The 57,198-nt window shown below is 59.8% G+C and carries 54 protein-coding genes, 1 pseudogene and 1 riboswitch (1 of these 56 only partly in view); of the genes and pseudogenes, 35 read left to right on the top strand and 20 right to left on the bottom strand.

The window, feature by feature from the left end; translation table 11 throughout:
• On the bottom strand, window positions 1-347 hold the beginning of the coding sequence (locus tag ACR0FG_RS00275; RefSeq protein ID WP_480888992.1) for a metallophosphoesterase. Its footprint begins 535 nt before the window's first position; the window shows 347 of its 882 coding nt (coding positions 1-347); its start codon is at window positions 345-347; the stop codon falls past the left edge of the window.
• Window positions 348-351: 4 nt separating this feature from the next.
• Window positions 352-951 carry a superoxide dismutase gene (locus tag ACR0FG_RS00270; protein ID WP_480888990.1) on the bottom strand — a complete coding sequence of 200 codons (600 nt, stop codon included), beginning with the start codon at window positions 949-951 and terminating at the stop codon, window positions 352-354.
• A 100-nt stretch (window positions 952-1,051) separates the two neighbouring features.
• Between ACR0FG_RS00270 and ACR0FG_RS00265 the strand changes: the two genes are divergently transcribed.
• Window positions 1,052-1,813, top strand: coding sequence for an FkbM family methyltransferase (locus tag ACR0FG_RS00265; RefSeq protein ID WP_480888989.1), 762 nt, complete (start codon window positions 1,052-1,054; stop codon window positions 1,811-1,813).
• Window positions 1,814-1,846: 33 nt separating this feature from the next.
• Here ACR0FG_RS00265 and ACR0FG_RS00260 read toward each other — a convergent pair whose 3' ends face one another.
• From ACR0FG_RS00260 to ACR0FG_RS00240, 5 genes are all read right to left on the bottom strand, one after another.
• Window positions 1,847-2,407: a hypothetical protein gene (locus tag ACR0FG_RS00260; RefSeq protein WP_170713605.1), complete on the bottom strand. Its 561-nt coding sequence runs from the start codon at window positions 2,405-2,407 to the stop codon at window positions 1,847-1,849.
• 266 nt (window positions 2,408-2,673) lie between these two features.
• Window positions 2,674-3,240: a sarcosine oxidase subunit gamma gene (locus tag ACR0FG_RS00255; protein ID WP_480888987.1), complete on the bottom strand. Its 567-nt coding sequence runs from the start codon at window positions 3,238-3,240 to the stop codon at window positions 2,674-2,676.
• Window positions 3,233-6,262, bottom strand: a complete 3,030-nt coding sequence (locus tag ACR0FG_RS00250; RefSeq protein ID WP_480888986.1) for a sarcosine oxidase subunit alpha family protein — start codon at window positions 6,260-6,262, stop codon at window positions 3,233-3,235. The genes ACR0FG_RS00255 and ACR0FG_RS00250 overlap by 8 nt, the downstream gene beginning before the upstream one ends.
• A 67-nt stretch (window positions 6,263-6,329) precedes the next feature.
• Entirely contained in the window at window positions 6,330-6,659 is a 330-nt protein-coding gene (locus ACR0FG_RS00245) for a sarcosine oxidase subunit delta (protein ID WP_480888985.1), read from the bottom strand.
• Between the two features lie 76 nt (window positions 6,660-6,735).
• The gene (locus ACR0FG_RS00240; RefSeq protein ID WP_170713599.1) at window positions 6,736-7,980 is read right to left on the bottom strand and encodes a sarcosine oxidase subunit beta family protein; all 1,245 of its coding nucleotides are present in this window, start codon (window positions 7,978-7,980) and stop codon (window positions 6,736-6,738) included.
• A 179-nt stretch (window positions 7,981-8,159) separates the two neighbouring features.
• On the opposite strand from ACR0FG_RS00240, the gene ccmI reads away from it, so the two are divergent.
• From ccmI to ACR0FG_RS00225, 3 genes are read left to right on the top strand one after another with little or no spacing between them, the layout of a single operon-like run.
• Window positions 8,160-9,389 (top strand): c-type cytochrome biogenesis protein CcmI, encoded by a 1,230-nt coding sequence (gene ccmI / locus ACR0FG_RS00235; RefSeq protein ID WP_480888984.1) that lies wholly within the window; start codon window positions 8,160-8,162, stop codon window positions 9,387-9,389.
• Window positions 9,386-9,850 carry a Holliday junction resolvase RuvX gene (ruvX, locus tag ACR0FG_RS00230; RefSeq protein WP_170713594.1) on the top strand — a complete coding sequence of 155 codons (465 nt, stop codon included), beginning with the start codon at window positions 9,386-9,388 and terminating at the stop codon, window positions 9,848-9,850. Before ccmI ends, ruvX begins: the two co-directional genes overlap by 4 nt.
• Window positions 9,851-9,867: 17 nt before the next feature.
• Entirely contained in the window at window positions 9,868-10,101 is a 234-nt protein-coding gene (locus ACR0FG_RS00225) for a DUF1289 domain-containing protein (RefSeq protein WP_170713592.1), read from the top strand.
• A 12-nt stretch (window positions 10,102-10,113) separates the two neighbouring features.
• Here the strand turns inward: ACR0FG_RS00225 and ACR0FG_RS00220 are convergent, their stop codons facing one another.
• The 7 genes and pseudogenes from ACR0FG_RS00220 to ACR0FG_RS00190 all read right to left on the bottom strand — a co-directional run bounded on the left by ACR0FG_RS00220 (window position 10,114) and on the right by ACR0FG_RS00190 (window position 16,324).
• Window positions 10,114-10,842, bottom strand: a complete 729-nt coding sequence (locus ACR0FG_RS00220) for a SpoIIAA family protein (RefSeq protein ID WP_480888983.1) — start codon at window positions 10,840-10,842, stop codon at window positions 10,114-10,116.
• A 36-nt stretch (window positions 10,843-10,878) separates the two neighbouring features.
• Complete coding sequence (locus tag ACR0FG_RS00215) at window positions 10,879-11,664, bottom strand: hypothetical protein (RefSeq protein WP_480888981.1); 786 nt, start codon at window positions 11,662-11,664, stop codon at window positions 10,879-10,881.
• Window positions 11,658-12,482: a sulfite exporter TauE/SafE family protein gene (locus ACR0FG_RS00210; protein ID WP_480888979.1), complete on the bottom strand. Its 825-nt coding sequence runs from the start codon at window positions 12,480-12,482 to the stop codon at window positions 11,658-11,660. The genes ACR0FG_RS00215 and ACR0FG_RS00210 overlap by 7 nt, the downstream gene beginning before the upstream one ends.
• Before the next feature lie 20 nt (window positions 12,483-12,502).
• On the bottom strand, window positions 12,503-13,510 hold the full coding sequence (dusA, locus tag ACR0FG_RS00205; protein WP_480888977.1) for a tRNA dihydrouridine(20/20a) synthase DusA: 1,008 nt from the start codon (window positions 13,508-13,510) through the stop codon (window positions 12,503-12,505).
• A gap of 98 nt (window positions 13,511-13,608) precedes the next feature.
• Entirely contained in the window at window positions 13,609-14,850 is a 1,242-nt protein-coding gene (locus tag ACR0FG_RS00200) for a class I SAM-dependent methyltransferase (protein ID WP_480888975.1), read from the bottom strand.
• 95 nt (window positions 14,851-14,945) lie between these two features.
• Window positions 14,946-15,080 (bottom strand): annotated as a pseudogene (locus tag ACR0FG_RS00195) (glycosyltransferase family 2 protein); the annotation flags it as partial.
• Between the two features lie 287 nt (window positions 15,081-15,367).
• Window positions 15,368-16,324 (bottom strand): NAD(P)-dependent oxidoreductase, encoded by a 957-nt coding sequence (locus ACR0FG_RS00190; protein ID WP_480888974.1) that lies wholly within the window; start codon window positions 16,322-16,324, stop codon window positions 15,368-15,370.
• 145 nt (window positions 16,325-16,469) lie between these two features.
• Window positions 16,470-16,672, top strand: a riboswitch (cobalamin riboswitch).
• 83 nt (window positions 16,673-16,755) lie between these two features.
• Here ACR0FG_RS00190 and ACR0FG_RS00185 point away from each other — a divergent pair.
• From ACR0FG_RS00185 to cobJ, 7 genes are read left to right on the top strand one after another with little or no spacing between them, the layout of a single operon-like run.
• Window positions 16,756-17,136: a DUF1636 family protein gene (locus ACR0FG_RS00185; protein WP_480888972.1), complete on the top strand. Its 381-nt coding sequence runs from the start codon at window positions 16,756-16,758 to the stop codon at window positions 17,134-17,136.
• Window positions 17,133-18,188, top strand: a complete 1,056-nt coding sequence (gene cobW / locus ACR0FG_RS00180; protein WP_480888971.1) for a cobalamin biosynthesis protein CobW — start codon at window positions 17,133-17,135, stop codon at window positions 18,186-18,188. The genes ACR0FG_RS00185 and cobW overlap by 4 nt, the downstream gene beginning before the upstream one ends.
• Window positions 18,189-18,191: 3 nt before the next feature.
• The gene (gene cobN / locus ACR0FG_RS00175; protein ID WP_480888970.1) at window positions 18,192-21,485 is read left to right on the top strand and encodes a cobaltochelatase subunit CobN; all 3,294 of its coding nucleotides are present in this window, start codon (window positions 18,192-18,194) and stop codon (window positions 21,483-21,485) included.
• Complete coding sequence (gene cobG, locus ACR0FG_RS00170) at window positions 21,482-22,609, top strand: precorrin-3B synthase (RefSeq protein ID WP_480888969.1); 1,128 nt, start codon at window positions 21,482-21,484, stop codon at window positions 22,607-22,609. Before cobN ends, cobG begins: the two co-directional genes overlap by 4 nt.
• Window positions 22,609-23,238: a precorrin-8X methylmutase gene (locus tag ACR0FG_RS00165; protein ID WP_480888967.1), complete on the top strand. Its 630-nt coding sequence runs from the start codon at window positions 22,609-22,611 to the stop codon at window positions 23,236-23,238. Before cobG ends, ACR0FG_RS00165 begins: the two co-directional genes overlap by 1 nt.
• Window positions 23,235-23,963, top strand: a complete 729-nt coding sequence (locus ACR0FG_RS00160) for a precorrin-2 C(20)-methyltransferase (protein ID WP_480888966.1) — start codon at window positions 23,235-23,237, stop codon at window positions 23,961-23,963. Before ACR0FG_RS00165 ends, ACR0FG_RS00160 begins: the two co-directional genes overlap by 4 nt.
• Window positions 23,960-24,712 carry a precorrin-3B C(17)-methyltransferase gene (gene cobJ, locus ACR0FG_RS00155; RefSeq protein WP_480888964.1) on the top strand — a complete coding sequence of 251 codons (753 nt, stop codon included), beginning with the start codon at window positions 23,960-23,962 and terminating at the stop codon, window positions 24,710-24,712. The genes ACR0FG_RS00160 and cobJ overlap by 4 nt, the downstream gene beginning before the upstream one ends.
• On the opposite strand, the gene ACR0FG_RS00150 is transcribed toward cobJ, so the two are convergent.
• On the bottom strand, window positions 24,685-25,434 hold the full coding sequence (locus ACR0FG_RS00150; protein WP_480888962.1) for a cobalt-precorrin-6A reductase: 750 nt from the start codon (window positions 25,432-25,434) through the stop codon (window positions 24,685-24,687). The two genes, cobJ and ACR0FG_RS00150, sit on opposite strands and share 28 nt — an antisense overlap.
• Between ACR0FG_RS00150 and cbiE the strand changes: the two genes are divergently transcribed.
• The 13 genes from cbiE (at window position 25,433) to mdoH (ending at window position 40,125) form a co-directional block, all read left to right on the top strand.
• A complete protein-coding gene (gene cbiE / locus ACR0FG_RS00145) occupies window positions 25,433-26,632 on the top strand; it encodes a precorrin-6y C5,15-methyltransferase (decarboxylating) subunit CbiE (protein ID WP_480888961.1) in 1,200 nt (399 codons plus the stop codon). The two genes, ACR0FG_RS00150 and cbiE, sit on opposite strands and share 2 nt — an antisense overlap.
• Complete coding sequence (locus ACR0FG_RS00140; protein WP_480888960.1) at window positions 26,629-26,997, top strand: cobalamin biosynthesis protein; 369 nt, start codon at window positions 26,629-26,631, stop codon at window positions 26,995-26,997. Before cbiE ends, ACR0FG_RS00140 begins: the two co-directional genes overlap by 4 nt.
• Window positions 26,994-27,788, top strand: a complete 795-nt coding sequence (gene cobM, locus ACR0FG_RS00135) for a precorrin-4 C(11)-methyltransferase (RefSeq protein ID WP_480888958.1) — start codon at window positions 26,994-26,996, stop codon at window positions 27,786-27,788. Before ACR0FG_RS00140 ends, cobM begins: the two co-directional genes overlap by 4 nt.
• Window positions 27,775-29,097, top strand: a complete 1,323-nt coding sequence (locus ACR0FG_RS00130; RefSeq protein WP_480888956.1) for a cobyrinic acid a,c-diamide synthase CobB — start codon at window positions 27,775-27,777, stop codon at window positions 29,095-29,097. Before cobM ends, ACR0FG_RS00130 begins: the two co-directional genes overlap by 14 nt.
• Window positions 29,094-29,822, top strand: coding sequence for a uroporphyrinogen-III C-methyltransferase (gene cobA, locus ACR0FG_RS00125; protein WP_480888954.1), 729 nt, complete (start codon window positions 29,094-29,096; stop codon window positions 29,820-29,822). The genes ACR0FG_RS00130 and cobA overlap by 4 nt, the downstream gene beginning before the upstream one ends.
• The gene (gene cobF / locus ACR0FG_RS00120; protein ID WP_480888952.1) at window positions 29,815-30,567 is read left to right on the top strand and encodes a precorrin-6A synthase (deacetylating); all 753 of its coding nucleotides are present in this window, start codon (window positions 29,815-29,817) and stop codon (window positions 30,565-30,567) included. The genes cobA and cobF overlap by 8 nt, the downstream gene beginning before the upstream one ends.
• Window positions 30,568-30,625: 58 nt before the next feature.
• Entirely contained in the window at window positions 30,626-31,090 is a 465-nt protein-coding gene (locus tag ACR0FG_RS00115) for a DUF302 domain-containing protein (protein WP_170713553.1), read from the top strand.
• A gap of 79 nt (window positions 31,091-31,169) precedes the next feature.
• Entirely contained in the window at window positions 31,170-32,789 is a 1,620-nt protein-coding gene (locus ACR0FG_RS00110; RefSeq protein ID WP_480888951.1) for a thiamine pyrophosphate-binding protein, read from the top strand.
• Window positions 32,776-33,960, top strand: a complete 1,185-nt coding sequence (locus ACR0FG_RS00105; RefSeq protein WP_480888949.1) for a CaiB/BaiF CoA transferase family protein — start codon at window positions 32,776-32,778, stop codon at window positions 33,958-33,960. Before ACR0FG_RS00110 ends, ACR0FG_RS00105 begins: the two co-directional genes overlap by 14 nt.
• A gap of 180 nt (window positions 33,961-34,140) precedes the next feature.
• Window positions 34,141-35,511: a tetratricopeptide repeat protein gene (locus tag ACR0FG_RS00100; RefSeq protein WP_480888947.1), complete on the top strand. Its 1,371-nt coding sequence runs from the start codon at window positions 34,141-34,143 to the stop codon at window positions 35,509-35,511.
• A gap of 32 nt (window positions 35,512-35,543) precedes the next feature.
• Complete coding sequence (locus ACR0FG_RS00095) at window positions 35,544-36,761, top strand: OpgC domain-containing protein (RefSeq protein ID WP_170713545.1); 1,218 nt, start codon at window positions 35,544-35,546, stop codon at window positions 36,759-36,761.
• A complete protein-coding gene (locus ACR0FG_RS00090; RefSeq protein ID WP_480888946.1) occupies window positions 36,758-38,257 on the top strand; it encodes an OpgD/OpgG family glucan biosynthesis protein in 1,500 nt (499 codons plus the stop codon). The genes ACR0FG_RS00095 and ACR0FG_RS00090 overlap by 4 nt, the downstream gene beginning before the upstream one ends.
• Window positions 38,254-40,125 (top strand): glucans biosynthesis glucosyltransferase MdoH, encoded by a 1,872-nt coding sequence (gene mdoH, locus ACR0FG_RS00085; protein WP_480889531.1) that lies wholly within the window; start codon window positions 38,254-38,256, stop codon window positions 40,123-40,125. Before ACR0FG_RS00090 ends, mdoH begins: the two co-directional genes overlap by 4 nt.
• On the opposite strand, the gene ACR0FG_RS00080 is transcribed toward mdoH, so the two are convergent.
• Both ACR0FG_RS00080 and ACR0FG_RS00075 read right to left on the bottom strand, forming a co-directional pair.
• Window positions 40,126-40,941 carry a CE1 family esterase gene (locus ACR0FG_RS00080; RefSeq protein ID WP_480888944.1) on the bottom strand — a complete coding sequence of 272 codons (816 nt, stop codon included), beginning with the start codon at window positions 40,939-40,941 and terminating at the stop codon, window positions 40,126-40,128.
• The gene (locus ACR0FG_RS00075) at window positions 40,941-41,411 is read right to left on the bottom strand and encodes a rhodanese-like domain-containing protein (RefSeq protein ID WP_480888942.1); all 471 of its coding nucleotides are present in this window, start codon (window positions 41,409-41,411) and stop codon (window positions 40,941-40,943) included. Before ACR0FG_RS00075 ends, ACR0FG_RS00080 begins: the two co-directional genes overlap by 1 nt.
• Window positions 41,412-41,625: 214 nt before the next feature.
• On the opposite strand from ACR0FG_RS00075, the gene ACR0FG_RS00070 reads away from it, so the two are divergent.
• Genes ACR0FG_RS00070 through selD form a run of 7 tightly spaced genes read left to right on the top strand, consistent with a single transcriptional unit; the run spans window position 41,626 to window position 49,712 of the window.
• Entirely contained in the window at window positions 41,626-44,499 is a 2,874-nt protein-coding gene (locus tag ACR0FG_RS00070) for a monovalent cation/H+ antiporter subunit A (RefSeq protein WP_480888940.1), read from the top strand.
• The gene (locus tag ACR0FG_RS00065; protein WP_170713535.1) at window positions 44,499-44,858 is read left to right on the top strand and encodes a Na+/H+ antiporter subunit C; all 360 of its coding nucleotides are present in this window, start codon (window positions 44,499-44,501) and stop codon (window positions 44,856-44,858) included. Before ACR0FG_RS00070 ends, ACR0FG_RS00065 begins: the two co-directional genes overlap by 1 nt.
• Window positions 44,855-46,390, top strand: a complete 1,536-nt coding sequence (locus ACR0FG_RS00060) for a monovalent cation/H+ antiporter subunit D (protein ID WP_170713532.1) — start codon at window positions 44,855-44,857, stop codon at window positions 46,388-46,390. The genes ACR0FG_RS00065 and ACR0FG_RS00060 overlap by 4 nt, the downstream gene beginning before the upstream one ends.
• The gene (locus ACR0FG_RS00055) at window positions 46,390-46,887 is read left to right on the top strand and encodes a Na+/H+ antiporter subunit E (RefSeq protein ID WP_170713765.1); all 498 of its coding nucleotides are present in this window, start codon (window positions 46,390-46,392) and stop codon (window positions 46,885-46,887) included. Before ACR0FG_RS00060 ends, ACR0FG_RS00055 begins: the two co-directional genes overlap by 1 nt.
• Window positions 46,884-47,153 carry a K+/H+ antiporter subunit F gene (locus ACR0FG_RS00050; RefSeq protein ID WP_170713530.1) on the top strand — a complete coding sequence of 90 codons (270 nt, stop codon included), beginning with the start codon at window positions 46,884-46,886 and terminating at the stop codon, window positions 47,151-47,153. Before ACR0FG_RS00055 ends, ACR0FG_RS00050 begins: the two co-directional genes overlap by 4 nt.
• Before the next feature lie 7 nt (window positions 47,154-47,160).
• Entirely contained in the window at window positions 47,161-47,547 is a 387-nt protein-coding gene (locus tag ACR0FG_RS00045) for a Na+/H+ antiporter subunit G (protein WP_170713528.1), read from the top strand.
• 5 nt (window positions 47,548-47,552) lie between these two features.
• Window positions 47,553-49,712, top strand: a complete 2,160-nt coding sequence (gene selD / locus ACR0FG_RS00040) for a selenide, water dikinase SelD (protein ID WP_480888939.1) — start codon at window positions 47,553-47,555, stop codon at window positions 49,710-49,712.
• Here the strand turns inward: selD and mnmH are convergent.
• Genes mnmH through ACR0FG_RS00025 form a run of 3 tightly spaced genes read right to left on the bottom strand, consistent with a single transcriptional unit; the run spans window position 49,703 to window position 53,296 of the window.
• Window positions 49,703-50,755 (bottom strand): tRNA 2-selenouridine(34) synthase MnmH, encoded by a 1,053-nt coding sequence (gene mnmH / locus ACR0FG_RS00035; RefSeq protein ID WP_480888937.1) that lies wholly within the window; start codon window positions 50,753-50,755, stop codon window positions 49,703-49,705. The two genes, selD and mnmH, sit on opposite strands and share 10 nt — an antisense overlap.
• A gap of 52 nt (window positions 50,756-50,807) precedes the next feature.
• Complete coding sequence (locus tag ACR0FG_RS00030; RefSeq protein WP_480888936.1) at window positions 50,808-51,671, bottom strand: CobW family GTP-binding protein; 864 nt, start codon at window positions 51,669-51,671, stop codon at window positions 50,808-50,810.
• On the bottom strand, window positions 51,668-53,296 hold the full coding sequence (locus ACR0FG_RS00025; protein WP_480888935.1) for an amidohydrolase: 1,629 nt from the start codon (window positions 53,294-53,296) through the stop codon (window positions 51,668-51,670). Before ACR0FG_RS00025 ends, ACR0FG_RS00030 begins: the two co-directional genes overlap by 4 nt.
• 98 nt (window positions 53,297-53,394) lie before the next feature.
• On the opposite strand from ACR0FG_RS00025, the gene ACR0FG_RS00020 reads away from it, so the two are divergent.
• The 4 genes from ACR0FG_RS00020 to ACR0FG_RS00005 all read left to right on the top strand — a co-directional run.
• Window positions 53,395-54,321 (top strand): LysR substrate-binding domain-containing protein, encoded by a 927-nt coding sequence (locus tag ACR0FG_RS00020; RefSeq protein ID WP_480888933.1) that lies wholly within the window; start codon window positions 53,395-53,397, stop codon window positions 54,319-54,321.
• Between the two features lie 175 nt (window positions 54,322-54,496).
• On the top strand, window positions 54,497-55,495 hold the full coding sequence (locus ACR0FG_RS00015; protein WP_170713520.1) for a TRAP transporter substrate-binding protein: 999 nt from the start codon (window positions 54,497-54,499) through the stop codon (window positions 55,493-55,495).
• Between the two features lie 75 nt (window positions 55,496-55,570).
• A complete protein-coding gene (locus tag ACR0FG_RS00010) occupies window positions 55,571-56,110 on the top strand; it encodes a TRAP transporter small permease (RefSeq protein WP_480888932.1) in 540 nt (179 codons plus the stop codon).
• The coding region (locus ACR0FG_RS00005; RefSeq protein WP_480888930.1) for a TRAP transporter large permease at window positions 56,107-57,198 on the top strand (1,092 nt) is incomplete at its 3' end. The genes ACR0FG_RS00010 and ACR0FG_RS00005, both read left to right, overlap by 4 nt.

The following is a 57,198-nucleotide window of genomic DNA, read 5'->3' as shown; positions in this document are numbered from 1 at the left end:
GCTTTGAGTTGCGCCAATATGGGCGCTATTTCCTCAATGCCGATCGAACGGGTCTCAAATTTGTGCCCCCGTGCAAAGTCGCCCGGCAACAAGATAAGGTCGGGTGCAATCGCGTTTGTGCGACGGACGATCTGCTTAATTCGATGAATACCCACAAAGGGTTCACCGGCGTGAAGGTCAGACACAACTGCGATGCGTAGCGGTGGAAGTGTCCAGTCATCACGTTGTATATGCCATTTGCGCACGCGCAACTTTAGTGCAGGCTCGATAAAGTAATTATACCCGGCACCAAAAAGGCCCGCTCGCTTGCGCGCCAGCAGGCCTTTCAGAAATCTCTTGCGATTCAATCAATCACATCCGCGATGCGACGTTTTCCCAGTTCACCAGATTGTCGAGGAAGTTCGACAGGTAAGCTGGACGCTTATTGCGGAAATCGATGTAGTACGAGTGCTCCCACACGTCACAACCCAGCAGAGCGGTCTGACCAAAGCACAGCGGGTTCACGCCGTTCTCGGTCTTGGTCACTGCCAGCGAGCCGTCTGCGTTCTTGACCAGCCATGCCCAGCCCGAGCCAAACTGACCAGCACCGGCTGCGCTAAACTGCGATTTGAACTCGTCAACCGAGCCGAAGCTTTCGGTCAGCGCCTTCTCCAGCTCACCGGGCATCGCGTCGCCGCCGGGGCCCATCATCTCCCAGAACTGGTTGTGGTTCCATAGCTGGCTGATGTTGTTGAAGATACCGTTCTGCGCGACGGCGTTTGCGTCGTAGGTGCCGACGATGATCTCTTCCAGCGATTTGCCGTCCCATTCAGTCCCAGCGATCAGCTTGTTGCCGTTGTCGACATAGGCCTTGTGGTGCAGGTCGTGGTGATATTCCAGTGTTTCCGCGGACATACCCTTGGCTGCCAGCGCGTCATGTGCATAAGGAAGATCAGGAAGTTCAAAAGCCATCTCGGCCCCCTGTTTTAATATAAGTTGCGGTTCCCAAGGTTACATGCTTTGGCAACCGCCGCAGGTCAAGAGCCGAGACAAGAAAACCCGGAGGTCCGCGATGCTGACACAGGCGCGCAAGATGTTTTACCGCGCCCGCGGCTACTATTCGGGCAATCTGAACGGCGAGCCCTTCCGCCTTGATCCCTATCACTCGAAGTTTTGGCGCAAGGCCACATCCGGCGCGTGGGAGCCCGAGACTTTTGCTGTTTTGGACCGGTTTCTCTCACCTGACCGCGACTATCTCGATATTGGTGCGTGGATCGGGCCCACCGTGCTTTATGGCGCGCGCAAAGCGCGACATGTGTGGTGTTTTGAACCGGACCCAACCGCATTCCGGCATCTTGCGTGGAACTTGGATCTCAACGGAATTCAGAACGTCTCGGCCTTTGGCGTTGCGCTGTCAGAACGATTCGGCATCGCGCGCATGGCTTCGGTACGGGGTGAGCCGGGGGATTCCACCAGTTCGCTACTGCACGATGGCGCGCATGGAAATGATGCGCTTACGATTGCATGGGATCAGTTCGAGGCTGTGAACGATCTGTCGCAGGTTTCGTTGGTCAAGATGGATATCGAGGGGGCAGAATTCATGGTTCTGCCAACTCTTATTCCCTTTTTGAAAGAACATCGCCCCGCATTGTATCTTTCGACACATGCGGGGCTTCTTGATCCGAGCAATCAAAAAGAGAGCATGGAAAAAATCGCCGAGCTTCTTTCCTTTTACCCGAACTGCCGATCAAGCGACAAAAACAGGGAAGGGTTTGAATGCTTTACCGAAGCCTCCGCCCTTTCCGGGTTTGAAACATTTTTACTCACGGCCTGAGACTTGCAAACAGCCATTACGCAGGTTGTCAGCTTAGAACAGGCTTTCAGATGGAACTGGTCTACAGGCACCCTTCCCATACGGACGAGTGGTCACATTAGCTTGCGGGAAACTAACCCTCATAGCGATGGCGTTAGTTCGTGGGTCGAGCGTTGCAGTGTAAGCAACCCTGTAGTCACCCGTCGTCTCTGCCCGCAGCGTAACCCGCCAAGACAAGCGATATTCGCCTTTGCGTGTTTCCTTGAATTTCGCGTCTGCCGGAGTTTCCGCAGCAATGTTTGCCAGTTCATTTGAAGCACGAATTGCCCCATCATAAGCCCGCGCACGTCTGCGATCAGCATCGACGCTCAGAAGAACTTTGCGTGGGATCCAGCCGCGATCCTGGGTGCTATTGAGATCGCATTCATAACTTTGAACATCCGCCTGCGCAGCAGTCGCGAACAAAACAAAGGTTGCAAAAAGAGAGGCTAGCTTCATACGATTTTCCTGTTTCGAAAGTATTGCCGCTTTCGTCTTGCGGCCCTCCCATGCCCCTTGTTGAGCGAATTGGAACTGGCGGAAGGTTTTAAACAATTGTTGTCGTTTGCGCGGCACGAGCCTTTCAAGTCACAAGGCTGCGCCTGGAAAATTGGTCACATTATCGAAAACGTACAGTCTGATTTCTTTCCATTCCTCCAGTACGATGATCAGACGCGTTATGCGCGAACTGACAAAAACACCTTCTCATTTTAGATGCAAGGAAACCGTGCTCGAATTCGTTGATTCAAACACGCGTTGATTGAAGAATATTGACGGCAATTGCCCAAGAAAAAACCGCCCGACAGGATCGGGCGGCATTGCATCTAATACTGAGGCGTAGGTCAGTATACCCCAACCTCACTACCCGGTTGCGCAGCGACCTTGAGCAGCTTGAACACATAGTCCGCAGTTGACCTGAAACAAACCACGCGGAAGGTCTCAGCGTCGTCCATCCAGAACGCGCCTGCGACCTGTGCCAGACGCGAGCGACGGATCTGGCCGGGTTGGAAGGCCTCAACCGACAACTCGACCGGTGCGACCTTTCCCAGCACCTCGCGGGCGCTACTGCCCGAGACACGGAACACCGCGCGGGCGTCCGAGACGTTCACCGCCAAAGCGTGGATGCCGCTGAGTGCATCTGCCATCGCGGCCAGTTTGGCCTCGACCTCGGCATAAGGCACCAGCACCAGCAACTCGTCCGAAGACATCCAAGCCACGCCGGTGTCACCTTTCACCAAAGCCTCACGCTGGCCGGGCATCTTCTGCCCGGTGGCGTCCTTGACGGCCTTGGCCAGCACTTTGTCGGACAGATCGCCACGAACGGTGATCATGCCTTGCAGGCCGCATTCTTCGACCTTTGCGATGCCTTCATAGCTGGCGTGGTTCAGTGCGCTGATGGGTTCAGACATTCTGCTTCTCCCCGTCCTTGTCGTAAAAGATCGGGTCCACGATCTTGGCTTTGTAGATTTTATCGTCCGTGCCCGGGAACTCGACAATTTCGCCCATGCGATCCGGCCCGTGCTTGATCAGGCCCATGGCGATACCCTTGCCCAGATTGGCCGAGTAATAGGTCGAGGTCACACGCCCGATCATATTGCGCTGACCATTGGCATTGACGCCCTCGCCCACCGCATAGGCACCGTCCGGCAGAACCGATCCATCCACAGTCTCAAGACCAACCAGTTTCCAACGCTCAGGGTCCGCCATGTGGCTGCGCGTATGTGCGCGTTTACCCAGATAGTCTTCTTTCTTCTTCGACAGCGCCCAGTGCAGCCCCAGATCCTGCGGGATCACGGTGCCGTCGGTCTCGTCGCCGATCATGATAAAGCCCTTCTCGGCCCGCAGGATGTGCAGACATTCGGTGCCATAAGGCATCACGCCGAACTCCTGACCTGCATCAATCAGAGCGTCCCAGAACGCCTGACCTTGTGAAGCCGGAACCGCGATCTCATAAGACAGCTCACCCGAGAACGAGATGCGATAGGCGCGCGCGTCGAACTCACCGATCTTGCCATCGCGCCATTCCATGAAGGGCAGCGCCTCTTTCGACAGGTCCATACCGCCGCCCGCTTGCGCGTTCAGCTTCTCAAGCACCTTACGGGCATTCGGCCCCACGACAGCGACCTGCGCGTATTGCTCGGTCACGTTGGCGACGTAGACTTTCCAGTCCCACCATTCGGTTTGCAGCCATTCTTCCATGTGGCCATGGATACGCTCGGCACCGCCGGTGGTGGTGTGACACAGCCATGTATCCTCGTCGATCCGGGCAACAACGCCGTCGTCGATCAAAAAGCCGTTTTCCGAACACATCAGGCCATAACGGCATTTGCCGACCTTCAGCGTGGACATCATGTTGGTGTACAGCATGTCCAGGAACTTGCCGGCATCTGGACCCTTGACGATCAGCTTGCCTAGCGTTGAGGCGTCCAGCAGGCCGAGGTTTTCACGGGTGTTCTTGACCTCGCGATTAACCGCGTCATGAACGGATTCACCGGGACGAACATAGGCATAGGTCCGGCGCCAGTGGCCGACCGGCTCCCAATCGGCGCCGTTCTTGTCGTGCCAGTTGTGCATAGGAGTCTGACGGATCGGCTGGAACACCTCACCACGCGCTTCACCGCCAATCGAAGCCATCGAGATGGGTGTGTAAGGCGGACGGAAGGTGGTTGTACCGACCTTAGGGATTTCCTTGTCCAATGCATCAGCAAGGATCGCCAAGCCGTTGATGTTGCTCAACTTACCCTGATCGGTCGCCATACCCAGCGTGGTGTAACGCTTGGTGTGCTCGACGCTTTCATAACCTTCGCGCGCTGCCAGTTGGACGTCCGAAACCTTGACATCATTCTGGAAGTCCAGCCACGATTTCATGCGTAGCTGAATGTCTGCATTCGCAGGCATTAGCCAGACCGCCGCCATCGGAGCCTCTTCGGTGGTCTCACCGGTCGGAGCCTTGGTGTTCTTCGGCTTGAAACCGGCGGCTTTTGCCGCCGATTTGCCAGCCGCATGTGCGTCGTTCAGAACCTCGCCCAGCGCCAGCGGTCCGTTCGAACTGCCAGCCGCCAGAACAAAGCCTTCGCCATCCGCACCCAGCGGAGGACGCGCGGGGTCGGGACGGAAATGGGCGTTCGCCTCATCCCAGATCAGCTTGCCGCCGCAATGCGACCACATGTGAACGACCGGCGACCAGCCACCCGACATGGCGACCGCGTCGCATTCGACCTCTTCCCGCGCGCCACCGATGCCGTCCTGATTGCAAAGATCGACCTTTTTGACGCGCTTGCCGCCTTTGACCTTGGCGATGGCCTTGCCGGGATCGACACGAATACCCAATTGACGGGCTTCCTCGGCCAGAGGCCCGGCGCTGTCGCGCGCATCAATCACGCGCAGAACATCTACACCGGCCTGTTTCAGGATGATCGCGGTGCGATAGCCGTCGTCATTATTGGTGGCAACGATAACACGCTCACCGGGGGTGACACCCCAGTTGACTACATAGTCACGCATGGCCGAGGCCAACATGACGCCCGGAACATCGTTGCCCGCGAAGGACAGCGGGCGTTCGATTGCACCAGTGGCGGTCACAACCTGTTTCGCACGGATGCGCCAAAGACGATGACGTGGACCCTGTGCGCCCGGGTTGTGGTCGGTCAAGCGCTCGTATCCCAGCACGTAACCGTGGTCATAGACTCCTGCCCCCATGCAGCGATTGCGCATGGTAACATTGTCCATTGTTTCCAGTTCGGAAACCAATTGTTCCACGAACTTATCCACAGGCTGCCCATCGACGATACCGCCGTCAACCGGAGCCCGACCACCCCAATGTGCGGTCTGCTCGATCAACAGAACCTTGGCGCCAGATTGTGCAGCCGCCTTCGCGGCCTGCAGACCCGCGACACCACCGCCGATGACCAAAACATCGGTGAAGGCGTAGAAGTGTTCGTAAGTATCCGCATCGCGCGAGTCTTTGTCGGGCGCTTTGCCCAGACCGGCAGACTGACGGATGAACGGCTCGTAGACGTGTTTCCAGAACGGTTTCGGATGGATGAACATCTTGTAATAGAAACCGGCAGGCAGGAACCGCGATAGATGCGTGTTGATCGCGCCCACGTCGAATTCCAGGTTCGGCCAATGGTTCTGCGACACGGATGTCAGGCCATTGAACAGCTCGGTGGTGGTGGCGCGCTGGTTCGGCTCGAACCGATTGCCTTCGCCCAGACCGACCAGAGCGTTGGGTTCTTCCGCGCCGCTGGCCACCATGCCGCGGGGACGGTGATACTTGAACGATCTGCCAACCATCATCTGGTCGTTTGCCAGCAGCGCCGAGGCAAGCGTGTCGCCCTCGTAGCCCTGCATCGAGGTGCCGTTGAAGGTAAAGGAAACCTGTTTCGACCGGTCAATCAGACGGCCTTGTTTTGCGAGACGGGTGCTCATGGTGCGGACCTTTCGCATGTGGAGGCGTCGGAGCCTCCGGCGGGAGTATTTTTGAAAAGATGAAGCATCAGGAGAATTCTCTCCACGACCAGCCGGGGCGCTTGGCCGCGATGGCATCCTTGATCTCTTGCGGCGGCTCGGTGGTTTGGGCGGAATAGGTACCAAACACCTCGAGCGTCTGCGTGCAGCGGGCGGCGTGGAACCACTTGCCGCAGCCATTGGCGTGACGCCAACGTTCGAAATGAACGCCTTTGGGGTTTTCGCGCATGAACAGATAGTCGTGGAACTCATCATCCGACGAGCCGGGGCCGAAACGCTTCAGATGCGCTTCGCCGCCAGCGGCCAGTTCGGTTTCTTCGGCATCGACGCCGCAACAGGGGCAATTCAGGATCAGCATTTGGTCATCCTTTTGTCGGTCGGTCGGCACGCGAGCCGGCCAGTATTCTTTGGGAAGGCTACTTTGGGCGAAGCCCTTAGTGCGCCACCCCGGCGGCGACGCTTTCGTCGATAAAGCGGCCCTCTTTGAAGCGGTCCATGGTGAAGGCTTCGGTCAGCGGTGAATGGCCCGTGGCCATCAGCTGCGCCATGCCCCAACCAGACCCCGGAATGGCCTTGAAGCCACCGGTGCCCCAGCCGCCGTTGATAAAGCAACCCTGCAGCGGCGTTTTCGACAGGATCGGAGACCGGTCGCCGGTCATATCCACGATCCCGCCCCACTGGCGCAGCATCTTCAGGCGCGAGATCATCGGGAAGGTTTCGACCAGTGCACGCACGGTTTCCTCAATGTGATGGAACGAGCCGCGCTGGGTGAAGTTGTTGAACCCGTCGGTGCCGCCGCCGATCACCATCTCGCCTTTGTCCGACTGAGACATATAGCCATGAACGGTGTTGGCCATCACGACCACGTCCATGCAGGGCTTGATAGGCTCGGAGACCAGCGCCTGCAGTGCAACTGCTTCAAGCGGCAGACGGAAGCCCGCCATCTCGGCCAGCTGGCCGGAATGGCCCGCGACCACGATGCCCAGCTTGTCACAGTCGATGGCGCCTTTGGTGGTGTCGACGCCGACAACGCGGCCGTTTTCCTGACGAACGCCGGTGACTTCGCATTGCTGGATGATGTCCATGCCCATAGCCGAACAGGCACGCGCATAGCCCCACGCCACCGCATCGTGACGCGCGGTGCCGCCACGTTCCTGCCAGAGACCACCCAGAACCGGATAGCGTGGACCTTCCAGGTTGATGATCGGAACCAGCTCTTTCACGCGCTCGGGGCCGATCCACTCGGTCTTAACCCCTTGCAAGGCGTTGGCGTGCGCCGTGCGCTGATAGCCGCGAATCTCGTGCTGGGTCTGGGCCAGCATGATCACGCCACGCGGGCTGAACATGATGTTATAGTTCAGATCCTGGCTCAGATCCTCGTACAGGCTGCGCGCCTTTTCATAGATCGCCGCCGACGGATCCTGCAGGTAGTTCGACCGGATGATGGTTGTGTTCCGCCCGGTGTTGCCACCGCCCAGCCAGCCTTTTTCGATCACTGCGACATTCTGGATGCCATAATTCTTGCCCAGATAATATGCAGTCGCCAGACCGTGGCCGCCTGCGCCGACAATTATGACATCATACCGTTTTTTCGGCTCTGGCGAACGCCAGGCCCGTTCCCATCCGGTGTGATAACGCAGCGCCTCACGCGCCACTGCAAAGGCTGAATAGTGTTTCATGAGCGAATCCGTCCGGTCTTGGATGATTGGGCGCAGATATGCCGCGCGCGCGCATTCTACCCGCGCCGCGCAACGTCACAATATCGCATTATTGCGACATGAGCGCGCTTCGCGGCCTTTTGTCCCTTTTTTCACGCGCCTTGCAGGGCTAAGTCAGGGCATCCAACGCCGGAGGGACAATGACGTTCTGGGTTATCGCTTTCTTTGTCGCACTGCTGATCACGGGCTTTCTGGGCGCGCCACTGCTGCGGCGCCGGCAAACGGATAAACCTACTGCCGCCTATGATCTGCGGGTGTACCGTGAACAACTGGCTGGCGTGGATCGAGATCTGGCGCGTGGCGTCATCGCGAAAGCAGATGCCGAGAGGGTGCGCACGGAAATTTCGCGCCGCATTCTGGCTGCGGATGCGCAAGCAAAACACCAGAGCGTGGCAAGCGGGCCATCCAGGTCCGTTTCGACCATCGCCATGATCCTGATGGCGGTGATACTGGTCGGTGGCACGCTCGTTCTCTATCGGCAGATGGGCGCTGCCGGCTTTCCCGACATGCCGCTTTCTGCGCGGCTGGAAATGGCTGAAGACCTGCGCACGAACCGGCCCAGCCAGCCCGAGCTTGAAAGCATGCTCGCACCTGTGGCTGCCCCTGCATTAGACGAAAGCTACGCCAACCTGCTGCGGCAATTGCGCGACACCGTGGCGGGGCGACCGGATGACATTCAGGGCCATATTCTTTTGGCCCAGCATGAAACCAATGCCGGGAATTTCAAGGCCGGGTATGAAGCCCAAAAGCGGGTCATCGAATTGTCCGGAGACGCCGCCTCGGCCGCAGCCTACGCTGATCTGGCCGAGATGATGATCCTCGCCGCCAGCGGGAATGTTTCACCTGAGGCCGAAGCCGCCCTGCAACAGGCACTTGAACGAGATCCCGATCTTGGACCGGCTCGGTATTACTGGGGGCTGATGTTGGCGCAGACTGGGCGGCCTGATCTGGCCTATCGCGTTTGGGCCGACACGCTGCGCACCGCCCCTGCGGGTGCCCCGTGGGCAAACATCATTCGCGGTCAGATTGAAGAGCTTGCCTATCGCGCTGGCGTCTTCAACGCGCCGGATCTGGGCGCAGCCCCCGCTGCCCCCGGCCCCTCGCAAGAAGACATGCAGGCCGCATCCGAACTGACTCCGGAAGAACGTCAGGAGATGATCCTTGGCATGGTCAACCAACTGTCGGACCGGTTGGCGACAGAAGGCGGCGCACCCGAGGAATGGGCGCGGCTGATCGCAGCCCTTGGTGTTCTGGGCGACACCGAACGCGCGCAGAACATACGCAACGAAGCGTTGGCCGTGTTTGCAGACAACAATGCAGCATTGGACATAATTCAGGCTGCTGCGGAACGCGCGGGACTGGCGCCATGATCCATGATGAATTTTCCGATTTCGCCGCCAGTTTGCCTGCGATGCGCGCACTAATGGGGCTGGATCTGGGTGACAAGACCATTGGTGTTGCCGTGTCGGACCGAATGCGGACGGTCGCAAGCCCGCTTGAAACGGTTCGGCGCAAGAAATTTACATTGGATTCTGCGCGCCTTATCGAAATCGTGACCGATCGCGAGATTGGAGGCATCCTGCTGGGTCTGCCCAGAAACATGGACGGATCGGAAGGGCCTCGGTGCCAATCCACCCGTGCATTTGCCCGAAATCTGACGCGTTTGACCGATTTGCCCATCGGGTTTTGGGACGAACGGCTTAGCACGGTTGCGGCAGAAAAAGCACTTCTTGAGGCGGATACGACACGAAAACGTCGCGGACAGGTTATTGATCACGTCGCCGCCGGTTATATCTTGCAAGGAGCGCTGGACAGGCTGCGCTTTTTGTAACAGATCGGATCACGCGGATGACAAACATGGTTTGGAAACGGAACGAGGTCGAAAGCCCTTGCGTCCAAATCTGCGTTGTTCACCCAACCGAACGTATCTGCACCGGATGTTATCGCACCATTGACGAGATTACGCGCTGGTCAAAAATGGACAGTTCCGAGCGTGCTGAAATCATGCAGGACTTGCCAGACCGAAAGCCCCGACTTGCCAAACGGCGCGGTGGTCGCGCCGCCCGGCTAAGCCGGGACTAAGCGTCAATCGGGTCAACCTGCAGCAAGCCAGGATTTGGCGTTTTCATAATCCTCTGCCGAGAAATACTCGGTCCGTGCGCCCAGAACGTGGCTCGCCATGCGTTGCGCCATCTTTTGCCAGGTCTTGTCACCCACAATCGCGGCCCGGTCCAACAGTCCTATATGCCCGGCAGCCAACCGGAAATGCGCAGCCATGGCGGTCAGCCCCTGCCAGCCGTCAAATTCACGAAGGTCGATCAGCAGACGAAACCCCTCGCGTTCGCTTAACATGGCGTCTAGATCGCTTTGCGCCTGTTTGTATTCCTCGGAATCCAGCTTGCCCATCAGGCTGATCTGTACGCATGGCCCGCCAAGGTCGATGACATGGATGGCCCCCAGCGACTCGCGAATCCAACGGCGTGCTTCTTCCAGATCCTCCATCGCGAACACCTGGACCGGACAAGGCAGGATCGGCGCGGCCAGACGGATGCTGGTCTGGACCCAGCGCTGATCGGCAACAACGCCGATCCGGTCGAACCCGCGCCAGTGGCTGAGGCCAAGCTTGGTGTCGGACCATGCCGCCCCCAGATCATAGCCCTTGAACTCGGGCGTTATGATCGCCAGCAGGCGGATTGCATCGTGATCCCTCAACGCTGCCTCAATCGCGGGAACCAGCGTTGCCGCGTAGTCCGCGCTTGTCACCTCACCCGACAATTCCACCTCGATCAGCGCACCGTCAGAATTCGCATGGACCGTAATCATCTCAAATAACCTCCAAAGCCAAGCAATGGCAGGAGGTTAGGCCGATTCAAGCCATTGCGCTACACCGCCCGGCATTTCGGGGCGGAAATAGGCGATCATCCGTCCATCTGATCCGGCAGTCGCGTTTTCGCCCCATGGCGCGACGCCGTGCAAACAGTGGCGATGCAGCACATATGTCTCGCCCGGCTGCGCAGCCAGTTCGATCCTCGGGCAGCGTTCGAACACCTCGCGGCGGGCTGCCTGATAGATTGCGGTCAGATCAGTCTGACCCAGCGCCTGCGGCGGAATATCTGCCAGAGCGCGCCTGAACGCCTCCCCCATAATTTTGTGGCTGCCTTCCCACACGACCATCGGCGATGCATCAGCACTGGCTTTGGTCAAGGGAATACCCAGCACCCAGGCGTGCGGCTCGTCCACATGCCGCCGCCGGTCGGGGCCTGTGGGTTTCAAACCATCCACATGCGCCGCATCCCGTTTTGCACGATAGCGGCTGGCCGCCTCGCCCTCGCCGCGCCGAGGACGCGGATAGCCCGGATAGATCACCGAAACCTGCGCCTTGTGCAGATCGATCTGGCCGTAGCGCTGTGTCACAAATTCCATGGCCGCCCCGGTCAAGGGCTCGGACCCGGCAACGCTGCCCTGCCCGTCATTGTCCAAAGCATCAACGCCGATAAACCAGGTGCCCTCGCAATCATGCCACTGAGCATGTGCCGGGTTCGTAACCGAAGCCCGCGCGGACGGCAAAACCTGCCTTACCCAATCCGCAACCGCCGCGTCATGCGCAAAGGCAACCCATCCGGCATCATCAAATGACCCTACCACCCCAAAGCCTTTCGCAGCATGTTCAGCGCAACCAGAGTCAGGAACACCGCAAAGACGCGCTTTAGCGGCTTTGGATCCATCGCATGAGCCAGTTTGACACCCCAAGGTGTAGTGATCATCGTCATCGCAATTACGATGCCGAATGCAATCAGGTTCACTGCGCCAATCGTAAAAGGAGGCCGATGTTCCGGCGCGATGTCGAGGAATAGAAAGCCCAGAACCGATGGCACTGCGATAATGACCCCAAAACCGGCAGCGGTCGCGACAGCCCTGTGTATGGGTGTGTTGTAAAGGCTCATCAGAGGCACGCCGAAACTGCCGCCGCCAATGCCCATGAGTACAGATAGAAAGCCCACCGAGGGCGACAGAACAACCCGACGCGTGCCTTTGGGCATCGCGTCACCCAGCCGCCATTCGGATTTACCCAGCCCCAGATACGCTCCGATGACCATTCCCAGCAGACCGAACAACGCCTGCAGTATTTCGGTCCTCAAAGACGACGCAACCAGAACACCCAATACTGCGCCAATGGCGATGCCCGGACCCCAACCCCGTAGAATGCCCCAATCGACAGCCCCCTTTTTGTTGTGGCTCATCACTGATCTGAGCGAGGTCACGATGATGGTTGCCAGCGACGTTGCCAGACACAGTTGCATAAGCTGTGGGCCACCATAGCCAAGGGTCTGAAACGCATAGAAAAAGGCGGGCACCAGAACGATGCCGCCACCGACCCCCAACAGACCTGCCAAAACCCCGGCAACGGCCCCGATGACAAGCAAAAGGCCCAGCATATGGGCCAACAACATCGTTTCGGTCATCCATCCCCCCAATACCGGTGTCAAACTGCCTGATTCACCTCTGTCAGAGGTATCACGCTCTGCAAGGCCTGCAACAATACCTCAGGTCCAGCATTCTCTTGCACCGCCCCTTCGGATAACGTTCTGCGCCAGCCGCGCGCGCCCGGACGCCCCGCAAAAAGGCCCAGCATATGCCGGGTGATCTGGTGCAAGCGTCCCCCTGCGGCAAGGTGATTTTCAATGTAGGGCACCATTTTGTGAACCACATCAAAAGGATCAATCGCCTCTCCGGCCTGGAAAACCCGACTGTCCGCTTCGGCCAGAATGTCAGCGGGCTGATGATAGGCCGCGCGCCCGATCATCACGCCATCCAGACCGGCCTCAAGCTGAGCCTGCGCCTGCTCCAGCGTCGTGATACCCCCGTTGAGTGAGATATGCAGATCAGGAAACGCCGCCTTCATCTGGTGAACCAGATCATAGTCCAAGGGCGGAATATCCCTGTTTTCTTTTGGGCTTAACCCCTGAAGCCAAGCCTTGCGCGCATGAACGATCACGCGCGTACAGCCGGCTGCTCGGATCTGCTCGAGAAACTGCGGAAGTATCTCTGCCGGGTCTTGCTCATCAACGCCGATCCGGCATTTGACTGTTACATCAACGGTCACAACTTCTCGCATCGCGCTGACGCATTCTGCGACGCGGCCTGGTTCCTTCATCAATACGGCACCAAAAGTCCCTGACTGCACCCGATCAGAAGGGCATCCGCAGTTCAGGTTGATCTCATCATATCCGGCATCTGCCCCAAGAATTGCCGCCTGCGCCAGTTCACCCGGATCCGATCCGCCCAGCTGCAGTGCCACGGGATGTTCTTGAGGGCTATGGTCCAGCAGATGTAACGCACCGCCACGCAGTAAGGCCGGGGCTGTTACCATTTCAGTATAGAGCAACGCCTGCGCGCTGAGCAGCCGGTGGAAATAGCGACAATGGCGATCTGTCCAGTCCATCATGGGTGCCACACTTAGACGTGCAGCGCTGGTTACCGAATTTTGCACCGTCAGTACTCCGTTTCACTCAGGCTACGCAATCCGGAGGTATGCCTAAATCGCCGCCTGCTCAACCGGCAATGATCGCGATTGAGTTACCAGAGATCCTATATCTTTTGCACGGCGACCTGCGCACCCTTGATTGCCTTGATCCGAACATTTGCCGAGTTCTCACCCAGAAACTCGTGGAATGCGCGCATCACACCGTCTTTCCACCATCCTTTTCGGTGATAGTCGTCCAGCATGATCACACCACCAGTCATCATTTTGGGTAGGATCGCCTTTAGGTCCGCCTTTACACCCTCGTAGGAATGGTCGCCGTCGACATAGGCAAAACCAATGCTCTCATCCTTGAACTGCGCCATCGCTGGAACCGAGAAATCGCGGATGACCGAGACTTTGCCCAGCGCGATTTCATCGCGGTACTTGTCCTTTACCGACTCGTAGATGCGGTCCATGTCTTTCTTACTGCGCGCACCGGCCAGTGAAACGCCATCTTCGGGATCGTCCTGAACGCCCCAAGGATCAATCAAGACCAGTTTGGAAGGTTGCAGCCCTTCCAGCAGCAGTTCAGAGAATTCGCCCTTCCAGACGCCGATTTCGATGCTCAGCTTGCCCTTGGGCATGAGCTCGAGCAGTTCGCGGCGCAGGGCGTCTTTGCGCTCGCGTTGCTTGGCGCGTTTGCCGCGCCGGACGGCAGCGGTGACAGGATCGGGCTTTGACTCTGCGACCTCCTCGGGATCTTGCAGAGCCTGAACAAACTCGGCCCAGTCTTCCCGCTTGCGCAGCTTGCGCGCCTTGGACACATGCCAGTTACATGCATCCTCATGCAATTCGGCCAGCCTGGGATCTGCCATCATTTTCGCGCGCATTTCGTGCATGGCATCCATATGCGCGAGGATCGACCGGTCCTCGACATCATTGTGGTTCATCATGTCCCAGTATTCGAGCCCCTGATCCTGGCTGATATGATTGGTGCGCCCACGATCACGTTTGACCAGAAAACTGTCGGTACTGCGAACCGCATAGTGATGGATGCGTGCATATTCATGACTGAATCCACGCCATGCGCGCCATTTCACATCCTCTGCGGGAAACAGGTTTCCACCGGAATCGCGCCATAGCACCCCTTCGTATGGCGCATCCTTGTTCGGCGCGTGGTAGGCGTCAATCCGTGGCCGATGAGCGCGAAAGCGATTGAATTTCCCATTGTTGCGAAACAGGGTCTTTAACCCCTTCGCGCGCTGATGCGGGTATTTGTTCTCGGGCGCTGCGCGGAAAAAGGTTTCCGGTACGGGTTGATCCACAAAATCGACCTGACCGCCCTGCCCGAACATCCGCCAGCACATCGATATGGCGTCCGCATCCCCGCTGACCTCGACAAACTGCGAATATCGCCACCGGGCAGCCGGACGTTGATGTATTCATCCACATCCAGGCTGAGGATCCAATCAGAAGCAAGATAGCTCGGGTGACTTCTGGACAGCGAAAATGCTTCGGTTTGCGGCTTTTCCTTGGGTTTAACTGGGTTACGTTCGTGATGAACCCAGCCAAGTTCTTGCATCCGGTCCGCGATGATGTCGGTCCCGTCATCGCAATCATTGGTATAGATCAGGATATCGTCGAACCCGATTGAGCGGTTTTAGGCCACCCAATCGATCATGAAAGGTCCTTCATTCTTCATCGTTGTTACGATGAGAAAGGTTTCATCCGTCATTATTCGCTCTCTTGCCTGTACCACTCGCGGATTATTGGAATGTGTTTAAGATAGGCTCAAGATTTTGTCCAACACAGATGACAAGCCCAGAGTTGCACGCCCCCAAGGATCAGCAACTGTGGGCATCTCTGATTTCATGAAGAAAAGGCTCAGGCAGAAGCCCGGTTCGCGGGAACCACTTCGTAACCGGGTTCTTCGGGCTCATCGTCCTCCATCTCGGGCGGAAAGCCGGGGGCGCGGATGTCCAGCCCGGTCGCATCCTCCAGACGTCTGATAATGTTGGGCGATAATTCCCGGTCGCCATAGCGGGCGATCCCGTCGTCGAATATCTTAATCATCAAAGGGTTCATTTCCAAAGGAACTCCGGCTCGGTCCGCCACATCCTGAAACAGCCCAATATCCTTTTTCACCAGATCCATCGTGAATGAAATATCGCGCGAGCCGTTCAGGATGACCTGACTTTCAGTCTCATGCACAAAAGAAGTGCCCGAGGATATCCTGATCGCCTCATAGGTGGTGTTCAGGTCCATCCCGGCGGCCTTTGCAGTCACCAAGGCCTCGGCGCAGGTGATCAGGTTGGCAGTGGCCAGATAGTTGGTCAGCACCTTCAGCACCGACGCCGAGCCGAGTTCGCCAGTATGCAGGATGCGCCGCCCCATGGTTGTTAGGAAGGGCAGGATACGCTCGAACGTCGCGCGATCGCAGCCCGCGAAAATCGAGATATTTCCCGTTGCGGCCCGGTGGCATCCGCCCGAAACCGGGCAGTCCACCGCAGCCCCGCCCCGCTCGATCACCATCGCGCCAAGGCGTTTGACCTCGGCCTCGTCTGTGGTCGACATTTCCATCCAGATTTTGCCGGGGGCGACCTCTGGCAGCATCTCTTGCATTACCGCGTCCGAGGCAGCGGGGGATGGAAGGCAGGTGATCACCGCTTCGCAATCGCGCATCAGTTGAGCCGGGCTTTCAGCGGCCTTAGCCCCTTTCTTGACAAACGCAGCCACCAGATCGGGGTTCAGATCATGCACGGTCAGATCGATTCCGTTGCGCAGCAGCGATCCCGAGAGCTTGCCCCCCACATTGCCCAGCCCGATAAACCCTACTTTCATGCGCCGCATCCTCCTGTTCGCGTCTTGCGAACCATGCCAGCACGTCGGCCCAACCGGATCATGCCGCCCAGCGACCCGGACAGGTCGCTTTTTACCCGCGTGATCACGGAACGGCGCGTTGTGCTTGACAAGCGGGCTTACCCTGCCGCATGTCCCTTTCGTTGGTGTCTGCGACAGCAGATGAAAAGGGAATGCGTCAGCGGATCATCCGTCAAACGCAGCCGCCCCCGCGACCGTGACCGGAGAGGGTGCCCAAGCCACTGGCGAATGCCGGGAAGGCGGGACACCCGACAGAGGACGCCTCTGACATCCGCAAGCCGGGAGACCTGCCAGCACCCGAAGATGAAACCGGACGGGGTGTTCCGGTGTCGGGTCAATGGACCCGCATGAAACCCCGTCCCCCACGAAGAGGATTTGGGGGGATGAGAGACATGACCGAGACCGCTCCGGTCGAATTGCTGGTTTGCACCACCTGTCGTCGCGGGCTGCCCGTTGAGGACGATACCCAACGCCCCGGCACATTGCTGCACAAGGCGCTGGAACAGGCGCACCTGCCCGACGGAATAACCCTGAAAGCCGTAGAATGCCTGTCGAACTGTGAGGAGGGCTGTTCTATTGTCCTGCGCGGCGGCCCGGATCGCTGGACATTCGTCTATGAGCATCTGAATGAAACCGATCATGTCGACGTGATCGTTGACGGCGCCACCAAGTACCTTGCCACCGAGGATGGTCTGGTCAAATGGCGCGAGCGCCCTGAACATTTCCGCAAAAACTGTGCGGCCCGCATTCCCCCGATTGGAGCCCTGAAATGAGCAATCTCGAAAAACTCCCTGTCACCGTGATCACCGGCTTTCTGGGCTCGGGCAAAACCACTTTGGTGCGTCATCTGATGCAAAACCCGCAGGGCAAGCGTCTGGCCGTTGTGGTCAACGAGTTCGGCGATGTTGGCGTTGATGGCGATATCCTGAAATCCTGCGCCATTCCTGACTGCCCCGCGGAAAACATCATGGAACTGGCGAACGGCTGCATCTGCTGCACCGTTGCCGACGATTTCATACCCACGATTGAGGCCCTGATGGCGCTGGAGCCGCGCCCCGATCACATCCTGATCGAAACCTCCGGCCTCGCCCTGCCCAAACCGCTGCTGAAAGCCTTCGACTGGCCCGATATCCGTTCGAAAATCACCGTCGATGGCGTGATAGCTCTGGCCGATGCCGAAGCCGTCGCCGCCGGTCGTTTCGCGCCCAATGTCGAGGCGGTGGACGCCCAACGCATGGCCGACGATTCCATTGACCACGAAACACCCCTGTCCGAGGTGTTCGAGGATCAGATCTCCTGCGCCGACATCATCCTGCTGACCAAGCCCGATCTGGCCGGTCCCGAAGGCGTCGCCAAAGCACGCGAGATCATCGCCGCCGAAGCCCCGCGTCCCCTGCCCGTAGTTGAGGTCGCCGAGGGAGCCGTGGACGTGCGCGTCGTGCTGGGCCTTGAAGCCGCAGCCGAGGATGACATGGACGCGCGTCCCAGCCATCACGATGGCCACCACGATCACGAGCACGACGATTTTGAAAGCATCATCGTCGAGTTGCCGGAACAGTCTGACCCGCTTGATCTGGTTGCCAAGATCGAACGGCTGGCCAAGGAACTGAACATCCTGCGCGTCAAAGGCTATGCGGCCGTTCGGGGCAAACCAATGCGTCTGCTGGTGCAGGCCGTTGGAGCGCGGGTTCGCCACCAATACGACCGTCCATGGGGGCCCGGCGAAGACCGCCGCTCGCGCCTTGTCGTGATCGCCGAGCATGACGACATCAAAGAGGCCGAAATCCGCGATATCCTTTTGGGCGTGACCGAGGCCGCCGAGTAAGCCATGCACGTCGTCTTCCGCGAAAGCCACGGGCTCGAGGAAACCGAGACCCCGACCGATCTGGGCCAGAGCCCAGCGGATCTGGTGGTGCTGTCATTCTCTGACAGCGACCTCGGAGCTTTCGCGGCAGGCTGGCATCGCGGCGGAGGGCCCGAGGGCCGGATGCCGACCCTACGGCTGGCCAACCTAACGGCGCTGAAACACCCTCTGTCCGTCGACACCTATGTCGAACAGACCTTGGAAGGGGCCAAAGGCATCCTGATTCGTCTGATCGGCGGGGTACCCTACTGGTCCTACGGCTTGCAGCAGGTTCTGACACTGGCACAGGCCAAGGGGATCGCTCTTGCTGTCCTGCCCGCCGACGGGCGCGAAGATACGCGGTTGGATGACTATTCCACCCTGCCCGTCTCGACTCTGCGCCGTTTGGCGCATCTCTGCGATACGGGCGGAGAAGTTGCGGCACAGGCCGCCCTGGCGCAAATGGCGCTGGCGGCGGGACTGTATGCGGGACCTGTGATGGGGGCCAAAACGATCCCCGAATGTGGCGCTTGGTGCCCGGATCGCGGGGTGATCCCGGTAGATGAGGCGTTTTCAAGCGATGCCAAACGCATCCTCGTCACCTTCTACCGTGCCTATCTGACCTCAGCCGACACCGCTCCGGTCGCAGCCCTGATCCGCAGCCTGCGCGCGCGCGGGTTCGAAGCCATGGGCCTGTTCGCGCCGTCTCTCAAAGCACCCGCCGCCGCCGATTGGTTGCGCGACACCATCGTGGCGTTGAACCCGTCGGCCATCATCAACGCCACGTCTTTCTCGGGCAAAGGCGCGTCAGGCACCTCGCCTCTGGACGCAGCCAATGTGCCGGTGTTCCAGGTCGCCCTTGCCACCTCGCGCCGCAAAGCATGGGCCGAGGCGGAACGGGGTCTGTCGCCTGCCGATCTGGCCATGCATGTGGTTCTGCCCGAAGTCGACGGGCGAATTAGCGCAGGCATCGCATCCTTCAAGGAACCGGGCAAACGCGACCCGCATCTGGAATATTCCCGCTTTGCCCACCGGGCCGAGCCCGAACGGATCGAGGCCATCATCGACCGCGTCTCTGGCTGGCTGAACCTGCACGACAAGCCCAAAGCCGATCAGGTGCCCGCGCTTGTCCTGTCTACCTATCCCGGCAAAGACTGGCAGATGGCCCATGCGGTGGGTCTGGACGCGCTGGCCTCGGCCGAGGCGATGCTGTCCGATCTGCAAGGCGAAGGATATGATACAGCGCCCGCCGAACCGATCTCTGAGACACTTTTGGACTCCCGGATTGCATGGCCGCTGGCGGACTACCTGACTGAGCTGTCGGGCCTGCCCGAGCAGTTGCGCACCGACCTGCAAACTGTCTGGGGTGAACCCAAAGATGACCCGACGGTTGCAAATGGGGCCTTCCACTTCGCCGCCCTGCGCCGTGGCAAGGCCCTTGTCGCGCTGCAACCCGAACGCGGCGCGCCCGAGTTGCGCGATGACGACTATCATGACCTCAGCCGGACCCCGCGCCACAGCTATGTCGCGTTTTACCTGTGGTTGCGCAAAGCCCTTGGCGCGGATGCGCTGATCCATATCGGCGCACATGGCACTCTGGAATGGCTGCCGGGCAAGTCGGTCGCCCTGTCCGCCGATTGCTGGCCCGAGGTGCTGATCCGCGATCTGCCGGTGATCTACCCCTTCATTGTAAACGACCCCGGCGAGGCCGCGCAGGCCAAGCGCCGGATCGGGGCCGTCACGCTGGGCCATATCCCGCCCGCCCTGAAGGAAAGCAGCACGCCGGATCGGATGGTGCGTCTGGAATCCCTACTGGACGAATTCTCGAACGCCGATGGCCTTGACCCCAAGCGCCGCGACCGGCTGCAAGAAGACATCCGCAACGAGGCACAGGCCATCGGGCTGGAAAGCGACCTTGGCCTTGATCAGGCCACCTGCACCGCCGAGGCGATCACCCGCATCGACCGCTTTGTCTGTGACATCAAGGAAAGCCAATTCGGCGACGGGCTGCATATCTTTGGCCGCGTCCCCGAAGTGACCGGCAATTTCGACCCCGCGCCCTCGGCCCATGCCGAACGGCAGGGTCTGATCGACGCTCTGGCCGGGAAACGGATCGAGGCTGGTCCATCCGGCTCCCCCTATCGTGGGCGTTCAGATGTGCTGCCGACCGGGCGGAACCTCTACACCACCGACCCGCGATCCGTGCCGACCCGCGCGGCTTATACTCAAGGTGTGAAGCTGGCCGAGGAACTGGTGCGGCGGCATTTGCAGGAGGAAGGCGACTATCCCAAGGGTCTGATTGTTGACCTCTGGGGCTCGGCCACCATGCGCACCGCCGGGGAAGAGTTTGCAATGGCGCTGCACCTGCTAGGAGTCAAACCAGTCTGGGACAAAGGATCCGAGCGGGTTTCAGGCATCGAAGTGCTGCCGATCACCGACCTCAGCCGCCCGCGTCTGGACGTCACGCTGAGGGTCTCGGGCCTGTTCCGCGATGTCTTCCCGACCCTCTCGGCGCTTTTCGGTCAAGCCATTCGCGCGCTGTCGGCGCGGGATGAATCCTCCGACTGGAACCCCTATGCCGGTCAGGAACCCTCAACCCGCGTCTATGGCCCGGCCCCCGGCAGCTATGGCGTGAACATGACGCAATTGTCGGAAATCTACACCGATGAGGCCCGCGCGCAGGCCGGCGAGGCCTGGCTGAATGCCAGTTCCTTTGCGCTGGAAGGCGAGCATATCGCGCAGGACAAAGACGGCATCACCCAGCGCGTCGCCAATGCCGACAGCTTTGTCCACCTGCAAGACCTGACCGAGACCGACCTGCTGCTGGCCAATGACTATGCCACGCATGAGGCCGGGTTCGCCGCCGCCAAGAAGATCACCGGCGGCAAAGCGCAGCTTTATCATCTGGACAATACCAACCCGGACAACCCGCGCGCGCGCACCTTTCCCGAAGAGATCAGCCGCGTGGTCCACGCCCGCGCCGCCAATCCCGGCTGGATCGCGGGGATGCAGCGGCATGGCTTCCGAGGGGCCGCCGAGATCGCGGCAACGCTGGATCATATGGCGTCTTTCGCGCATCTGTCGGGCACCGTTGCACCGCATCTGTTCGACCTCTACCACGACGCCACGCTGGGCGATGCCGAGGTGGATAGCTTTCTGCAAGAAGCCAATCCGCAAGCGCATCAGGCCATGCAGGACCGGTTCCGCGCCTTGCTTGAGGCCGGTCTTTGGGACACCCGCCGGAACTCGATCCGCGCTGATCTGGAGGGGCTGGGATGAGCGCCCCCATCGTGCAAGGCTGGTGCCCCGGCGCGCACCGTCCGATGATGTCGGGCGATGGGCTAGTGGTGCGTGTTCGCCCCCGGCTGGCGCGCCTGGACGCAGCGCAGGCAATCGGGCTGTGCGAACTGGCCGAGCGGTTTGGGAACGGGACGATCGACCTCACCAACCGCGCCAACCTGCAATTGCGCGGGGTGGCCGAGGCCGATCATCAACCGCTGCTGGCAGAGCTGTCCGCGCTGAACCTCTTGGACGCCGAACCCGGCATTGAGGTGCGGCGCAACATCCTTGTCACCCCACTCTACCAAGCAGGCGACGTCACAGCGCGGCTGACACAGGAACTTATCGACCGCCTGTCGGAACTGCCCGCCCTTCCCGCCAAGTTCGGGTTTGCAGTGGACACCGGCCCCGAGAGACTGCTTGCGGCGGATTCGGCGGATATCCGTCTGGAATTCGGCCCCGATGGCCTGATCCTGCGCGCCGACGGGGCAAAGACCGGCCGGACCGTGTCAGAGGCTGAGGCCGTCGATCAATTGATCGCGTTGGCCAAATGGTTCTCTGACATCCACACGACCGAAAACCGTCGCATGGCACGGGCCGTCGCCGCACAAGGCCTACCGCCCGAATGGCAGGGCACCGCGCCCGGACCAATTGGCGCCGCGCTTCAACCTGGCGGTTGCGCGCAAGGTGCGCTCTATGGCGCGGCGTTCGGGCAATTGCCTGCGCGTGACCTTGCTGGATTGATGGAGAAAAGCGGCGCCGTTGCCCTGCGCGTCACTCCGTGGCGGCTGATCCTGCTGGAAGGCGGGGCGGCGATACCTGCCCCGGCGTTCGCCACGAATGGCACCGACCCGCTTATGACCACCGACGCCTGCCCTGGCGCGCCGTTTTGCCCCCAGGCGCAAGTGGCTACCCGTGACATCGCACGCAAACTGGCGGCGCGCGTAACCGGTACGCTGCATGTCTCGGGTTGCGCTAAGGGATGCGCCCGGATGGGGGCTGCCGATATTACTCTGGTCGGCCGTGATGGTCGATTTGATCTTGTCAAACGGGGTCGCGCAGGGGATGAGCCCTGCCAGACCGGCCTGACCGAAGAAACACTTATGACCATGGACTTCTCCTGATGCCCTACACTTACGAAACCGATGGCGCGGCGATCTATAAGGAAAGCTTTGCCACCATCCGGTCCGAGGCCGATCTGGCCCGCTTTGACGCGGACGAGGAACAGGTCGCCGTCCGCATGATCCACGCCGCCGGGATGGTCGGGCTGGAGGAGTTCGTGCGTTTCTCGCCCGGATTTGTGCAGGCCGCGCGTACTGCGCTGGAAGGAGGCGCACCAATCCTGTGTGATGCGCGCATGGTCAGCGAGGGCGTGACGCGGTTCCGTCTGCCCGCAGACAACGGAGTGATCTGCACTCTGCACGACGAACGCGTGCGCCCCTTGGCCACCGAAATGAGCAACACCCGCTCGGCTGCCGCACTGGAGCTGTGGCGTCCGCACCTTGAGGGGGCTCTGGTCGCCATCGGCAACGCGCCCACTGCGCTGTTCCACCTGCTGAACATGCTGGAAGACCCCGACTGCCCACGCCCTGCCGCCATCATCGGCTGCCCCGTGGGTTTCGTCGGTGCGGTCGAATCCAAGGATGCGCTGTGGGAGGCGCAGCCGGTGCCGTCTTGTATCGTCAAAGGCCGCCTGGGCGGCAGTGCCATCACCGTCGCCGCCGTCAACGCCATCGCGAGCCGCGCGGAATGAACGCGGGCAAGATATACGGCGTGGGCCTCGGACCCGGCGATCCAGATCTGATGAGCGTCCGCGCCGATCGCCTGCTGCGCAACGCACGTCATGTAGCGTTCTTTCGAAAGCCGGGCCGCAGCGGTCAGGCGCGCAAGATCGTCAATGGCATGATCCCCGGTGACGCGGTCGAGTTTCCGATGGAATACCCGGTCACTACCGAAATCCCTGTGAGCGATCCGCGTTATAATGAACTGCTTTCGGCCTTCTACAGGGATTGTGCCGCACATCTGAAGGCCCTTGCCGAACAAGGCGAGGATGTTGTGGTTCTGTGTGAAGGTGATCCCTTCTTCTACGGCTCTTTCATGCACCTTTACAGCCGCTTACGCGACGAAACTAACGTCGAGGTCGTGCCCGCAATCACTGGCATGTCAGGAGCATGGACCGCCACTGGCGACCCCATTACCTGGGGCGATGACGTGCTGACCGTGCTGGTTGGCACCCTGCCCGAGCACACTCTGGCCGAGCGAATGGCACAGACCGACGCGCTGGTGGTAATGAAGATCGGGCGCAATATCGATAAGGTGAAGCGGGCGTTGAAAACAGCTGGCCTGTATGACCGCGCGTGGATCGTGGAATACGCCCAGATGCCGAACCAGACCGTAACGAAGCTGTCCGAAGCCTGTGACAAGGTCACCCCCTATTTCTCGATCATCCTCGTCCACGGTCAGGGAAGGCGGCCATGAGCGGTTGGGTCAAGATCGCAGGGCTTGGACCCGGCGATGAGGCGCTTGTGACACCCGAAGTCACCGCAGCGCTGGCCGAGGCGACCGATGTGGTCGGCTATATCCCCTACGTCGCGCGTGTTGCCGAGCGTGATGGCCTGACCCTCCATGCCAGCGATAACCGGGTTGAGATCGACCGGTCTCAACACGCGTTGCAGATGGCCGCTGAGGGCAAGCGGGTGGTTGTCGTTTCCTCGGGCGATCCGGGCGTGTTTGCGATGGCTGCCGCGGTGTTCGAGGCGCTGGAGAACGGCCCCGCCGAGTGGCGGGATATCCAGATCGATGTGCTGCCGGGGATCACTGCAATGCTGGCAGCGTCTGCGCGGGCCGGTGCCCCGATGGGGCATGATTTCTGCGCCATCAACCTCAGCGACAATCTGAAACCGTGGGCCTTGATCGAAAAGCGGTTGCGTCTGGCCGCGCAGGCGGATTTCTCGATGGCGCTCTACAATCCGCGCTCGAAATCCCGCCCCGAAGGCTTTGTAAAGACGCTGGAAATCTTGCGTCAAGAATGTGAATCCGAGCGCCTGATCCTGTTCGCCCGAGCCGTGTCACGCCCGGATGAGGCGATACGGATTTCGACGCTGGCCGAAGCGACACCTGATATGGCCGACATGCAAACCGTGGTCATCGTCGGATCATCCCGCACCCGCGTGATCGAGCGGGACGGCACACCGATCGTCTACACGCCGAGGTTCACCCCGGAATGAGTGAGCCAGTCCAGAACCTGTGCAACACTCGACAGTTCGGTTCGCTGCGGCAGGGCCGGACGGTCGATCATCAGCACCGGCAGACCCAGCGCCCGCGCCGCGTCCAGTTTAGCGCGCGCACCGTTGCCGCCCGCGTTCTTGGACACAACCAGCTGCGTCCTGTGGCGCTGCATCAGCGCACGGTCGTCTGCTTCGGTGAAAGGCCCACGGGCCACAACAACTTCGGCATTCGGCAGGGGCAAGCCGTCGGGTTCGTCCACCAAACGCAGCAAATATTGGTGTTGGGACTGGGGGGCAAAGTCCTCGAGATGCATCCGGCCAACGGCAAGGAACACGCGCTGCGGCTCACCGCTCAAAGCCTCCACAGCGGCGGACATGCCAGCGACGTGGCGCCAATCGTCACCCGGTTGCGCGCGCCACTCTGGTCGGATCAGAGCGGCCAGTGGCGTTTGTGTCTTACGGCAGGCGTCAACCGCGTTGCGGCTCATCTGCGCGGCAAAGGGATGGGTCGCGTCGATCACGTGGCTGATGCCGTTTTCGCGAATGTAAGCCGCCAACCCATGAGCGCCACCAAAGCCGCCAACCCGCACCGGCAGAGGCTGCGGGCGCGGGTTATCCACTCGTCCCGCATAGGAATAGATGGCGGTCAGCCCTTGCTCGGCTACAGCTTTGGCCAATGCGTTGGCTTCGGTGGTGCCACCAAGGATCAGGAGGTTGGACATGCTTGACGCTCCGTGGCTGACCGTTCTGGGTTTGGGCGAAGATGGACTGGATGGCCTGTCGTCTGCAAGCCGTCAAGTGCTGGATCGGGCCGAAGTCATCATGGGGCCTCCGCGCCATCTGTCGCTGGTACCGGAAACAGATGCGCAGCGGATCGAATGGCCAGTGCCCTTTGCAGATGGTCTGCCGATCCTGACCAGCCTGCGTGGGCAACGCACGGTTGTTCTGGCCTCGGGCGACCCGTTCTGGTTTGGCGCAGGATCGGTCATTGCACGTAATTTCGATCCTTCTGAATGGGTGGCACGGCCCGGACAGTCCACGTTTTCGCTGGCCGCAGCCCGGCTTGGCTGGCCGCTGGAAAGCACTTTGACCTTTGGTCTTCACGCCGCCCCCCTGACCCGGCTGCGGCCGCACCTGTCATCTGGACTGCGCGCCATCCTGTTGCTGCGTGACGGTCCAGCCGTTGCTGAACTTGCGACCTATCTGACCGAAACCGGCTTTGCCGAATCCACCTTGCACGTCATGGAAGCCCTCGGCGGACCACGCGAACGCGCGCAAAGCGTTTCGCTGACAGAAGCCTTGCTTGGGTCGTTCGAGCATCCGGTCTGTGTGGGGCTCGAGGTCAAAGGCGCGGGCAAATCCTTTCCCAAAGCCACTGGCAAACCGGACGAGATTTTCGAAACCGATGGTCAGATCACCAAGCGGCCCATTCGCGCACTGACCCTGTCCGCGCTTGCGCCGCAACGTGGTGAACATCTTTGGGACATCGGTGGCGGGACGGGATCGATCAGCATCGAATGGCTGATGTGCGACCCCACGCTGACCGCAACCACGATCGAGCCTCGCGCGGACCGGGCCGAACGCATTCGACGCAACGCAGACACGCTGGGGCAAGATCGGCTGAAGGTTGTTCACGGAACTGCCCCGGCATCCCTGCCCGGACTATCCATGCCGGACGTCGTCTTTGTCGGCGGCGGCTTGAGCGCAGAACTCTTGGACTGGCTGCACGACAACCTTTCACCCGGCACGCGACTGGTCGCGAACGCGGTGACGTTGGAAAGCGAAGCCCTGTTGGCACAATGGCAAGAGAAATTGGGCGGAGACCTTCTGCGTATTGAACTGGCTCATTCGGCGGCCCTTGGACCGCGCCGGGGATGGAAATCTGCCTATCCAGTCGTGCAATGGAGCGTGACGCTATGATTGTCGCTGGCATCGGTTTTTCCTCGGCCGCAACCGCCGAAACTTTGCAGGCCGTGTTTGATCAGGCCACTGCCGGGCACTCTGTCCAGGCGCTGGCGACGGTCGCTGGCAAAGAAGGACATGCGGGCTTGGCCAAGTTCGCAGCGTCGACTGGTCTGCCGCTGATATTCGTATCGTCAGACGATCTGGTCGGGCTTCCAACCCTCACCTGCTCGACTCGCAGCCGGTCCACCTATGGCACCGGCAGCGTGGCCGAAGCCTCGGCCCTTGCCGCCGCCGGAACCGGCGCGCGGCTTCTCTCACCCAGACATATCTCGGGCGACCGGCTTGCAACATGTGCCGTCGCCATCGGAGGACAGACATGACCGTTCATTTCATTGGTGCCGGACCGGGTGCCGCCGATCTGCTGACCCTACGCGGGCGCGATATTATCGCATCCTGCCCGGTGTGCCTGTATGCAGGTTCGCTGGTTCCGGAAGAAATCCTTGGCCATTGCCCTGACGATGCAAAGATCGTGAACACCGCGCCGATGGATCTGGATCAGATCATGGCCGAGATCCAATCCGCCCACGATGCGGGGCAGGATGTGGCGCGGCTGCACTCGGGTGATCTGTCGGTCTGGTCAGCGATGGGCGAACAGGTCAGACGGCTGAAAGACATGGGCATTCCTGTCAGCGTGACCCCGGGCGTTCCGTCCTTTGCGGCTGCGGCTGCGGCGCTGGGGACTGAGCTGACCCTTCCCGGTCTGGCGCAATCGGTTGTGTTGACCCGTACACCGGGGCGAGCCTCGTCGATGCCCGAAGGTGAAACGCTTGCGAATTTTGCCCGCACGGGTGCGACTTTGGCCATCCATCTTTCCATCGGAAATCTGGACAAGGTGATTGCGGATCTTAAACCGGCCTATGGCGCAGACTGTCCGGTGGCCGTTGTCTATCGCGCCAGCTGGCCGGACGAACGAATAATCCGCGCAACCCTTGCCAGCTTGAAAGACGCGCTGGATGAAAGCATCTCGCGCACTGCGCTGATCATGGTCGGGCCTGCGCTGGCGGGCGAAGGATTCGACGAAAGCTGCCTGTATTCCAAAACCTACGACCGCCGCTATCGCCCGCAAAGTGCAGATAGCCCATGGTCAAGCTGGAGCCATGGTGATGACTAATCCTCCGGGCCTTCTGATTTCCGCGCCCTCATCGGGCACAGGTAAAACTACCGTTATGCTGGGCCTGTTAAGGGCGCTGGCCGAGGACGGTATGACCGTGCAGCCGTTCAAAAGCGGGCCGGACTATATCGACCCCGCCTTTCACCGCGCCGCCGCAGGTCGTGCATCGTTCAATCTGGACAGTTGGGCGATGGGAGAACCCCTGCTGGGCGCGATTTCCACCCAAGCAACCGGTGCCGATATCGTGGTTGCCGAAGGTTCGATGGGTCTGTTCGATGGCGTTGCCAAACCCGGAGAGCTGGGCCATGGGACAAGCGCCGAAACAGCGCTGCGGATGGGGTGGCCCGTTGTTCTGGTGCTGGATGTCGGTGGTCAGGCGCAATCGGCGGCGGCCACCGCGCTTGGGTTCAGGATGTACAACCCGGACCTGCCCTTTGCCGGTGTGATCCTGAACCGCTGCGCCAGTCCACGCCACGAGCGTTTGACGCGTCTGGGCATGGAGCGCGCGGGTCTTTCGGTATTGGGCGTTCTGCCCCGGCGCGGAGACCTGACCTTGCCGGAACGCCATCTTGGTTTGATACAGGCTGTCGAACACCCTGATCTTGAAACAGCCATCGCCGGATATGCCGCGTTTCTGCGCGAGCATGTTGATCTTGAGGCCATCAAGAGGGCGGCCTCCTCAGGCCCTGTGGGGCCATCGTCAGCCGCGCTGCCGCGTCCGCCGGCCCAGCGGATTGCGCTGGCCCGGGACGCTGCATTTTCGTTTACATACCCGCACCTGCTGGAGAGCTGGCGCACGGCAGGGGCAGAGATCCTACCGTTCTCACCTCTGGCCAACGAAGCCCCCGACCCGGATGCCGATCTGGTCTGGTTGCCGGGGGGATATCCCGAATTGCATGCGGGAAAGCTGGCTTCGGCTGAAACCTTTCTGAGCGGGCTGCGCGCCCATGCAGAGAGCAAACCGGTTCATGGCGAATGCGGGGGATACATGGCGTTGGGCGAGGGCTTGATCGACAAGGACGGCGAAAGGCATCGCATGGCCGGGCTTCTGGGTCTGGTCACTTCTTATGAAAAGCGCAAGTTCAATCTGGGGTATCGCCGGGCGGAACTGCTGGAACCAATGCCCGGTTTCCGTGTTGGAGCGTCCTTGCGCGGGCACGAGTTCCACTATTCTTCGATCATTGAGCAGCCTGATGCGCCATTGGCGCGCGTGTTTGATGCGGAAGGCGCAGAAGGTCCGCAGACCGGATCGGTGCGCGGAAACGTTACTGGCACGTTTTTCCACCTGATCGCCGAGGCGTCGGCATGAGCGGTTTTGTTTCGTTCATCGGATCAGGCCCCGGTGATCCCGAGTTGCTGACCCTGAAGGCCGTAGACCGATTGCAAAAGGCCGATGCGGTGCTGTTCGACGACCTGAGCAGCGGGCCAATTCTGACACATGCGCGCGAAGATGCTGATCTGGTTGGGGTTGGCAAACGCGCCGGACGACCGTCCCCCAAACAGGATCATGTCAGCAGGTTGCTTGTGGAATATGCCCAGACCGGACAAAAGGTTGTTCGCCTGAAATCCGGTGATGGCGGTATGTTCGGACGGCTGGAGGAAGAGCTTGTTGCCCTGCGGGCCGCTGGTATCGACTATGAGATCATTCCCGGCATCCCTTCGGCCGTGGCTGCGGCAGCTGCGGCGGGTATTCCGCTGACGCGTAGGCTGACGGCGCGCAGGGTTCAGTTTGTAACCGGACACGATGTCAGTGGCAAATTGCCCGAGGATTTGAACCTGCCCGCGCTGGCAGACCCGTTTGCAACCACAGTTGTCTTTATGGGAAAACGCACCTTCCCCTTGCTGGTCAGTGCATTGCACGAACATGGCCTGCCGTTGGACACCCCAGCTTTGATGGCGGAATCCGTCTCGACCCCTGAACAGTCGCTGCTTCGCGCGACGGTTGGCGAATTGTCTGACAGGCTTGCATCCGAGATCGGCAAGGCCCCTGCCCTGATCCTGTACGGGCCGCTGGCGGAGTTTGAAGATGTTTGAGCTGACCCTGATCGGCATCGGCACCGGCAACCCGGACCACGTGACATTTCAGGGCGCGCAGGCAATTCGCGATGCGGACCTGATCCTGATTCCGCGCAAGGGCGAGAACAAGGCCGATCTGGCGGGCTTGCGAGAACAGATCGTCTCGAATGTGACTGATATTGCGCCACAAGTGGCCTATTTCGACATTCCGAAACGGCGCGCGGACGATGGATACCTGCGCGGGGTCGATGAATGGCATGATGCCATCGCCGAACGCTGGCAGGCGGCGATTGCTGAACATCCCAATGTCCAGAAAGTTGCGCTGTTGATCTGGGGCGATCCGTCGCTTTATGACAGTGCCTTGCGCATCGCGGCACGTCTGTGCCCTGCCCCCAAGACGCGGGTGATTCCGGGTATCACCGCACTGCAGGCCCTGACGGCAGCTCATGCGATTCCGATCAACGACATTGGCGCGCCTTTTGTGGTGACAACCGGCAGACGCATTCGCGACGAAGGCTGGCCCATTGCGGCAAACACGGTTGCGGTGATGCTGGACGGAGAGTGCTCATTTCAAAGCCTCGACATGAGCGACTACGACATCTGGTGGGGCGCTTATGTGGGGATGAGGGAAGAGGTTCTGATCCACGGTCACCTCTCAGAGGTTGCCGATCAGATACTGGCCACCCGCGCGCGCCACCGCGCTGCGCATGGCTGGATCATGGATATCTACCTGCTGGCCAAACGTGCGCCCACGAGAATGTGAGTGCGCGCAGGCGCGGTTTCTGGCATCAAGAGGCAGGAAAAGTCTCGGAGATCGCTGAATGAAACAGATACTAGCTGTGCTTGTTATGCTGGCGTTTCCGGCTTGGGCAGATGATCTGGAACCTCTTTCGGGGTGGGCGGTTTTTACGACGGACAAATCTTATGACGACATGGTCTCGGACACGATCGCAGCCATCAAGGAAAACGGTTTGATCGTCGTAACGCAGGCCGGGCCGACCAAGGCCGCAGCGTCGCGAGGCATCACGATACCCGGCAACCGGGTGATTGGCGCCTTCAACAATGACTACGCGGTGCGGGTACTTGAAACATCGACTGCCGCGATGATCGAGGCACCGATCCGGTTTTACGTGACCGAGAATGCCGATGGCACGGCAACTCTATCCTACAAAACGCCCAGCTTTGTCTTTGCCCCTTATGTCTATGAAGGCGGCGAACCCCTGACTGACATTGCACAAGAGTTGGACGCAAAGTTCCTGAGTATCGCCGAAAGCGCTGTCAAATAGTCACACTGACGTGATCTGTCTTGCGCCCGGGGCTCTGCTCCGCAATCTGCTTCGGACTGAACAAATCGGAGCATGACTGATGCAGGACCTTGCGCCCCGCGCTGCTGATCTTCTGGCCCAACGGCTGTATGAAGCTGGATGCCGACACGCATTCGGAATGCCCGGAGGCGAGGTTCTGACACTGGTGGATGCGCTGGAGCAGGCCGGCATCACGTTTCATCTGACCAAGCACGAAAACGCCGCCGGCTTTATGGCCGAGGCGGTCCACCATCGCGACGGTGCGCCTGCGATTCTGGTCGCAACACTGGGCCCCGGCGCGATGAACGGCATCAATGTGGTTGCCAATGCGCTACAGGATCGCGTGCCCATGATTGTGCTGACGGGTTGCGTCGACGCGGATGAGGCGCTGACCTATACCCATCAGGTGATGGACCATAGTCAGGTCTATCAATCGATCACCAAAGGCACGTTTTTGCTGACGGCGCAGGGCGCGGACATCATTGCCGACAAGGCCGTTTCCCTTGCCAATCAACCCCGTCCCGGTCCGGTTCACATTGACGTCCCGATCTCGGTTGCCGACACGCGCGTGCCGGATGTGAAACGCCGCCGTCTTGCCAAAGTCGCCCCGGTTGCACCCGAAGGCGAGTGTCTTGAGAAAGCCCGTCGCTGGGTGGCCCAAGCAGAGCGCCCATTGGCCATCATCGGGCTGGACGTGATGTATGACGATTCGCGCTGTTTGGTGCGGGCGTTTCTGGAACATTTCGGCATTCCCTTTGCCACCACCTACAAAGCCAAGGGCGTGGTGCCCGAGGATCATCCTCTGTGCCTTGGTGGTGCTGGTTTGTCGCCGCTGGCCGACAAACATCTGGTGCCCTTGGTAAACCAGGCCGATCTGGTCCTGTGTCTGGGCTATGATCCGATCGAAATGCGCCCCGGCTGGCGCGAGATCTGGGACCCCGAGGAAAAGCGGGTCATCGATATTTCGGCTGTCGTCAATGATCACTACATGCATCAGGCTGGCTTGAATCTTGTCGCGGATACAGCGGCCACGCTTGAGGCTATCGCCAAGGGCAACCCGGCGCGCGAAACCTGGAAAGGTGGTGAGCCCGAAGCAGTAAAGGCGGCGCTGGCACAGGCGTTTCCAACGGATGAAGACTGGGGACCAGCCGCAGTCATTTCAGAAAGCCGCGCCGTCCTTCCGTCCGAGACACTGGCCACAGCAGACAGCGGCGCGCACCGCATTCTGCTGAGCCAGATGTGGCCCTGCTTTGAGGAGCGTGGCCTGATCCAGTCATCGGCGCTGTGTACCATGGGTTGTGCAGTTCCCATGGCGATCGGCCTCAAACTGGCCGAACCCAACCGCCCCGTCATCAGTTTTTCAGGCGATGCCGGCTTCCTGATGGTTGCCGGAGAGCTTTCGACCGCCGCCGAAATGGGTGGCAACCCCATCTTTCTGGTCTTCGTCGATGCCTCGCTGGCCCTGATCGAACTGAAACAGCGGCAGCGGCAAATGGGCAATCGGGGTGTTGATTTTGACCGTCACGACTTTGCCGCGATGGGCCGCGCCTTTGGCGGCTATGGACATACCGTACGCAACCGCGCAGAACTGCGGACAGCATTGAACGAGGCGATGAAGGCCGACCGCTTCACCGTCATCGCCGCAGAAATCGAGCGTGGGGGATATGATGGCCGCGTCTGAAGGACCGCTGAAGGGCGTCAAGGTACTGGACCTGTCGCGCATTCTGGCCGGACCAACCTGTACCCAGTTGCTTGGCGATCTGGGGGCAAGCGTCATCAAGATCGAAAATCCCGCGACCGGCGGGGATGATACACGGCAATGGGGTCCGCCCTATGTCGAGGATGCGGATGGAAACCGCTCGGACCTGAGCGCTTACTTCATGGCGTCCAACCGTAACAAAAAGTCGGTGGCGCTTGATATCACTTCCGCCGAAGGTCAGGCGGAAATCCGGCGCTTGGCCGCGCAGGCCGATATCCTGATCGAGAACTTCAAACCCGGCGGTCTGGCAAAGTACGGTCTGGATTACGCAACTTTGTCACAAGAGTTTCCGGATCTCGTCTACTGCTCGATCTCGGGATATGGCCAAACTGGCCCGAATGCGTCGAAACCGGGCTATGACCTGATGGCGCAAGCCTATGGCGGTGTCATGTCCCTAACCGGAGAACCGGATGGCGCGCCCATGAAAGTCGGCGTCGGTATCGCGGATGTGATGTGCGGCATGTATGCCAGTGTCGGAATTCTGGCCGCCCTGCGTCACCGAGACCTGACCGGTGAGGGCCAGCAGATTGATCTGGCGCTGGTGGACGCACAGGTGGCATGGCTGGTGAACGAGGGCGTGAACTATCTGACCTCGGGCGATGTACCTCAGCGGCGCGGCAACGGTCATCCCAACATCGTGCCTTACGATGTCTATGAAACCGCTGATGGTCATGTGATTCTGGCTGTTGGAAATGACAGCCAATTCAAACGGCTATGCGATTTTATTGACATGCCACACTTGGCGGATGACGAACGCTTTTCGACCAATCCCAGCCGGCTCGAGCATCGCGATGCCTTGAACGCCGTATTGCGGCCAGCTGTCAAATCACACCGCACTGAACAGGTGATCTCGGGCCTAGAAGCTTTGAAAGTCCCTGTGGGTCCGGTGCAAACTCTGGATCAGGTTTTTGCAACCGATCAAGTGGCCGCGCGGCAAATGCAGATTTCGATGCAGGCCGCACCCGGCCCGGTGCAATTGATCGGAAATCCTCTGAACCTGTCGCGTACGCCGGTCACATATCGCAGTGCTCCGCCCGTCTGTGGTGCGGATACCGAGGCGGTATTGAATTCTGAAACCCCCTTTGAAGACTGAAACACTTTGCCTATTTAGGCGGCAACTTGCTGAAACATCCTGTTGAATCGGCGGTTTTTTTCAATTTTTGCGCACACGGCCTTTCACCAATTCGAGAGCAGGGTCGATACTGTTACGACGCGGCTGCACACTCTGATAAATCGAACAGTGTCAAATATCGCAATCAGATTGGACCCAAGTATGAAACAAGACGTTTTTGGACAGATGAACACCCTGACCCAGTCGGCCAGTGTCGACGCGTGGAATGGTGTTCTGCTTGGGTTCATGGCGCACGCGGCAGTCACCCCTCAGCATCTTGGCAAGGTGCTCGAGCTTGAGCCTGACTTTGCGTTGGGTCACGCGATCAAGGGTCTTTTCGTCATTTTGCTTGGGCGCCGTGAAATGGTCGCGGTTGCACATGAGGCTCTGGCAGACGCCAAGGCGGCAATGGGCCGCCAGCCTGTGTCTGACCGCGAGAAGCTTTATATCGAAGCGCTTGAACTGTATCTGGCTGACCTGCCATCGCAGGCCGTGCAGAAGTTCGAAGAGGTTCTACGCGCGCACCCCGAAGATTCTCTAGCCATGAAGCTCAGCCACGCCACGCGTTTCGTTCTGGGGGATGCCGAAGGAATGCGCCGCTCGATCGAGCGTGTCATGCCTGCATATGCCCCCGACCACCCCGGTCGCGGCTATTTGCTGGGCTGCCACTCCTTTGCGCTTGAGGAAACCGGCGCCTATGAAAAGGCCGAGATTGCCGGTCGGCAGGCGTTGTGGATGGTGTCGGATGATGCCTGGGGTTTGCACGCTGTCGCTCATGTCCACGAAATGACCGGCAACGCCCAGCTGGGGCTGGACTGGCTTGCCGGGCGCGAGGCTGCCTGGTCCCATTGCAACAACTTCCGCTATCACGTCTGGTGGCACAAGGCGCTGATGCACCTTGATCTGGGTCAGGTCGAACAAGTGATCGAGCTGTATGACGAACACATCCGCAAAGACAAGACCGACGACTACCGCGATATTTCAAACGCCACGTCGCTGCTGTCCCGGCTTGAGCTTGAAGGCGTAAATGTCGGAAATCGTTGGGAAGAGCTGGCAGACCTTAGCGCGAACCGAACCGAAGATGGCTGCCTGATTTTTGCTGATCTTCACTATCTTCTCGCTTTGACCGGCGACAACCGTTCCGATGCGACCGGCAAGATGCTGCAGCGTATCCAAAAAGACGCACAGCGTAATCAAGGGGATACTCCGATCCGAATGTCCGATCCCGGCATCGCAGCGGCCAAAGGATTGGAAGCCTTTGGTGACGGTCTTTACGGTGCGGCCTTCGACTTTTTGTCGACCGCACGGGATGGTATGCAGCTGGCTGGTGGCAGCCACGCGCAACGTGATGTATTCGAGCGCATCACAATCGATTCCGGCCTGCGCGCCGGGCGTCTGGATGCAGTCGAACGCATACTGGACGACCGCCGCGCCAAACGTGCCGGTGGCGAGGATAACTATGCACTTGCACGCCGCGCCCTGATCGATGCGGCGCGTGACAGCGATGACGCGCAAAGCGTTCCAGCCGAATAACAACAAAAAAGACCAAGAAGGACAGAATACGCATGGCGACAATTTCGCCCGCTTCTGATTTTGCGCAAGTCTCGGCCAAGGCCGCGACCCCTGCCCGCACGCGTGATCCGCGGCTGGATTTCTATCGCGGTATCGCGATGTTCATCATCCTGATCGCCCATATTCCGAACGATCCTTGGGCCAAATGGATCCCGGCCCGGTTCGGGTTTTCCGACGCGACCGAAATCTTTGTATTCTGTTCCGGCATGGCCTCGGCCATCGCCTTTGGCGGAGCGTTCATGCGCAAGGGCTGGTGGTTGGGCACGTCCCGCGTGGTCTTCCGTATTTGGCAGGTCTATTGGGCGCATATCTGTCTGTTCTTCTTCGTGGCCATGTCGATGGCGGCACTGGATCAAACGGGTTTGTTTGAGAAAACATATGTTTCATCCCTGAACCTGCAGCACTTTTTTAACGATCCACTGCCTCAGATGGTCGGGATTTTCACCCTGACCTATGTGCCCAACTATTTCGACATTCTACCGATGTATCTGGTGGTTCTGGCTTTGATGCCGCTGTACATGGCGTTGTACCGCGTCAGCTTTTGGCTGATGGCCGCGACCTGTGTGGCCGTCTGGCTGGTTACACAATTCGGTCTGATGGCCCTTCCGGCCGAACCATGGTCCGAGCGTCAGTGGTTCTTTAACCCGTTTGGCTGGCAATTGCTGTTCTTCACGGGCTTCGCCTTTATGCGTGGCTGGATACCTGCGCCGCCTGTGTCAAAAACCCTGATCTGGGCCGCAATCGCGTTTCTGGTCCTGTCCATGCCGTTCGGGTCGTGGAAAGTGTTCCTGTGGATCGACGCCCTCGCCCCTGATCTGGCGGATCAGATCCGCAAGGTCTGGCCGCTGACCAAGGAACTGCGAGACAAAACTGAATTCGGTCTGTTCCGCTATATCCACTTCCTGTCGCTGGCCTATCTGGGATGGGTCGCCGCTGGCGAGCATGGCCACCGCCTAATCGCCACCGGACACAATCTGGGTGCACGAATCTGGCAGTGGCTACTGGCTGTAATCTCGAAAGTCGGACAGCAATCGCTGGCGGTCTTCGTATTTTCCATGGCTGCCGCGCGACTTATCGGCGTTGGCCTGGACTTGGCTGGGCGGGATTTTGCCAGTGTTTTCATCGCCAACATGATTGGCTTTGCCATGATCATCGGCGTGGCCTATCTGGCCGCGTGGTTCAAATCTCAACCGTGGAAGTCAAAGAAATGAATTTTACGCGCCGTGCATTTTTGGCCTCATCCACTGCGTTGGCCTTTGCCCCGTCCGCCTTTGCAACGGGGGGCGAGGTGCCCTTTGACCGAAACGATGTAATCGTGCTGGCGCGGGACATGGCCAGCCGCCCTTATGCCGAACGTGAGATGGTGCCACAGGAATGGCAGGATCTGACCTATCAACAATACCGCTCGATCCGGTTCCGTCTTGACCGCGCGCTGTGGTACGAGACCGAGACGCCATTCAACGTCGATTTCTTCACCCCGGGCCTGTATTTCCCGCGCACCGTTAAGGTCGAGACGGTCGAAAATGGAATGACCACGCCGGTGACTTTCGATCTGGCGATGTTCGACAAGTCCGAAGACGTGCCGCAACTGCCCATCGATGACACGCTGGGCTTTTCCGGCCTGCGCCTGCGCACCGAAATGCACCGCCCCGGTAAAACCGACGAGTTCTGCGTCTGGCAAGGTGCAAGCTATTTCCGTGCGATCGGCCTGCACGAGGTCTATGGGCTGTCCGCCCGTGGCCTAGCCCTGAAAACAGGCGATCCGGATGGCGAGGAATTTCCTGAATTCATCCGTTTCTGGCTGGAACGTCCCAAGCCCGGTCAGCGCGAAATGGTCGTCCATGCCCTGATGGACAGCCCTAGTGTCACCGGGGCCTATCGGTTCAACGTCACCGCGGGTGCGGACTGCATCATGGATGTCGAAGCGACGCTCTTCCCGCGCGAAGAGCTTACCCATGTGGGCATCGCCCCCGGCACCTCGATGTTCCTGTTCGACCAGACCAACCACAGCCGTTTTGACGACTTCCGACCCGCTGTGCACGACAGCGATGGCCTGATGATCCGCAACGGCGCGGGAGAGGTGATTTGGCGGCCCTTGGCCAACCCGACGCGTCTGCAGTTCTCGTCTTTCGTGGATACCAACCCGGCGGGCTTTGGCCTGATGCAGCGTAAGCGGGAGTTCTCGGACTATGCCGATCTTGAGGCGAATTATCACAAGCGCCCCGGTCTGTGGGTCGAACCCAACGGGGATTGGGGCAAGGGTGCCGTGACTTTGGTCGAAATCCCGGCGGATCAGGAAATTTATGACAACATAGTCGCCTATTGGCGTCCGATGGAACCTTATGCGGCGGGCAGCCAGGTTGACCTTTCTTATCGCCTGATCTGGGGCGAAGAGCCTCAGCGCACACCGATGCCGCGCGTGATCAACACTGCGATGGGTGAGAACACCTTTGGTAAAGGTCGTTTGGCTGTGATCGACTTTGAGGCCAGCGAGTTGTTCGACGATCTTGATGCCGTGTCGATCTTTGCCAACTCGCCGCACGCAGAAACGTCTGATGGCGTCTTGCAACGCAACCCAGATACCGGCGGCGTACGCCTCGCGTTTTCGTTCGAACCCGGTGAGCGCGATCATGTCGAACTGCGGGCGCAATTGCTGGTCGGCAAACAACCTGCATCCGAGGTCTGGCTGTACCGATGGACCACATGAACCGCGATCTGCAAATCATGCCGCCAGAGGCCCCTCTGGCGATGCCCGCGCAGGATTTTAGCGCCGGTTTCCGCGATGCACAGGTGCCAAACGGGCCTGCGCGACGGTCTGCCGGATTCTGGCGCGCGCTTACGTTCTCGCCTGCGATGGCGGCCACGTTGGCGCTGCTGTGGATCATGTCGGATTGGTTCGGCGCCGAAGGGATCAACCTGATCGAAGGCATATTGCTGGCGCTGATCTCGTTCAACTTTTTCTGGATATCCTTCACGGTTTGCACCGTGCTGCTGGGCATGATCTCTTTGTCCCGGCAAGAGCGCCCAAAGCGCGAGGCGCGACCTGAACCGCTGCGTGTTGCCCTGCTGATGCCGGTTTACAACGAGGTGCCTTGGTTCGTTCTGGGCAATGCCCGCACCATGCTGGAAGACCTGCGTGCGCGCGGTGGGCAGCATCACTATGCCATGTTCATCCTGTCCGATACGCGCAACCCCGAGATTGCGGCACAAGAACAGGCCAGTATCGAGGCGCTGCGCACAACGCTGGCACCGGGGTTAGAGCTGTATTACCGCCGCCGCGAGCAGAACACGGATCGCAAGGTTGGCAATATCGCCGATTGGGTCAGCCGCTGGGGTGCGGATTGGGATGCGATGCTGGTACTGGACGCCGACAGCCTGATGACCGGTCGTGCGATTTCCCGGTTGACGGATGCGCTGGCGCGTGATCCGGGGGCTGGTTTGATCCAAAGCTATCCTCAATTGATCGGCGCACAATCGGTGTTCGCCCGGATGCAGCAGTTCGCCAACGGCGTCTATGGCATCGCCTTTGCCGAAGGTCTGGCCCGCTGGTGCGGGCAAGAGGGCAACTATTGGGGCCACAACGCCATCATCCGAACAAGTGCTTTCGCCACCTGCGCCGGGTTGCCCAAGCTGCGGTCGCTGGGTGGGCAAGACAAGCTGATCATGAGCCACGATTTTGTCGAGGCCGGTCTGCTGCGCCGCGCCGGATGGGCCGTGCGCTTTCTGCCGCGCATTCGCGGGTCTTATGAAGAAACACCCCCCACCCTGATCGATCATGCGATGCGGGACAGGCGCTGGTGTCAGGGCAATCTGCAGCACCTGAAACTGCTGGGCTCTGCCGGTTTCCGGGCGGTGTCGCGGTTCCATATGTTCCATGGGGCGGTCGGATACCTGATGTCGCCGCTGTGGTTCGCGCTGCTGGTTATGTGGGCCCTGATCGGTCAGGGAAAGGACGCCTCGGTTCTGCATTATTTCAGCCCCGACAATCCGCTGTTCCCGCAATGGCCGGAAATGTCTGAAACGCGCCATGTCCTGATCATTCTGGTCATGTACGCGATGCTGCTGGCCCCGAAAGTGCTTGGCGTTCTGGCCTTGCCGCTGAGCGGAGTGCGCTATTCCGAGTTTGGTAGCGGCGGGCGGTTCTTTACCTCGTTTCTGGCCGAGGTCATCTTGTCGATCCTCTATGCCCCGATCCTGATGGTGCAGCAGATGATTGCTGTGTTCCGCACGGCGCTGGGGCTGCAAAAGGGATGGTCGCCACAGGCCCGTGACGGCGGCACCTATGGGCTTCGCACGCTGATCCTGTGCCACACGCTGGAAACCGTCAGCGGCGTCGCGCTTAGCATCGGCATCCTTGCGGGTCTGGTATCGATCTGGCTGGCTCCGATCGCCATCAGCCTGGCGCTGGCGATCCCTCTGTCCGCGCTCAGTGGTGTCTCGGCAGGCGCGGCCCGTCAGATGGTGGGAATGCGTGAGGATATCACCGAGCCCGCAATCACCCGGTCTGCCCGCCGCTATCGGAACGAGCTAAAGCGCCTGATCGAAGGAAAAGGGGCCGTCACCCCGGCAGAGTAATCAACTGCCGGGCAGTCCCTCGTACCAGTCCAGCATCATGTCGGCCCAGCCTTTCGGCACGGTGTGTCCGCCGGGGAACAAAGCGAATTCCAGGGCAGCACCTTCGGCACATCCGACCCATTTGCGTCGCATGAACTGATCTGTCGTGCCAAAGCCAGATGGCTTGGTGTCGGTGCATTCATTCGCCTCGCGCCAGATTTCCAGGCCGGCAAAGATATCGCCCTGATGGAATCGGCCACCGCCTAGAATACGCCCTTCGAGGGGAACAACGTTGTCGGTCCAGCCATGGGTGTGAAACAGGCGTACCGGGCCGTTGCACTCTTGGGGATGTGGCCGCCAAAAACCACCCGAGACGGGAACATAGGCCGAGAAGGTGTCGGGCGCGTCGCAAGCCAAATAGTTGACCATAAAGCCACCCGCCGAAAACCCGCCCAGGACGACGCGGTCGGTATCGATGCCAAAGCGATCTGCGGCGTCATCAACAACCTCGGTCAGAAACGCAGTCTCGTCGCGTCCCTCCCAGCCGGGATAGAAATTCCAGCTTTGCCGCCCATTCCGCATCGCACCTTCCGGGGCCATGACGGCATAACCACGGCTTAGCAACGGTTCGACCATGCTCCGGTTCTTCATGGTGCCGTTGCCTGTGCCGCCATAGCCGTGCAAAAAGACCACCAGCGGGGGATTGTCTGCCGCAGGTAATTCGATCTGGTATCCGCCATTGGGGGTTTCGCACATACCCTCGTCCGGGCCGCAGGCGGCACCGGCAGAGTGTGCGGTTACTGCAAGGCAGGCCGCAAGCCAAGGTTTAACGGTCATCAGGCTGTCCCCTCATACTCGAGCACCGGCAACCCGGTGCGGACCCAGCCGGGTCCAGATGCCGATCCCAACATGCCTTCGGGCACATCAATGATCTGCGTGAATCCCGCCTCGGTCAACGCATTGCTCAGCCGGGCCGACCGAACGCCGCGTGCACAGATCAGCGCCACGGGGCGGGCCAGATCGCCCGCCACCAGCTGCGTCAGCGCCTGTGTGAAATCATCGCGACGCATATCCAGTGGATGCGCTCCTTCGCCAACACCTGTGCTACGCCACTCTCGGGGTGTTCGAATATCAACCAACAAAACGTCGCCAGAGATCGCCCGTGCGTGCGCCTGCACCACACTCAGCTGTCCGCCCGCGTAGTCCGGCGGGATCAGACGGTATTTGCGAATGGCAAAACCGCCGGCAATCGCTGCCCCGGTCCCCAGAATGACCCATCGCCGGGTCAAAATTGACTGTGCCGCCACGCCATAACCTCCTGTGCCAGCCCAGAATGTTCTATCACAGGGCGGTTTTGAAATCCGCGTCGAAGTGTCGATGCAGGATCAAGTTCCTGTCAACAAGTTGACAAACATCCGATAGCTAAAACACCGCGGCCGAACATCATGAAAAACTTGCAATATCTGAACAGCCATAAGATTATCCATAAAATTCTCGACCGCTCAGACCGGAGTATCGCAATTGTCCCTATTCCTCATCGCGGCCCTTCCCTTTCTCGGAGCTGTTTTTCCTGCCCTGCTGATCCGCGCCGGGCGAAATGCGGCGGCATCTGCCGCAGGCTTGACCACGTTTCTGGCTTTGATGGGGCTGCTTATCCATATTCCGTCGGTTATGCGCGGAGAGGTCATTTCGGCCAGGTTCGACTGGATACCCGGGCTTGGGCTGAACGCAAACTTCATGCTGGACGGGCTTGGGTTCCTGTTTGCCCTGCTGATCCTTGGTATCGGTCTTCTCATCATCCTCTACGCGCGGTTTTACCTGTCGCGTGAGGATCCGATGGGGCAATTCTATACTTATCTGCTGCTGTTTCAGGGCGCGATGGTCGGGATAGTCCTATCCGACAACATCCTGCTTTTGCTTATTTTCTGGGAACTTACATCGCTCAGCTCATTCCTGCTGATCGGCTATTGGAAGCACCTGCCCGAGGGGCGTCAGGGTGCCCGAATGGCGCTGGCTGTCACCGGATCGGGCGGGTTGGCGATGATTGCGGGTATGCTGATCCTCGGCAATATCGTGGGATCATATGACCTAAGCATCATTCTGCAGAATAAAGACCTGATTCAGGCATCACCCTACTATCTGCCTGCGCTTATCCTGATTCTGCTGGGCTGTTTCACCAAATCGGCGCAGTTCCCGTTCCACTTCTGGCTGCCACACGCCATGGCTGCTCCGACGCCGGTTTCGGCCTATCTGCACTCGGCCACGATGGTGAAAGCAGGTCTGTTCCTGATGGCGCGGATGTGGCCGGTTCTGGCTGGAACCGATGCGTGGTTCTACATCGTTGCCACCACAGGGCTGGTCACGATGCTGATCGGTGCGGTGATTGCGCTGTTCAAGGATGATCTCAAGGCATTGCTGGCGTTTTCGACCGTGTCTCATCTGGGGCTGGTGACCATGCTGCTGGGCTTTGGCACGAAGTTCGCCGCCGTCGCCGCCGTGTTCCACATCATCAACCACGCGACCTTCAAGGCCGCCCTGTTCATGACGGCAGGGATCGTCGATCACGAAACAGGCACACGCGATATCAAACGGCTGGGCGGATTGCGCCACCTGATGCCGATCACGTTTACAGTCGGCACAATTGCTGCCTTGTCGATGGCGGGCTTGCCGCCGCTGAACGGGTTTTTGTCGAAAGAGATGATGCTGGAAGAGACGGTCCACACCACATGGCTGCATTCGCACTATCTGGTGCCGGGACTGGCCCTTTTGGCGGCGCTTTTCTCGGCGGCCTATTCCTTCCGCTTTATCAGCCACGTGTTCCTTGGGCCCGAGCGCGACGACTATCCGCATCACCCGCATGATCCGCCGGTTGGCCTGTGGCTAGCCCCTGCATTTCTGGTGGTTCTCGTTGTCCTCATCGGCCTCAATTCCAACGCCATCGTTGGCCCGCTGGTCGCGGTTGTGTCGGATGCGGTCTATGGCGGAGGCAAACCGCCATACTACTCGCTGAAGCTGTGGCATGGGTTTACGCCCGCGCTTTACATGTCGGTTGTCGCCACGCTGGGCGGTCTGTTCCTGCTGTCGCTGCATTCGCGGGGCGAGCGTTTGTGGAACGCCCTGCCCCGCCCCGAGGCCAAGGTCATTTTCGAAGGCATCATCGACGCGCTCACAAGGCTGAGCCATTGGATCACCGACGAATTGCACAACGGCGTCATCAGCCGTTACGCAATTATCCTGATCGCCTTCACCGTGGGCCTTGGATACTACGCCTATTCCACTGGCACGATTGGCGTCGTGACACGGGTTCCCCTGCCCGCGCAGATCATCCCGTTCATCGGGTGGGTTTGTCTTGTGGGTGCAACGCTGGCGATCATGTGGTTCCATCGCAACCGACTGTTGTCGCTGGTTCTTATCGGTGTTGTCGGCCTGATAGTGTCGATGGCGTTCAACTATCTCTCGGCCCCCGATCTGGCGCTGACCCAGATTTCGGTCGAGGTGGTGACGATGATCTTGCTTCTCTTGTCGCTGAACTTTCTGCCCACCGAAACCCCATGGGACAGCAGCGCACCGCGCCGTTGGCGTGACGCTGCAATCTCGGTGGTGGCCGGACTGGGTGCCGGGGGGCTGATCTATGCGCTCATGATGCGCGATTTCGCCTTTCCCACGATATCAGAGTTCCATCTGGCGAATTCGTACAAGGGCGGTGGCGGCACCAATGTTGTCAACGTGATCCTCGTGGATTTCCGGGGCTTTGATACCTTTGGTGAAATCATCGTTCTGGGAATCGCCGCGCTGATCATCTTTGCCCTGACCGAGGCGGTACTAAACTCAAACGTCCGGGCCTATCTGCTGAACCGCAAACCGCACTGGCCACAATCGGGGGATTCGCACCCGCTGATGATGGTGGTGGCAACCCGCGTTATGATGCCGATTGCGCTGATGGTCGGGGCCTACATCTTTTTTCGCGGTCACAACCAGCCGGGCGGTGGCTTCATTGCCGGTCTGATCGTCGCGATTGCGTTCCTGATGCAATACATGGCCAGCGGGTATACCTGGGCCATCGAACGGCAGCGGTTCTACTATCACGGCACCATTGGCTGGGGCGTGCTGATTGCCGCCGCGACCGGTCTGGGCGCGTGGTTCAACGAACGGCCTTTCCTGACCAGCGATTTCGGTTATCTGCACTGGCCTCCCCTAGAGGAGTTCGAATGGGCAACGGCCATCCTGTTTGACACGGGCGTATTCCTGGCGGTGCTGGGTGCGGTGATGCTGGCGCTGGACAGCCTGTCCCGGTTTGCCTGGCAGCCGGGCATGGCACAGGAATTCCCAATGGATATCAACCCGCTGCGGGACGATCTGCTTGAAGAAGAACAACAACAGAAGGAGCAGACTTGATGGAAGCGCTCGTAGCCTCAGCCGTAGGCGTTCTGACCGCCGCGGGTATATTCCTGATCCTGCGCCGCAGGACGTTTCCGGTCATTCTGGGTCTGTCCCTGATCACCTATGCGGTGAATGTGTTTCTGTTTGCGACCGGACGGCTGGCGCTGGACGCGCCTGCGGTTCTGAACAAATACAAGGATGTGCCGTACACAGACCCGCTGCCGCAGGCGCTGGTGCTGACAGCTATCGTGATCTCGTTCGGAATGACGGCGGTGATCGTGATGATCGCGCTGTCTGCCTATCTGTCGTCAAAGGATGACCATATCGACATGAGCGCAAGCGACAGCGTAGACGCACCGGGAGAAGACGCATGAACCACTGGATCATTGCGCCGATCGTCCTTCCGGCGATTCTGGCCCCGTTCATCATCATGGTCCTGCGCTATCATCTTGACCTGCAGCGTATTTTTTCGGTCGCCGGCGTCGTTGGCCTGCTGGGTATCGCCCTGACCATAACCGCACAAGCGACAGGCGGCGATATTCAGGTGTACGAGCTGGGCAATTGGCCTGCGCCTTTCGGTATCGTGCTGGTTCTGGACCGGTTGTCGGCGATGATGGTGTTGCTGACGGCGCTGCTGGCGCTTCCCGTCGTGCTTTATGCCATCGCGTCGGGCTGGGACGACCGGGGCAAGCACTTTCACGCGCTGCTCCACTTTCAATTGATGGGCGTGTGCGGAGCTTTCCTGACCGGCGACGCCTTTAACCTGTTTGTTTTCTTCGAGGTTCTGCTGATCGCCTCGTATGGTCTGATGACACATGGCGGTGGTGCAGTGCGCCTGAAGGCCGGGGTACAATACGTTGCGTATAACTTGCTCGGTTCGACCCTATTCCTATTCGCTCTTGGGACAATCTACGCAGTGACGGGAACGTTGAACATGGCCGATCTGGCTGTGCGGGTTGCCGAAATCCCTGCCGAGGATACGGCCCTGCTGCGGGTTGGCGCAGTTCTGCTATTGCTGGTGTTCTGCATCAAAGCCGCTGTTCTGCCGCTGCATTTTTGGCTGCCAGCCAGTTATGCCAACGCACCACTGCCGGTTGCTGCGCTGTTTGCGATCATGACCAAGGTTGGGGCCTATTCAATCATGCGGGTTTATACCCTGATCTTCGGACCAGATGTCGCCGTGACCGATGGGCTGATCGGAGACTGGCTACAACCCGCAGCGCTGCTGACCCTGGCGGTTGGGGCAATTGGCATTCTGGGGTCAAAGCATATCGCACGCCTTGTGGCATTCTGCGCTATTGCTTCGATGGGGACTTTGTTGATCGCGATCTCGCTGTTTAACGAAACCGCCACTGCGGCCGCGCTGTATTATGTGTATCACTCGACCCTTGCGACAGCACTGATGTTCCTTGTCGCCGATCTGGTCATGCAGCGCCAGTCCGGTGCTATTGCCCCTCAGCCGCCAATGCCGCAAAGCGGGTTGATTGCGGGCCTGTTTTTTGTGGGGGCGATTGCCATGGCCGGGATGCCACCGCTGTCGGGCTTTATCGGCAAGCTGCTGGTTCTGGATGCCTCTCGCGACGCGGCTGACATGCACACGGTCTGGGCCGTGATCCTAATCGGATCCTTCGTGACAATCGTTGGTCTGGCGCGCGCTGGGACGCTGATCTTTTGGAAAAGTCACGATGCGCAGACCAGCGCTGCGTCCGAGGCTACCGAAGAAGAAGTAACCACCGCGCCCGAGCCGTTCCCGGGCCTCGCCTTTACGTCTGTATTCGGAGCGGTTCTGGGTCTTGTGATGCTCACGCTTTTTGCCGGTCCGGCGCTGGAATATGCCAGCAACACCGCCGCGCAATTGTTCACACCGGATGACTACATCTCGGCCGTATTGGGAAGGGAAGAATGATGAAGCTGCTGCACCGGGTCTTTCCGCACCCTCATCTGACTGTCCTTTTGACATTTGTTTGGGTTTTGATGGCCAACACCGGATCGCTGAACTCGGTCGTGTTTGGCCTGCTGCTGGGGATCATCATCCCGTTCATCACCCAACCCTACTGGCCGGATCGCCCGAAGCTGCGCAACTGGCCGATGGTGGCGGAATATATGCTGGTTGTCCTTTGGGATATCGTCATGGCCAATATCGCGGTGGCCCGGATCATCCTGTTCAAGCGCGATGCGGACCGTCAGCCCACATTTGTCAGCGTCCCGCTTGAGTTGCGCACGCCCGAAGCCATCACGGTTCTGGCCGGGACCATCACCATGACTCCCGGCACTGTCAGCTGCGATCTGTCCGCGCAGGGGCACTGCCTGCTGGTCCATTGTCTGGATGCGCCCGACCCGGGCGAGGTTCGCGATCAGATCAAGCAACGCTATGAACGCCGCCTGAAGGAGATTTTCGAATGATCGAATATGCGATTTGGTTTGCCTTTAGCTGTTTCGGCACTGCGATCATGATGTGCCTGTGGCGCATCATTACGGCTGACGGCGTTGGCACTCGCGTTCTGGCGCTGGATACGATGGTGATCAACACAATCGCCCTGCTGATCCTCTATGGTCTGGATCAGGGGACCGAGATTTTCTTTGAATCAGCCATGATCATTGCGATGCTGGGCTTCGTCTCAACCGTGGCCTACGCGCGCTTCATGCTGCGCGGCAATATCATCGAGTGAGGGCGGCATGACATTCATTTTCGAACTGCTTATCTCCTTTTTCTTGATCGTCTCGGGTATCTTCGGCTTTGTCGGCTCTTTCGGCATGATCAAACTGAAAGACCCGATGTCCCGGCTGCACGCCCCTACCAAGGCGACGACACTTGGCGTTGGCGGCGTGCTGCTGGCCTCGATCGCGCATTCGGCGCTGCTTGAGGGCAAACTGTCCCTGCACGAGCTGCTGATCACGCTGTTTTTGTTCCTGACTGCCCCGATCACAGCCCTGTTCATTGCCAAATGGCACATTCACCGTCATGAAAAGCCCAGCGATCTGCCGGACGCGGGCGAGGATGAGCTTTGGGCCACTCACGCGGTTGAACAGGTCGAGGACGTACCAGACCACAGCACGAACTGAGACCGATGCACACGCCTCCGCTGCCCCTGACCCGCGATCTGGTTCTGATTGGCGGAGGGCACACCCACGCCCTGTTGCTGCGCAGATGGGGGATGAACCCGCTGCCCGGTGCGCGGGTGACGCTGATCAATCCGGGGCCAACCGCGCCCTATTCGGGAATGCTGCCTGGGTTTGTGGCGGGTCACTACAGCCGCGCGGAACTTGATATCGACCTGATCAAACTGGCCCGCTTTGCAGGCGCGCGCGTCATACTGGGAAATGTTGAAGGCATAGATACTGAAACCCGGCATGTCCATGTTCCTGGACATGTGCCCGTGGCGTTCGATGTAGCCGCGGTTAATGTCGGTATCACGTCCGACATGCCTGCCCTGCCCGGCTTTGCCGAGCATGGAATTCCCGCCAAACCGCTGGGTCGGTTCGCTGCCAAATGGACCGACTACTTGAAAAAAGACGGCCCAGCCTCGGTCGCCGTGATCGGGGGCGGCGTCGCCGGTGCAGAACTAGCCATGGCAATGGCGCACGCACTGCGCAGCAACGGGCGCACGGCTCAGGTCACCTTGATCGACAAAGCGGAAATCCTGACCGCCACCTCGCAAAAGGCATCTGCGACCATTCGCAAAGCCATGGGCGAACTGGATATCGAAGTGATTGAACAGGCCGCGATTACACGGATAACAACGGATGGTGTTGAACTTGCGAACGGCAGAAACATCCCGGCCACCTTTATCACCGGTGCAGCCGGGGCGCGGCCTTACGATTGGATCGCGCGGACTGGGCTTGTGTTGAAAGACGGCTATATTCGCGTGAATGCCCAACTGCAATCCAGCGATCCGATGGTCTTTGCCGCAGGCGATTGCGCGCATCTGTCCGAGAACCCGCGCCCAAAGGCCGGTGTCTATGCCGTACGCGAAGCACCGGTTCTGTTCGACAATCTGCGGGCCGCTCTGGGGGCCGGTCGGATGCGCCGCTATCGCCCGCAGAAGGATTATTTGAAACTGATCTCGCTGGGCGAAAAATCTGCGCTGGCCGAACGTCTTGGAACCTCACTCAGTGGGCCGTTGATGTGGCGGTGGAAGAACCATATCGATCAGGGCTTTATGAACAGGTTCCGCGATCTGCCACGGATGAAGCCACCCGCCCTACCCAAGGCTCATGCCGCCGGTCTGGCCGAGGCGCTGGGGGACAAACCCATGTGCGGCGGCTGTGGGGCGAAGGTCGGGCGTGGCGCGTTGCAAGATGCCCTGCATGAATTGCCGGACCCTGACCGCGACGACGTTACCCCCCTGCCCGGCGATGATGCGGCCCTGCTGATGACCGGAGGGGTTCGGCAGGTCATGACCTCGGACCATCTGCGCAGTCTCACGCCGGATCCCGTGCTGATGGCGCGCATTGCAGCGGTACATGCGTTGGGCGACATCTGGGCAATGGGTGCCAACCCGCAAGCGGCGACCGCCACCGTTATTTTGCCCCGCATGTCGCCCGAGCTACAGCGGCGAACTATGCGCGAAATCATGTCTGCCGCCAGCGATGTCATACGCGCCGCAGGGGCCGAGATCATTGGCGGCCACAGTTCGATGGGCGATGAGATGACGATCGGTTTTACCCTGACCGGGCTATGCGATCAGAGCCCGATCACCCTGTCCGGCGGGCAACCCGGCGATGCGTTGATCCTGACCAAACCTTTAGGCAGCGGAGTTCTCATGGCCGCCGAAATGGCTGGTCTGGCGAAGGGGGCCTGGGTGGCAGACGCTTTCCACCAAATGACCCAGCCGCAGGGCGAAGCGTCCCGCATTCTGGCCGGTGCGCATGCGATGACGGATGTGACTGGCTTTGGGTTGGCCGGGCATCTGAACGGCATCTGCGCGGCGTCGAACTGTGGTGCCAGTCTGGGAATCGACACCATCCCACTGATGACCGGTGCGCAAGAGCTGGCGGAAATGGGCGTCAGATCGACAATTTTCGCGGATAACCGACAGCTTGCGCCTGCATTGCCGGAAGGCGGGGCGGCAGATTTGCTGTTCGATCCCCAAACCGCCGGAGGATTGCTGGCTGCCGTCGCCCCCGATCAGGCAGAGGATTTGCTGGTGAAGCTGCAAAGCGCAGATTACCCGGCAGCAATTATCGGATCATTGACCGATACGCCGGGTCTGCACGTTCAAAGCTGATCCAGAATCGTCTCGATCCGGGCCGCCACCGCGTCCAGCCCTGCCCTGTCCAGCGCAGGGGCTTCTATCTGGGCGATCACCTCAGCCTGCTTGGCCGAGCGGGATTTGTCGTAAGCCGGATCATAGTGCTGTTGCATCAAGGCGCGCGTCAGGGCCGGTTTGTCATCCGCGTCGATCAGCGCCAGCCAACCGTCGACAATCGCATGACCGCGATGAAAGCGCAGCGGCGACAGACGGTCGCGCAGACGATCCCCGTCTGATAAAATGTCGTCGTAGGCCTTCACCAGATAGTCCGTCCGCGCCTCGATCGATGCTGCGATGTGAATGCGTGGGGCTGCGCGCAGTGCAGACCACAAACTGGGGGGCAGGATCAGAGTGCCGATTTTCGACGATTCCGCTTCGACTACAACGGGACGCGCGGGGTCGAGCAAACAAAGAGCCCCGGCAAGGGCCGATTCAAACGCCTTCTGGCTGGGTTGCCCGCCCGGTCGTTCCCCCAGCAGGGAACCCCGGTGATTTGCCAGCCCTTCAAGATCCAGAACCTGAACGCCCCGAGCCTGCAGATGGGTCAACATTTCCGTCTTGGCCGTTCCGGTATACCCGTCCAGCGCGATCAATCGATGCGGCAGAGGATCGTCGTAGAGATAGGCATTCACCAGCCGCCGATAGGTCCGGTACCCGCCTTCGACCACATCCGCGCGCCATCCGATCTGCTGCAACATCCACGAGAACGAGCCCGACCGTTGCCCGCCGCGCCAGCAGTAGACCAGCGGCCTCCATCCACCTTCATGATGACTGAGGCTGTGTTCGATGTGGTTGGCCGCGTTGCGAAATACCAAAGCGGCACCCAGCTTGCGCGCCAGAAACGGGCTTTGCTGAACGTAGATCGTGCCGACCTGCGCGCGCTCGTCATTGTTCAGAACCGGCAGGTTGATGGCACCGGGCAGATGGTCCTCGGCAAATTCCGCAGGGCTGCGCACGTCGATCACCGTATCGAACCCATGGGCATAAAGCTGCGGCAAGGTAGAGAATTTCAAAGCCATATCCGCCGTTTAACGCGCATGGGTTGGAATGGAAAGATACAGCACGCGCCGTCTAGGCCGACCACCACGCGTCGCAGGCCGCAGGTGTCAGGCGGGCCGCCAGACCGATCCCGACCAGTTCGCTTCGTTCAGGCTGGTCAATGTCGCGGATATCAACCTCGGTCCCGACAACCTGAACCTGATACCCTCGCCCGCCCTGCCCGCGCACCTGCCCCTTAAGGCGATAGAGCCCGCTTGGTCGGGATGCGAGCGCTGATGACAGTTGGGCCTGCCCCATGGACCGGCCACCTGAATAGAACCATTTCGCATAGGCCGGATGCTGCGCCCGATCAGCGCGCCCAAGGTTCAGCCCGGTCAGCAATAGTTGTTCGATGCTCAAGTGATCGGTCGCCACCTGAGCGGCAGTTGGGTTCAGCGCGGATAGTGTTTCGAGCATTGTCGGAGTAACTGGCGATTTGCTAACAGCGACCACCTGAGCGCAAGCGATCTGGCCTTTGATCTGCGTCCCGATCAGTGGATCACCGCACAGATTTTCGAATTGCAGACCATCGACAACCGTAACAATGCCCGAAAACATCAACTCGGGCTCGGCATGGGCCACGTTGGCGATCCGTGCGGGGTCGGCGATGCCGCTGGCCTCGATGATCAGATGGTCCGGCCTTGGGCGGCGATCCAGCGCGTCGCCGACGGCCAGAAACAGGTCCGCTCCCATCGTGCAGCACACGCAACCATTCGCCAGTTCAATTGTGTCTTCGGTGGCCGAGGTCAAAAGGCCTGCATCGATGTTAATCGCACCAAAGTCGTTGACCAGCACCAAGATGCGCAACCCATGATCCGCCGCCAATAATTGGTTGATCAGGGTGGTTTTGCCTGCCCCCAGATAGCCGCCGATCACTGTCATGGGAAGCTGATTCACAGACGATGAACCTCTCCGCCAAGGACCGTTCCAAGGATCGCGACATCCTTTAGCGCAGCGGCAGGCACGTCGGTTGGATCTTCGCCGAGTATCACAAAATCCGCCCGTTTTCCTGTCTGGATCGAGCCGATCTCGGCATCTATTTTCAACGTCTGCGCCGCGCCAAGGGTGATGGCGTAAAGCGCCTCGTCAACGCTGATACATTGCGCTGCACCCAGAGTCTGGCCGCTCATGGTCTGGCGGTTGACCGCGCACCATGCGGTGAAAAGCGGCCCCATCGGCGTCACCGGCGCGTCAGAGTGGATCGCGGTGATGACACCCGCATCCAGACAATCGCGCACCGCATCCATCGCCTGCGCCCGATCAGGGCCGATGGTCAGCGCCGCGTGCTGATCGCCGAAATACCAGATGTGGTTGGCAAAGATGTTGCAGGCAATGCCCAGTTCAGCGGCGCGGCGGAACAGGGCGGCATCCATCATCTGACAATGCTGCAAAACATGCCGCGCACCGGGCCACGGATATTTGCGCGCCGCAGCCTCCAACGCGTTCAGACTGACCTCGGCAGCCTCGTCGCCATTGACGTGGATGTGCATCTGCAGGCCGTTCTTCTGCATCTCTTCGCAGAGCTGAAAGATCAATTCAGGCGGTGTATTCCACAAGCCGTTTGGCTGCCCGCCTATGTATCCGGGCGCGCGGACTCGGGCCGTCCAGCCCTGAATCGATCCGTCGGTCATCAGTTTGACCGCGCCCAAGCGCAGCTTGTCAGTCGACGCCTTGCGCATGGCAAGCGCGTTTGCCGCAATATCCTTGGGTGTGCCCCCCATCGCCCCGATCGCAGGAAACAACCGCACTGGGAAATCCGGCCTATCCGTCGCCGCAGCCAGCCGTGCAACATCTTCGTCTGCCAGAGTCGCAAACAGATCGGTGACGGTAGTGACACCCGCGCGCTTGCAGACCTCACCATAGGAACGGATCGCGGCATCGGTCTGCGTCAGCGCCCGAAAATCGATGCCCGTTCGGCGCATCACCGGGAACATTGCGGCCATCTCTTGCAACTCGCCCGTTGGCAAGCCGTCCTGGTCCTTCAGGACACCTTCGACGTTGGTATCCCGGTCGTATCCGGCCAACGCAAGGGCCGCGCTGTTGGCGCAGAGCAGATGGAAATTGGAATAGATGATCGCAATCGGGCGCGACGTGCTGACCTGATCCAGATGACGGCAGCCCAGCCGTTCGCTGGTCAGAAAAATCGGATCAAAGCCCCACCCCACCAAAGGTTGCCCGGGCGGCAGTGACGCCTCGAACTCTTTCAATCGTTCGATGACCTGCCCGATTTCAGTCATGCCCCGATGCATACGGCCTTGCGGATCGATCCTGTCGTGATAGCCGCAATAGGCAAAATCCCACATCGCGCCCGCCATCATATGTGCATGACCTTCGACAAACCCCGGCATCAGGACCGCATCTGACAGGTCGACACTATGCTGCGCACCGCCCCACGGGTCGGCGCAATCGGCACCGCCGACGGCCAGAACGCACCCGTCGCGGACTGCAACATGCGTGGCACGGGGCTGGTTGCGATCCATGGTCAGAACCAATTTTGCGTGGAAAAGAACGGTGTTGCTCATGTCGCTCCTGTCGCCGTTTCCAAACAGCTACCCAAGCTTGGTCGTTTGGGAAAATAGAATTAGTATCTGAGTATCACACAAAAAATGAAGGATAGGCCGTGCGCTTCACCCTCAAGCAGCTTCAGTATTTCGACGCCGCCCTGCGCACAGGATCGATCGCCCGCGCCTCGGTCGAGATGAATATTTCGCAATCCTCGATCACCGCCGCCATAGACATGATCGAAAGCACAACCCAAGCCGAACTGTTGCGCCGGATGCCTGCCAAGGGGATCGTCGCCACCGACAAGGGGATCGAGATCGGCGCGCGGATACGCGACTTTCTGGAACAGGCGCGCATCTTTGAATCCGACCTGCTGACGTTGACCGGTGATCCAGCGGGTACGTTGCGTCTGGGCTGTTACGCGCCAACCGCGCCTTATGTGCTGCCGCCGATCCTGAAGCGCATTTCGCAGGATTTTCCGCAGATCCGGGTCGAGATCAAAGAGGGCGATATGCTGAGCATTGCCGAAATGCTCAACAGCGGTGTTGTTGATCTGGCGCTGACCTATCGCCGGGCGGCCCCCAAGGCGCAGCCTTTCCTGCCGATGTTTGCAGCAGCCCCGATTGCCATGATCCCGGATGTTTCGCCGCTGGCGCAGAAGCCGCAGGTCACGCTATCGGAACTTGCTGACCTGCCGATGATCCAGTTGGACCTGCCCGGCGCACCAGACTATTTCGAGGGCCTGTTTACCGCCGAGGGCCTCCGCCCTCGCGTGGCTCATACGACCAAAAGTTCGTCTGTTCTCAGAGGGTTGGTTGGGGCCAATCTGGGTTATGCGATCCTGAATATCTGCGGTCCGCTAGATCGGAAGGGCCAGAATGGCTATGTCGCGCGGCCCATTGCGGGGGATCAGGACGCGCCGCAATACGGTGTCGCCTATACCGGTGCCGGGAAACGGTCGGCGCTGGTTCGCACGGTGCTTGAGACCTGCAGTGAGATTGCCGATCACGGTGGCTTTGACCACTTGCTGTCGAGCGGAACCTGAAACATTCAAAAAATGTGACAATACCACTACAAAAGAATGGTTTTCTGCATTTACGGGGATTGAGTAGCGTTTCGGTACAACTCGGGGCCACATAAGGCTCCGCGATCTGGTCTGCCAACCGCTGCACGCTATCGGACAGCCGGACCGCGAAAACGCGACCAACCAGGAGGATCACATGAAACTGAGCAATCTGAAACGGGTGACAATGCCGGTGCTGGCATTTGCGCTGGCCGCCACATCCGGTTTGGCCGCCGACATTACGATGAATGTGGGCTTTGGCGCACCTGAAGAGTCACTGTATGGCCGTTTTGGCAAGATCTTTCAGGAAAAGGTCGCCGAACACACGGACGGCGCGATTGAGGTCAAGCTGCGCTGCTGCAACCAGATTTCCAGCGAGGATGAGGCGTTCAAGGCCATGCAGCTGGGTACGGTCGATGGGTTCTTCATTACCGCCAACAATGTCTCGCCCCATTGGCCGCTGATGGATGTGACCGTTCTGCCTTACATCTTCCAGAACGCAGAACATCTGGACCGCGTGCTGAACGGGCCAGTTGGGCAACAGATGAAAGACCAGTTGCAGGCCGATACCAGCGTGCACATGCTGGCCTTTGGCCCGGCGCTCTATCGCGATTTCTATAATTCGGTACGACCCGTCAACACAATGGCCGATATGGAAGGTCTGAAAATCCGTGTGCCCAAGAACGAGGTCATGATCGCCACGTTCGAAGCCTTTGGTGCAAACCCTGTGCCGCTGGCATGGTCGGAAACCCCGACCGCGCTGCAGACTGGCACAGTGGATGGCGGCGACAATGGCACGTCTTTCATCCGTGACATGAAGTTCTTTGAGTTCGAGCCGCATCTGGTCATCCTCGAACATTTTGTGGCCTTCGCTCCGCTCTTTGCGTCGGATAACTTCATGAGCAAGCTGAATGACGAGCAGCGCGCCCAGATTATCGCCGCAGCCGAGGCCGCCGGGGCCGAGTTTGCCGCTCAGGTCGCGACTGAAACCGAAGAGGTCCGGCAATGGCTGGTGGAAGAAGGCGGCATGGCCCGTACCGACCCTGACCGCGCCGACTTTATCGCCGCCGCTCAGGGCGTGCAGCAAGAGTTTGCTGAGAAACGGGGCGACGATTTCATCGCTCTGGTGAACGCCATTCAGGCCGAGGCGCAATAAGAGCAACCGATACCAACATAGAGGGCGCCCCGGATGGCGCCCTTTTTTGGCCCGGATAAGGGACGAGGGATACCAATGTCTGCGCTGAAATGGCTGGAACGGCATTTCGAGGAACTGATCTGTTGCACATGCCTGTCTGTGATCGCGGTAGCGGTCTTTGCACAGGTAGTGGCGCGCTATGTCTTTCAGGTGGCCCTGCACTGGACCGAGGAAACCGCTGCCATGTGCATGGTCTGGGCGGTTTACATGGGCGCGTCGCTATGTGTACGCGAGCGGTTCCACATCCGCATCATGGTCGCGGTGCAGGCCCTGCCAACCGGGTTCGGCAAGATCGTGATTTTCATCGCCGACATCTTCTGGGCCTTCTTCTGCCTCTTCATGCTGCGGATCAGTTGGGATTATCTGACTGTTTTCTGGCGCTTTCCCGAAACCAGCCCCAGTTTGGGCATTAACCAATTCTACCCCCAAACCATTCTGGTGATCGGCTATGGGCTGATGCTGATCCGTCTGGTGCAAACCTATGTCAACTGGTGGCGTGATGGGCGCAACGGCCTGCCCGGAATGCTGGATGAGGAATGGGAAGCCACCTCGAAGGATCAGGAGCATCAGATATGAGCGCCCTGATGATCCTGGCCATCGCCTTTGTGGTGCTGACCGTCATGGGCGTGCCGCTCTTTGTGTCGGTCGGCCTGACTACAGCGCTGGCGCTGTATCTGATCGACATCCCGTATACGCTGATGGCGCAGACTGGCTATGGCAGCCTGACGCCCTTTCCCCTGCTGACAATTCCGCTGTTTGTGCTGGCCGGGCGATTGATGGAAGTGGGCGGCATGGCCACCCGCATGATCTCAATCGCGACCAACCTTGTGGGGGCCTATCGCGGGTCAATGGGGTTGGTGACGGTCTTTGCCTGTATGTTGTTTGCCGCGCTGTCAGGCTCGGGCCCTGCCACCACGGCCGCGATTGGCTCTGTCACGGTTCCGGCCATGAAGCGCGAAGGCTATGACGTGCCGTTCGCTGCCGCCATTACCGCCAGCGCCGGCGCATTGGGTAGCCTGATCCCGCCTTCGAACCTTCTGATTATTTACGGGCTGGTCTCGGAAACCTCGATCCCGCGCCTGTTTCTGGCGGGGCTGATCCCGGGGCTGATGGTCACAATCCTGCTGATGATCACCACTTACATCGTCGCCCGTCGGCGCGGGTACGGAGGCGACGGCGAGCGGTTCTCATGGGGCCCTTTCCTGCGCGCGGCATGGGATGGTAAATGGTCCATCGGCGCTCCGGTTCTTATCCTTGGCGGCATCTATGGCGGGGCCTTCACCCCGACCGAGGCCGCAGGCGTTGCCGTGTTCTATTCGCTGTTTGTCGGCTTCTTCATCTACCGCGAACTGACGATCAAAAAGCTGATCGAGGCACTGCGCTTCACATCCCTGCTGACCGGCATCCTGATCCTGTTGACGCCCACATTGGCCTTCGGACAACTGACAGCGTTCTACGATGTGCCCACGGCGGTGCAGGACGGCATAACCTCGATCACCGAGAACAAATTCCTCGTTCTGCTGCTGATCGGCGTATTCTACATCTTCATCGGCACGTTCATGGAGTCGTTGGCTGTCCGTCGTCAGGGATTTTGGGACAGATGTCGGCCTGAGCTAAGAGAGGATCTGGCGCATCTGGTTGGATTGATTATGCGGCGGATTTGC

Source organism: Ruegeria sp. E1 (assembly GCF_056534225.1).
Note: the sequence above shows the minus strand (reverse complement) of the source record. Positions and strands in the feature narration are given on the sequence as shown.

Coding starts and splice junctions, on each gene's coding strand:
- mnmH (WP_480888937.1), bottom strand. CDS start 50,755: ATGGCTTTGAAATTCTCTACCTTGCCGCAGCTTTATGCCCATGGGTTC.
- ACR0FG_RS00185 (WP_480888972.1), top strand. CDS start 16,756: ATGACCGAGACCGCTCCGGTCGAATTGCTGGTTTGCACCACCTGTCGT.
- cobW (WP_480888971.1), top strand. CDS start 17,133: ATGAGCAATCTCGAAAAACTCCCTGTCACCGTGATCACCGGCTTTCTG.
- cobA (WP_480888954.1), top strand. CDS start 29,094: ATGAGCGGTTTTGTTTCGTTCATCGGATCAGGCCCCGGTGATCCCGAG.
- mdoH (WP_480889531.1), top strand. CDS start 38,254: ATGAACCGCGATCTGCAAATCATGCCGCCAGAGGCCCCTCTGGCGATG.
- ACR0FG_RS00065 (WP_170713535.1), top strand. CDS start 44,499: ATGGAAGCGCTCGTAGCCTCAGCCGTAGGCGTTCTGACCGCCGCGGGT.
- ACR0FG_RS00165 (WP_480888967.1), top strand. CDS start 22,609: ATGCCCTACACTTACGAAACCGATGGCGCGGCGATCTATAAGGAAAGC.
- ruvX (WP_170713594.1), top strand. CDS start 9,386: ATGATCCATGATGAATTTTCCGATTTCGCCGCCAGTTTGCCTGCGATG.
- ACR0FG_RS00010 (WP_480888932.1), top strand. CDS start 55,571: ATGTCTGCGCTGAAATGGCTGGAACGGCATTTCGAGGAACTGATCTGT.
- ACR0FG_RS00045 (WP_170713528.1), top strand. CDS start 47,161: ATGACATTCATTTTCGAACTGCTTATCTCCTTTTTCTTGATCGTCTCG.
- ACR0FG_RS00265 (WP_480888989.1), top strand. CDS start 1,052: ATGCTGACACAGGCGCGCAAGATGTTTTACCGCGCCCGCGGCTACTAT.
- ACR0FG_RS00270 (WP_480888990.1), bottom strand. CDS start 951: ATGGCTTTTGAACTTCCTGATCTTCCTTATGCACATGACGCGCTGGCA.
- cobF (WP_480888952.1), top strand. CDS start 29,815: ATGTTTGAGCTGACCCTGATCGGCATCGGCACCGGCAACCCGGACCAC.
- ACR0FG_RS00225 (WP_170713592.1), top strand. CDS start 9,868: ATGACAAACATGGTTTGGAAACGGAACGAGGTCGAAAGCCCTTGCGTC.
- ACR0FG_RS00025 (WP_480888935.1), bottom strand. CDS start 53,296: ATGAGCAACACCGTTCTTTTCCACGCAAAATTGGTTCTGACCATGGAT.
- ACR0FG_RS00150 (WP_480888962.1), bottom strand. CDS start 25,434: ATGTCCAACCTCCTGATCCTTGGTGGCACCACCGAAGCCAACGCATTG.
- ACR0FG_RS00160 (WP_480888966.1), top strand. CDS start 23,235: ATGAACGCGGGCAAGATATACGGCGTGGGCCTCGGACCCGGCGATCCA.
- ACR0FG_RS00140 (WP_480888960.1), top strand. CDS start 26,629: ATGATTGTCGCTGGCATCGGTTTTTCCTCGGCCGCAACCGCCGAAACT.
- ACR0FG_RS00255 (WP_480888987.1), bottom strand. CDS start 3,240: ATGTCTGAACCCATCAGCGCACTGAACCACGCCAGCTATGAAGGCATC.
- ACR0FG_RS00055 (WP_170713765.1), top strand. CDS start 46,390: ATGAAGCTGCTGCACCGGGTCTTTCCGCACCCTCATCTGACTGTCCTT.
- ACR0FG_RS00210 (WP_480888979.1), bottom strand. CDS start 12,482: ATGACCGAAACGATGTTGTTGGCCCATATGCTGGGCCTTTTGCTTGTC.
- ACR0FG_RS00015 (WP_170713520.1), top strand. CDS start 54,497: ATGAAACTGAGCAATCTGAAACGGGTGACAATGCCGGTGCTGGCATTT.
- ACR0FG_RS00130 (WP_480888956.1), top strand. CDS start 27,775: ATGGTGATGACTAATCCTCCGGGCCTTCTGATTTCCGCGCCCTCATCG.
- ACR0FG_RS00060 (WP_170713532.1), top strand. CDS start 44,855: ATGAACCACTGGATCATTGCGCCGATCGTCCTTCCGGCGATTCTGGCC.
- ACR0FG_RS00115 (WP_170713553.1), top strand. CDS start 30,626: ATGAAACAGATACTAGCTGTGCTTGTTATGCTGGCGTTTCCGGCTTGG.
- ACR0FG_RS00090 (WP_480888946.1), top strand. CDS start 36,758: ATGAATTTTACGCGCCGTGCATTTTTGGCCTCATCCACTGCGTTGGCC.
- selD (WP_480888939.1), top strand. CDS start 47,553: ATGCACACGCCTCCGCTGCCCCTGACCCGCGATCTGGTTCTGATTGGC.
- cobN (WP_480888970.1), top strand. CDS start 18,192: ATGCACGTCGTCTTCCGCGAAAGCCACGGGCTCGAGGAAACCGAGACC.
- ACR0FG_RS00245 (WP_480888985.1), bottom strand. CDS start 6,659: ATGCTGATCCTGAATTGCCCCTGTTGCGGCGTCGATGCCGAAGAAACC.
- ACR0FG_RS00240 (WP_170713599.1), bottom strand. CDS start 7,980: ATGAAACACTATTCAGCCTTTGCAGTGGCGCGTGAGGCGCTGCGTTAT.
- ACR0FG_RS00110 (WP_480888951.1), top strand. CDS start 31,170: ATGCAGGACCTTGCGCCCCGCGCTGCTGATCTTCTGGCCCAACGGCTG.
- ACR0FG_RS00200 (WP_480888975.1), bottom strand. CDS start 14,850: ATGTGCTGGCGGATGTTCGGGCAGGGCGGTCAGGTCGATTTTGTGGAT.
- cobG (WP_480888969.1), top strand. CDS start 21,482: ATGAGCGCCCCCATCGTGCAAGGCTGGTGCCCCGGCGCGCACCGTCCG.
- cobJ (WP_480888964.1), top strand. CDS start 23,960: ATGAGCGGTTGGGTCAAGATCGCAGGGCTTGGACCCGGCGATGAGGCG.
- ACR0FG_RS00095 (WP_170713545.1), top strand. CDS start 35,544: ATGGCGACAATTTCGCCCGCTTCTGATTTTGCGCAAGTCTCGGCCAAG.
- ACR0FG_RS00050 (WP_170713530.1), top strand. CDS start 46,884: ATGATCGAATATGCGATTTGGTTTGCCTTTAGCTGTTTCGGCACTGCG.
- ACR0FG_RS00250 (WP_480888986.1), bottom strand. CDS start 6,262: ATGAGCACCCGTCTCGCAAAACAAGGCCGTCTGATTGACCGGTCGAAA.
- ACR0FG_RS00100 (WP_480888947.1), top strand. CDS start 34,141: ATGAAACAAGACGTTTTTGGACAGATGAACACCCTGACCCAGTCGGCC.
- ACR0FG_RS00105 (WP_480888949.1), top strand. CDS start 32,776: ATGGCCGCGTCTGAAGGACCGCTGAAGGGCGTCAAGGTACTGGACCTG.
- ACR0FG_RS00190 (WP_480888974.1), bottom strand. CDS start 16,324: ATGAAAGTAGGGTTTATCGGGCTGGGCAATGTGGGGGGCAAGCTCTCG.
- cbiE (WP_480888961.1), top strand. CDS start 25,433: ATGCTTGACGCTCCGTGGCTGACCGTTCTGGGTTTGGGCGAAGATGGA.
- ACR0FG_RS00220 (WP_480888983.1), bottom strand. CDS start 10,842: ATGATTACGGTCCATGCGAATTCTGACGGTGCGCTGATCGAGGTGGAA.
- ccmI (WP_480888984.1), top strand. CDS start 8,160: ATGACGTTCTGGGTTATCGCTTTCTTTGTCGCACTGCTGATCACGGGC.
- cobM (WP_480888958.1), top strand. CDS start 26,994: ATGACCGTTCATTTCATTGGTGCCGGACCGGGTGCCGCCGATCTGCTG.
- ACR0FG_RS00080 (WP_480888944.1), bottom strand. CDS start 40,941: ATGACCGTTAAACCTTGGCTTGCGGCCTGCCTTGCAGTAACCGCACAC.